General features: G+C 41.2%; 52 protein-coding genes (1 of these 52 running past the window's edge). 30 read left to right on the plus strand and 22 right to left on the minus strand.

What is annotated here, in order from left to right; genetic code table 11:
• Nucleotides 1–257: 257 nt before the first annotated feature.
• The 6 genes from Q4574_RS01945 to gpmI all read right to left on the minus strand — a co-directional run bounded on the left by Q4574_RS01945 (nucleotide 258) and on the right by gpmI (nucleotide 5639).
• Nucleotides 258–659 (minus strand): hypothetical protein, encoded by a 402-nt coding sequence (locus tag Q4574_RS01945; protein ID WP_303470850.1) that lies wholly within the window; start codon nucleotides 657–659, stop codon nucleotides 258–260.
• The gene (locus Q4574_RS01950) at nucleotides 656–994 is read right to left on the minus strand and encodes a VOC family protein (RefSeq protein WP_303470852.1); all 339 of its coding nucleotides are present in this window, start codon (nucleotides 992–994) and stop codon (nucleotides 656–658) included. Before Q4574_RS01950 ends, Q4574_RS01945 begins: the two co-directional genes overlap by 4 nt.
• A gap of 137 nt (nucleotides 995–1131) precedes the next feature.
• A complete protein-coding gene (locus Q4574_RS01955; protein WP_303470853.1) occupies nucleotides 1132–2070 on the minus strand; it encodes a DUF808 domain-containing protein in 939 nt (312 codons plus the stop codon).
• A gap of 26 nt (nucleotides 2071–2096) precedes the next feature.
• Nucleotides 2097–2849: a divergent polysaccharide deacetylase family protein gene (locus tag Q4574_RS01960; protein ID WP_303470855.1), complete on the minus strand. Its 753-nt coding sequence runs from the start codon at nucleotides 2847–2849 to the stop codon at nucleotides 2097–2099.
• Between the two features lie 78 nt (nucleotides 2850–2927).
• Entirely contained in the window at nucleotides 2928–4073 is a 1146-nt protein-coding gene (locus Q4574_RS01965; protein ID WP_368411628.1) for a murein hydrolase activator EnvC, read from the minus strand.
• Between the two features lie 30 nt (nucleotides 4074–4103).
• Entirely contained in the window at nucleotides 4104–5639 is a 1536-nt protein-coding gene (gene gpmI, locus Q4574_RS01970; protein WP_303470856.1) for a 2,3-bisphosphoglycerate-independent phosphoglycerate mutase, read from the minus strand.
• 250 nt (nucleotides 5640–5889) lie between these two features.
• Here gpmI and Q4574_RS01975 point away from each other — a divergent pair, with 250 nt between their 5' ends.
• The 4 genes from Q4574_RS01975 to gpsA are packed head-to-tail and all read left to right on the plus strand — an operon-like array spanning nucleotide 5890 to nucleotide 8140.
• Nucleotides 5890–6315, plus strand: coding sequence for a rhodanese-like domain-containing protein (locus tag Q4574_RS01975; RefSeq protein WP_303470858.1), 426 nt, complete (start codon nucleotides 5890–5892; stop codon nucleotides 6313–6315).
• 18 nt (nucleotides 6316–6333) lie between these two features.
• A complete protein-coding gene (gene grxC / locus Q4574_RS01980) occupies nucleotides 6334–6591 on the plus strand; it encodes a glutaredoxin 3 (protein WP_303470860.1) in 258 nt (85 codons plus the stop codon).
• Nucleotides 6592–6616: 25 nt separating this feature from the next.
• The gene (secB, locus tag Q4574_RS01985) at nucleotides 6617–7120 is read left to right on the plus strand and encodes a protein-export chaperone SecB (protein ID WP_303470862.1); all 504 of its coding nucleotides are present in this window, start codon (nucleotides 6617–6619) and stop codon (nucleotides 7118–7120) included.
• Nucleotides 7121–7126: 6 nt separating this feature from the next.
• Entirely contained in the window at nucleotides 7127–8140 is a 1014-nt protein-coding gene (gpsA, locus tag Q4574_RS01990; RefSeq protein WP_303470864.1) for an NAD(P)H-dependent glycerol-3-phosphate dehydrogenase, read from the plus strand.
• A 17-nt stretch (nucleotides 8141–8157) separates the two neighbouring features.
• Here gpsA and trmL read toward each other — a convergent pair whose 3' ends face one another.
• From trmL to Q4574_RS02010, 4 genes are all read right to left on the minus strand, one after another.
• Nucleotides 8158–8622 carry a tRNA (uridine(34)/cytosine(34)/5-carboxymethylaminomethyluridine(34)-2'-O)-methyltransferase TrmL gene (gene trmL / locus Q4574_RS01995; RefSeq protein ID WP_303470866.1) on the minus strand — a complete coding sequence of 155 codons (465 nt, stop codon included), beginning with the start codon at nucleotides 8620–8622 and terminating at the stop codon, nucleotides 8158–8160.
• Nucleotides 8623–8724: 102 nt separating this feature from the next.
• Nucleotides 8725–9720, minus strand: coding sequence for an alpha/beta fold hydrolase (locus Q4574_RS02000; protein WP_303470868.1), 996 nt, complete (start codon nucleotides 9718–9720; stop codon nucleotides 8725–8727).
• Nucleotides 9721–9804: 84 nt separating this feature from the next.
• Entirely contained in the window at nucleotides 9805–11202 is a 1398-nt protein-coding gene (locus tag Q4574_RS02005; RefSeq protein WP_303470870.1) for an ATP-binding protein, read from the minus strand.
• Nucleotides 11199–11894 (minus strand): response regulator transcription factor, encoded by a 696-nt coding sequence (locus Q4574_RS02010; RefSeq protein ID WP_303470872.1) that lies wholly within the window; start codon nucleotides 11892–11894, stop codon nucleotides 11199–11201. Before Q4574_RS02010 ends, Q4574_RS02005 begins: the two co-directional genes overlap by 4 nt.
• 209 nt (nucleotides 11895–12103) lie before the next feature.
• On the opposite strand from Q4574_RS02010, the gene Q4574_RS02015 reads away from it, so the two are divergent.
• Nucleotides 12104–12919, plus strand: coding sequence for a Spy/CpxP family protein refolding chaperone (locus Q4574_RS02015; protein ID WP_303470874.1), 816 nt, complete (start codon nucleotides 12104–12106; stop codon nucleotides 12917–12919).
• 45 nt (nucleotides 12920–12964) lie between these two features.
• On the opposite strand, the gene Q4574_RS02020 is transcribed toward Q4574_RS02015, so the two are convergent.
• A complete protein-coding gene (locus Q4574_RS02020; protein WP_303470876.1) occupies nucleotides 12965–13384 on the minus strand; it encodes a methylglyoxal synthase in 420 nt (139 codons plus the stop codon).
• Nucleotides 13385–13411: 27 nt separating this feature from the next.
• Entirely contained in the window at nucleotides 13412–14563 is a 1152-nt protein-coding gene (gene argE, locus Q4574_RS02025) for an acetylornithine deacetylase (protein ID WP_303470877.1), read from the minus strand.
• A 338-nt stretch (nucleotides 14564–14901) separates the two neighbouring features.
• On the opposite strand from argE, the gene argC reads away from it, so the two are divergent.
• The 6 genes from argC (at nucleotide 14902) to argA (ending at nucleotide 21690) form a co-directional block, all read left to right on the plus strand.
• Nucleotides 14902–15930 (plus strand): N-acetyl-gamma-glutamyl-phosphate reductase, encoded by a 1029-nt coding sequence (gene argC, locus Q4574_RS02030; RefSeq protein ID WP_303470879.1) that lies wholly within the window; start codon nucleotides 14902–14904, stop codon nucleotides 15928–15930.
• Nucleotides 15927–16721 (plus strand): acetylglutamate kinase, encoded by a 795-nt coding sequence (gene argB / locus Q4574_RS02035; protein ID WP_303470880.1) that lies wholly within the window; start codon nucleotides 15927–15929, stop codon nucleotides 16719–16721. The genes argC and argB overlap by 4 nt, the downstream gene beginning before the upstream one ends.
• Nucleotides 16718–17626: an ornithine carbamoyltransferase gene (locus Q4574_RS02040; protein ID WP_303470882.1), complete on the plus strand. Its 909-nt coding sequence runs from the start codon at nucleotides 16718–16720 to the stop codon at nucleotides 17624–17626. The genes argB and Q4574_RS02040 overlap by 4 nt, the downstream gene beginning before the upstream one ends.
• Before the next feature lie 124 nt (nucleotides 17627–17750).
• Nucleotides 17751–18983, plus strand: coding sequence for an argininosuccinate synthase (locus Q4574_RS02045; RefSeq protein ID WP_303470884.1), 1233 nt, complete (start codon nucleotides 17751–17753; stop codon nucleotides 18981–18983).
• Nucleotides 18984–18985: 2 nt separating this feature from the next.
• Nucleotides 18986–20362 carry an argininosuccinate lyase gene (gene argH, locus Q4574_RS02050; protein ID WP_303470886.1) on the plus strand — a complete coding sequence of 459 codons (1377 nt, stop codon included), beginning with the start codon at nucleotides 18986–18988 and terminating at the stop codon, nucleotides 20360–20362.
• An 11-nt stretch (nucleotides 20363–20373) separates the two neighbouring features.
• Nucleotides 20374–21690 (plus strand): amino-acid N-acetyltransferase, encoded by a 1317-nt coding sequence (gene argA / locus Q4574_RS02055; protein WP_303470887.1) that lies wholly within the window; start codon nucleotides 20374–20376, stop codon nucleotides 21688–21690.
• A gap of 107 nt (nucleotides 21691–21797) precedes the next feature.
• Here the strand turns inward: argA and Q4574_RS02060 are convergent, their stop codons facing one another.
• Nucleotides 21798–23486, minus strand: a complete 1689-nt coding sequence (locus Q4574_RS02060) for an NAD-dependent malic enzyme (RefSeq protein WP_303470889.1) — start codon at nucleotides 23484–23486, stop codon at nucleotides 21798–21800.
• A 269-nt stretch (nucleotides 23487–23755) separates the two neighbouring features.
• On the minus strand, nucleotides 23756–26458 hold the full coding sequence (locus Q4574_RS02065; protein WP_303470891.1) for a penicillin-binding protein 1A: 2703 nt from the start codon (nucleotides 26456–26458) through the stop codon (nucleotides 23756–23758).
• 139 nt (nucleotides 26459–26597) lie between these two features.
• Between Q4574_RS02065 and pilM the strand changes: the two genes are divergently transcribed.
• From pilM to Q4574_RS02110, 9 genes are all read left to right on the plus strand, one after another.
• Nucleotides 26598–27662, plus strand: coding sequence for a type IV pilus assembly protein PilM (gene pilM / locus Q4574_RS02070; RefSeq protein WP_303471658.1), 1065 nt, complete (start codon nucleotides 26598–26600; stop codon nucleotides 27660–27662).
• On the plus strand, nucleotides 27650–28234 hold the full coding sequence (locus Q4574_RS02075) for a PilN domain-containing protein (RefSeq protein ID WP_303470893.1): 585 nt from the start codon (nucleotides 27650–27652) through the stop codon (nucleotides 28232–28234). Before pilM ends, Q4574_RS02075 begins: the two co-directional genes overlap by 13 nt.
• The gene (locus Q4574_RS02080) at nucleotides 28231–28830 is read left to right on the plus strand and encodes a type 4a pilus biogenesis protein PilO (protein ID WP_303470895.1); all 600 of its coding nucleotides are present in this window, start codon (nucleotides 28231–28233) and stop codon (nucleotides 28828–28830) included. Before Q4574_RS02075 ends, Q4574_RS02080 begins: the two co-directional genes overlap by 4 nt.
• Nucleotides 28827–29363 (plus strand): pilus assembly protein PilP, encoded by a 537-nt coding sequence (locus Q4574_RS02085; protein ID WP_303470897.1) that lies wholly within the window; start codon nucleotides 28827–28829, stop codon nucleotides 29361–29363. Before Q4574_RS02080 ends, Q4574_RS02085 begins: the two co-directional genes overlap by 4 nt.
• A complete protein-coding gene (locus Q4574_RS02090) occupies nucleotides 29356–31116 on the plus strand; it encodes a type IV pilus secretin PilQ (RefSeq protein ID WP_303470899.1) in 1761 nt (586 codons plus the stop codon). Before Q4574_RS02085 ends, Q4574_RS02090 begins: the two co-directional genes overlap by 8 nt.
• A 502-nt stretch (nucleotides 31117–31618) precedes the next feature.
• Nucleotides 31619–32134: a shikimate kinase AroK gene (gene aroK, locus Q4574_RS02095; protein WP_303471661.1), complete on the plus strand. Its 516-nt coding sequence runs from the start codon at nucleotides 31619–31621 to the stop codon at nucleotides 32132–32134.
• 31 nt (nucleotides 32135–32165) lie between these two features.
• The gene (aroB, locus tag Q4574_RS02100) at nucleotides 32166–33236 is read left to right on the plus strand and encodes a 3-dehydroquinate synthase (RefSeq protein WP_303470901.1); all 1071 of its coding nucleotides are present in this window, start codon (nucleotides 32166–32168) and stop codon (nucleotides 33234–33236) included.
• 92 nt (nucleotides 33237–33328) lie between these two features.
• Nucleotides 33329–34603 (plus strand): hypothetical protein, encoded by a 1275-nt coding sequence (locus tag Q4574_RS02105; RefSeq protein ID WP_303470903.1) that lies wholly within the window; start codon nucleotides 33329–33331, stop codon nucleotides 34601–34603.
• A 29-nt stretch (nucleotides 34604–34632) separates the two neighbouring features.
• A complete protein-coding gene (locus Q4574_RS02110; RefSeq protein ID WP_303470905.1) occupies nucleotides 34633–35451 on the plus strand; it encodes a Dam family site-specific DNA-(adenine-N6)-methyltransferase in 819 nt (272 codons plus the stop codon).
• 29 nt (nucleotides 35452–35480) lie between these two features.
• On the opposite strand, the gene Q4574_RS02115 is transcribed toward Q4574_RS02110, so the two are convergent.
• The 3 genes from Q4574_RS02115 to Q4574_RS02125 form a co-directional block, all read right to left on the minus strand.
• Entirely contained in the window at nucleotides 35481–35681 is a 201-nt protein-coding gene (locus Q4574_RS02115) for a DUF2970 domain-containing protein (RefSeq protein ID WP_303470907.1), read from the minus strand.
• A complete protein-coding gene (locus Q4574_RS02120) occupies nucleotides 35682–35984 on the minus strand; it encodes a hypothetical protein (protein WP_303470910.1) in 303 nt (100 codons plus the stop codon). It lies immediately after the preceding gene.
• 209 nt (nucleotides 35985–36193) lie between these two features.
• Nucleotides 36194–36874: a TorF family putative porin gene (locus Q4574_RS02125; RefSeq protein WP_303470912.1), complete on the minus strand. Its 681-nt coding sequence runs from the start codon at nucleotides 36872–36874 to the stop codon at nucleotides 36194–36196.
• Nucleotides 36875–37201: 327 nt separating this feature from the next.
• Here Q4574_RS02125 and rpe point away from each other — a divergent pair, with 327 nt between their 5' ends.
• The 9 genes from rpe to Q4574_RS02170 all read left to right on the plus strand — a co-directional run bounded on the left by rpe (nucleotide 37202) and on the right by Q4574_RS02170 (nucleotide 46080).
• Nucleotides 37202–37879, plus strand: coding sequence for a ribulose-phosphate 3-epimerase (gene rpe / locus Q4574_RS02130; protein ID WP_303470915.1), 678 nt, complete (start codon nucleotides 37202–37204; stop codon nucleotides 37877–37879).
• A 36-nt stretch (nucleotides 37880–37915) separates the two neighbouring features.
• Nucleotides 37916–38920 carry a tryptophan--tRNA ligase gene (trpS, locus tag Q4574_RS02135; protein WP_303470918.1) on the plus strand — a complete coding sequence of 335 codons (1005 nt, stop codon included), beginning with the start codon at nucleotides 37916–37918 and terminating at the stop codon, nucleotides 38918–38920.
• Nucleotides 38921–38996: 76 nt separating this feature from the next.
• Nucleotides 38997–39608 (plus strand): aminodeoxychorismate/anthranilate synthase component II, encoded by a 612-nt coding sequence (locus Q4574_RS02140; RefSeq protein WP_303470921.1) that lies wholly within the window; start codon nucleotides 38997–38999, stop codon nucleotides 39606–39608.
• A gap of 70 nt (nucleotides 39609–39678) precedes the next feature.
• Nucleotides 39679–40839 carry an HDOD domain-containing protein gene (locus Q4574_RS02145; protein WP_303470923.1) on the plus strand — a complete coding sequence of 387 codons (1161 nt, stop codon included), beginning with the start codon at nucleotides 39679–39681 and terminating at the stop codon, nucleotides 40837–40839.
• A 456-nt stretch (nucleotides 40840–41295) separates the two neighbouring features.
• Nucleotides 41296–42501, plus strand: a complete 1206-nt coding sequence (locus tag Q4574_RS02150; protein WP_303470926.1) for an aspartate aminotransferase family protein — start codon at nucleotides 41296–41298, stop codon at nucleotides 42499–42501.
• A 34-nt stretch (nucleotides 42502–42535) separates the two neighbouring features.
• Nucleotides 42536–43567, plus strand: a complete 1032-nt coding sequence (astA, locus tag Q4574_RS02155; RefSeq protein WP_303470927.1) for an arginine N-succinyltransferase — start codon at nucleotides 42536–42538, stop codon at nucleotides 43565–43567.
• A 23-nt stretch (nucleotides 43568–43590) separates the two neighbouring features.
• A complete protein-coding gene (gene astD / locus Q4574_RS02160; protein WP_303470928.1) occupies nucleotides 43591–45063 on the plus strand; it encodes a succinylglutamate-semialdehyde dehydrogenase in 1473 nt (490 codons plus the stop codon).
• 67 nt (nucleotides 45064–45130) lie between these two features.
• Complete coding sequence (locus Q4574_RS02165; protein WP_303470929.1) at nucleotides 45131–45943, plus strand: DUF1338 domain-containing protein; 813 nt, start codon at nucleotides 45131–45133, stop codon at nucleotides 45941–45943.
• A gap of 11 nt (nucleotides 45944–45954) precedes the next feature.
• Nucleotides 45955–46080, plus strand: coding sequence for a hypothetical protein (locus Q4574_RS02170; protein ID WP_303470930.1), 126 nt, complete (start codon nucleotides 45955–45957; stop codon nucleotides 46078–46080).
• Nucleotides 46081–46183: 103 nt separating this feature from the next.
• On the opposite strand, the gene Q4574_RS02175 is transcribed toward Q4574_RS02170, so the two are convergent.
• The 5 genes from Q4574_RS02175 to Q4574_RS02195 all read right to left on the minus strand — a co-directional run bounded on the left by Q4574_RS02175 (nucleotide 46184) and on the right by Q4574_RS02195 (nucleotide 54737).
• Complete coding sequence (locus tag Q4574_RS02175) at nucleotides 46184–48181, minus strand: M3 family metallopeptidase (protein ID WP_303470933.1); 1998 nt, start codon at nucleotides 48179–48181, stop codon at nucleotides 46184–46186.
• 392 nt (nucleotides 48182–48573) lie between these two features.
• Entirely contained in the window at nucleotides 48574–50547 is a 1974-nt protein-coding gene (locus tag Q4574_RS02180) for an ATP-dependent DNA helicase RecQ (RefSeq protein WP_303470936.1), read from the minus strand.
• Between the two features lie 164 nt (nucleotides 50548–50711).
• Nucleotides 50712–51149, minus strand: a complete 438-nt coding sequence (locus Q4574_RS02185; protein WP_303470938.1) for a hypothetical protein — start codon at nucleotides 51147–51149, stop codon at nucleotides 50712–50714.
• 9 nt (nucleotides 51150–51158) lie between these two features.
• Nucleotides 51159–53465, minus strand: a complete 2307-nt coding sequence (gene parC, locus Q4574_RS02190) for a DNA topoisomerase IV subunit A (RefSeq protein ID WP_303470940.1) — start codon at nucleotides 53463–53465, stop codon at nucleotides 51159–51161.
• A 150-nt stretch (nucleotides 53466–53615) separates the two neighbouring features.
• Complete coding sequence (locus Q4574_RS02195) at nucleotides 53616–54737, minus strand: sorbosone dehydrogenase family protein (protein ID WP_303470942.1); 1122 nt, start codon at nucleotides 54735–54737, stop codon at nucleotides 53616–53618.
• 262 nt (nucleotides 54738–54999) lie between these two features.
• On the opposite strand from Q4574_RS02195, the gene Q4574_RS02200 reads away from it, so the two are divergent.
• Nucleotides 55000–57671: the 5' portion of a hybrid sensor histidine kinase/response regulator gene (locus Q4574_RS02200; RefSeq protein WP_303470944.1), read on the plus strand. 436 nt of this gene lie beyond the right edge of the window; the window shows 2672 of its 3108 coding nt (coding positions 1–2672); it begins with the start codon at nucleotides 55000–55002; the stop codon falls past the right edge of the window.

Raw genomic sequence — 57671 nt, forward strand, 5'->3', positions numbered from 1 at the left:
CTGTAGCATGGTCTTTAGGCCATGGGGTTTTGGTTATTGTTACCCTCTCTCGGGGCTAAAGCCACCGACTACAGGTTATTGGATTTGCCTCGATATTGGATATTCATTCTAGACCTGTAGCATGGTCTTTAGGCCATGGGGTTTTGGTTATTGTTACCCTCTCTCGGGGCTAAAGCCACCGACTACAGGTTTGGGATTTGCCTCTCTCGGGGCTAAAGCCGCCGACTACAGGTTTGGGATTTAGGATTGAAAATGCACTATTCGCCTAACATATCACGTAATTTTTGTTCGGCAATTTGCGCTGGCGTTAATGCTTTATCTTCATTATTGGCCGCTGATTTGGGGACGTTGTCTACTGCTGGCTCGTCACCAAACAGAGCTGCCAATTGTGCTTTAGCTTGCTGTGCTTTGTCGTCATGAGTGGCTGTAAAGACGTTTCCAGATGGCGAAAAATAATCGCAAAAATTAGCCTTTTCAGTATCACTTACCTGTTCCGCCCTAGGTTCATTACAACCGCTTCGAACATCGTAATCTTTACACATTTTACACACGTGTTGATCTGCTCCGCAGTTGGCACATTCTTCTCGTCGAGACATGGGAAATATAACATCGTCTAGACGGTTTCCACACTTCCAGCAAGTTAACTGACAAGCACTCATTGGTGCTGATCGAACATGATGACATTGCCATCTGGGTCTTTGACAATACAGTGCGCTGGCCCAGAATTACCTTGAGTTTCAGAATCAATTTGATAGCCACTTTTACGTATATGGGCTTCTATTGCGCGCGCATCTGTTGGGTTAAAAGTCAGAATATTGTCTTCGAACATTCCTTCGAATAACCCTATAACAGTTGTGTCTTTTTGCAAAATTAACCATTTGTCTTCGATGCTGCCACATTCTTCATGTGTTTTAAAACCGAGCATTTCGTAAAAAGCCTGTGATTTGGCGATATCTTTGACTGTTAAGCTAACCGAAAATTGTCCTAATTCCATACTAGATCACCTTATTTTTATCATGGGAGCATTCATTTTCGTAGATACACTAATAATCAATATAGTCTCAATCAACATAAATGATAAGAAAGTTAACAATCCGTTTTACGATTTATTGCGTCGCTTTTCACGTCTATTTAGGATGACTTTTTAATTTTAGTCACTAAGGTTACAATCAGCATTACCACAGCGCCGGCCATGACTCCGGTTAACCCTTCAAGTAAAATTGGAGCGACGCTTTGGCTAATACTCCCTAACAAAGTTTCAAGCCAGGCTACAATGTCGTGAACAACATGATGGATAGTCGGAATACTATGAACTAAAATCCCTCCCCCCACTAGAAACATCGCGGCGGTGCCTACAATGGCCAGTGTTTTCATTAGCATAGGGGCAAACATCAATAGCCATCTTCCCAGGGTGCGTTGAATACCATCGAAACGACCGCTCAACGACTTTCTGAGCAAATACAAACCTAAGTCATCCAGTTTTACAATACCTGCCACTAGGCCATAAACACCCACCGTAATAAGCAGTGCTAACCCAGACACAACAGCAAATTGTGTCATGAATATTTCATCTTTAACGGTACCCAAAACAATCACAATTATCTCCGCAGAAAGAATAAAGTCGGTGCGAATTGCGCCTTTAATTTTATCCTTTTCTAAAGCAACGAGATCGACGTTAGGATCTGCTAAAGCTTTTATCTTTTCAGCATGTTCAGCGTCTAACTCTTCTTTCGAGTGAAAGAACTTATGGAATACCTTTTCAAATCCTTCAAAACTTAAATATAAACCACCGATAACCATTAGCACGGTTATGAGCACGGGTAAAAAAGCACTAATAGCTAACGCAGCAGGCACTAAAATAAGTTTGTTGAGAAATGACCCTTTTGCCACCGCCCAAACCACAGGTAACTCTCGTTCAGCTTTTACTCCAGAAACTTGCTCGGCATTTAACGCAAGATCATCTCCTAGAACACCAGCGGTTTTCTTCGCTGCCACTTTAGAAAGCACTGCAACATCATCAAGAATAGTGGCAATGTCATCAATTAAAGCAAGTAGATTAGAAGCAGCCATAATGATTCCTTTTTTCTGCTAAAAGTTTATTCAAGTTCAGATAAAACTCGATCAGGTTTAATATCTAAATGGTGATTTACTGCCAACTGCTGGGTATGCAAAAGGTCGCTGATGGCAACAAGTTGCACGTCTAGTTTCACCAATGTTGGTAGATTTTTTTGCAAATAAGCGATGGTTTGTGGATACGGATGCGCTATGCCAACAGCATATCCGTCTTTTTGGGATAGTTGAATTAATCGCTTAAACTGAACATCAATTTCTGCAGGGTGATTATCGTTATCTAAAAACACATTTCGTCGCGCACTCAACACGCCATTTTGCTGGGCTATTTTAAGCGCTTTACTGTATCGCGTTGTTCTACTGTCTACAAAAAACAAATGCTGCTGAGCTAAAAATTCCATGGTGACATTCATCGGTAAACTTAATTGAGTAAGCTTACTGCCCATATGGTTATTGACGCCAATTGCATCAGGGACGGTGGCCAGTGCCTGTATAAGAGTAAGGCGAATCGATTCAGCTGACATATTGGCAATGAGTGCGCCTGGCCCTAAGGGTTTTCCAGCCAAGGACTCCATCGGAATATGTAGCATCACATCTCTTTTTTGCACTGCCGCTTTATGGGAATACTCTTCAGATAGGTGAGTGAGCGGCAGTATTGAAAATGCCACTTCTTTGGGTAAAAGAAATGCCGCTTCATCGCGTTTAGTATTCCCCATGTCATCGATAATCAGGGCTATTTCCGCTGCAAATAGGGGCGAAATGGCCAGACTTAACAGCATTAATGTAATCAATTTGCTCAGGGATTTAGGAATATAATGCACAATTATTCTAATTCTTAATTTTTGTTGTCAAGGCGGTTATTTTTTAAGCCACTGACTTGGGTTAATGGGGGTACCCTTATGACGGATCTCAAAGTATAAGTTAGGGCTACTTTGACCACCGCTTTGACCGACCAACGCAATCGTCTCTCCACTTTGTACAGTGTCACCCACTTTTTTCAATAACGCTTGATTGTGGCCATACAAGCTCATGTAACCATCCCCATGGTTTAGCACTGTCACTAAGCCAAAACCTCTGAGCCAATCAGCATACAATACTCTCCCCGCGTGAACTGCTCTGACGGGTGCACCAGTATTGCCATTAAATAGAACGCCTTTCCAACGTATTTGCCCCTGTCTAATTCGACCGAACATATTTCGCATTTTACCTTGAGTGGGCAAGTTCAACTTACCTTTAAGGCTGGCTAACCCAGTTAACTCAATGGGACCTTGTTTGGCATTTCGCTCAGCTTCTTCAATGGCTTTCAACAACGCTTGCTCGTTAATTTGCAATTGTTCTATTTTTGCCGCTTCAGAATCAATTTTCTTTTCAATTTTAGCTAACGTAATTTGCCGCAAGTCTTGCTGTTGCTCAAGTTGAGTTTGTTGTTGAGTTTGTTCTTTTTCTAATTCTTCTAGTTGATGTTGTTTGTTTAATAGTTGCTGTGATATTTCACGCAATTCAATAACTAAATTACGAAAATCATCGATTTGCTTTTTTCTAGCGTCAGTGAGATATCGATAATAACTCAAGGATCGCTCCATTTTTGCTGCATCTTCGAGATTAAATAACATCTTAGCGAAATCATTTTCGCCAACCATGTACATACTTTTCAATTGATTTGCTAAGGCGTGTTGCTGTTGCTTCACTTGAGTTTTTAATGACGTTTGTTGAGCGGCCAACTCTTTGCGCTGATGCTGGGTGCTGTCTATCGACTCGCGAGTAGCCTCGATACTTTTAACTGTTTGAGCAATATTTAACTCGGCAGCTTTTAACTGTTGTTGTAATTGTTTTGCTTCGGCAAGTTGCTTTTCGATTTGTTGCTGTTTCTGCTTTATTTGTGCCTGAATATCTTTTAACTTTTCAGATTGCTGGGCAGCAACAGGCACGCAAACTGCGACAACCAAAGAAACACCAACCATTGCTGCCCACAATGGTTGGCGTAAACACCGTAACAGGATCATCTTAAATTGAGCACATTATTAAATGAATCATCAATTTTTAAGAGTCATGATAGGTTTACCTGTCATTTCTTTAGGCTGCTCCATTCCCATTAAATGCAACATGGTAGGTGCAACATCACTCAAGGTACCGCCAGTGCGAACATCCGCATCTCGCCCAACATAAATAAAAGGTACTAACTCACTAGTATGAGCGGTATGGGCCTGGCCAGTTTTGGCATTAACCATTTGTTCAGCGTTTCCATGGTCAGCGGTGATCAAACACTCGCCTCCTACCTTTTTAAGGGCTTCTGTCACGCGACCGATACAGGCATCAACGGCTTCAACCGCTTTTATAGCAGCCTCATAAACCCCCGTGTGGCCAACCATATCACCGTTAGGGTAATTGCAAATAATTGCATCGTATTTGCCAGATTCAATGGCTTCAACTAACTTGTCTGTTAGTAGCTTTGAATTCATTTCTGGCTGCAAATCGTACGTTGCCACTTTCGGCGAAGGAATCAAAATACGGTCTTCACCCTCATACTCAGCTTCGCGACCACCACTGTAAAAGAAGGTAACATGAGCGTATTTTTCGGTTTCAGATATACGCAACTGCGTTTTATGATGGTCAGCTAACCATTCCCCCATCACATTCACTAATGGTTCTGGCGGATAAGCAGCTGGCGCATCAATGGAATCTGCATACTGAGTTAACATGACGAAATTTAAATCTTTCGGACGATATTCTCGCTCGAAACCGTTAAATTCTGGGTCAACGAATGCACGGGTAATTTCCCTTGCTCTATCTGCCCTAAAATTCATAAAGATAAGAGAATCGCCGTCTTCCACTTTAACTGGCTCACCAATACTTGTGGGTTTAACAAATTCATCTTTTTCATCGCGCTCATAGGACGCTTCAAGTGCTTCAATTGCTGAAGCGTACTGGTATTCGCTTTTTCCCTGAGAAATTAAATCATAGGCCCCTTGAACCCGTTCCCAACGCTCATCTCTGTCCATGGCGTAATAACGACCAATTAAGCTTGCAGTTTTGCCAACGCCTAACGTTTTAAATAATTCATCTGCTTTTTCTAAAGATTCTTTTGCACTTTTCGGTGCCGTATCACGGCCATCAAGAAAACAATGCAAATACACTTTTTGCGCGCCTTTGTGTACGGCCATTTTCACCATCGCAAACAAATGATCTTCATGACTATGCACACCACCTGGCGACAGTAGCCCCATCACATGTACCGCTTTGTCATTTTTTACCGCATTCTCAACCGAAGAAGCCAAAACCGAATTATTTTCAAATTCATTGTCTTCAATGGCTTTACTAATACGGGTAAACTCTTGATATACCACGCGGCCCGCACCTAAGTTAACGTGCCCGACTTCGGAGTTTCCCATCTGCCCAGGGGGCAAACCAACGTCTAGGCCAGATCCAGAAATAAATGTGTTGGGATACTCCTGCACCAACTTATCTAAAACCGGCGTATTGGCGTTAGCAATGGCGTTTTTATCGGTATCTTCGCGATGTCCCCATCCATCCAATATAAGCAGTGCTAGCGTCTTTTTCGCGTTGGGCATAAGTTGCTCCTGTGTAATTTTTGACAAAATAAATAGTAAGAATGACGTTATCTATCGCGTTTTCATGGATTTTGAAAATACTGTTAGCGATAGATTAGCAACAGTTTATCCTGTGAACATCATCACTTAAAGTGTATTTATGAGTTAAGTTATAGCTGAATTGCAGATTCCACTAAGCAGGGACTGGTTTCTGTAAAGATTTTCTATATACTTTGCACTCTTTTTTCTACGCCAAGGGGCCGAAGTAGTAATGGATCAAATTATTGAGTTTGTTGGGAACCATCCTTTTTTGTCTGCTGGGTGGGTAGCACTAGTAGTGTTAATTATTTATAGCTATGTGGCAGGAGTCATTTCTCCAGTCAAAGAACTTAGCACCCACGAAGCAACGATTCTAATGAATCGACAGGATGCTATAGTGTTAGATACTCGCCCTGCTGCCGAGTTCAATAAAGGTCATATTTTAGGGGCCAAACAACTTAAATCAGAGCAACTTAACAAGGCTGACTTCAGTGCCCTTGAAAAATATAAAGACAAACCCATTATTGTAGTATGTGCCATGGGTATGACCGCTAAGAAGACAGCATCAGCAATGTTGAAAGCTGGCTTTAGTCAAACCTCTGTGCTCAAAGGTGGAATGAATTCTTGGCAAAGCGCCAATCTGCCAGTTGCGAAATAAACTGATTTAAGGCGAACAATGAGCAAAGTTGAACTATATACCAAAGGTTATTGCCCTTACTGCCATCGAGCAAAGGCATTATTGGAAGAAAAAGGCGTTGCATTCGATGAGTATCGAATTGATCAAAATCCAGATCTTCGTGACACTATGATTACCCGCGCGAACGGCGGTTATACCGTTCCACAAATTTTTATCAATGACCAGCATATAGGTGGTTGTGACGACATGTATGCACTTGAGTCACAAAATAAACTAGACAATCTACTTAGCGTGTAACGCAGTAAACTAAGGAAAACTTAACATGGCAGATGATATTCAAGCTAACCAAGCCGGTGAGCAAGCCCCACAACAAAATGCACAATTTGCAATTCAACGTGTTTTCACTAAAGACATTTCTTTTGAAACACCAAATTCTCCAGCTATCTTTAAGAAAGAGTGGAAACCTGAAATTAAACTGGATTTAGATACTAAAACAGTTGAATTAGAAGCAAATCTTTATGAAGTTGTTTTATCCGTTACGGTTACTGCCACTTTAGGAGAAGAAACGGCTTTCCTTTGTGAAGTACAGCAAGCAGGTATTTTCATGGTTGGCGAAATGCCTGAAGCAAATAAAGCCCATACGTTAGGTTCATTCTGCCCGAACACCTTGTTCCCTTATGCAAGAGAAACCATTTCTAATTTGGTTAATAGAGGTACTTTCCCTCCATTGAACCTTGCTCCGGTTAATTTTGATGCCATTTTTGCAGCCTATATGCAAAAGCGTGCCCAAGAACAGCAAGGTCAAGCTCAAAAACTTGATGCTTAATCATCAATGACCATGCTAAATAAGCAAAGCGTAACAGTATTAGGAGCGGGGTCGTACGGCACCGCTCTTGCTTTTTGTCTTGCTCGAAATAGTATAAAAACCTATTTATGGGGTCGTGACACAGCGCAAATGCAAGAAATGCAACAATCTAGATGCAACCAACGGTATTTGCCCGATGCGATATTTCCTGATGCCTTAGAGATCGCCCTAAAACTTGACTCGGCTATCGCCAAAAGCCAGGATATTTTAGTTGTAGTTCCTAGCCATGCGTTTGCGCAAACACTCAAGGCAATCAAACCTTTTTTGACAGAGCAACATCGTTTGGTTTGGGCAACAAAAGGATTAGAACCCAAAACCGGTCGTCTCCTTCAAGAAGTAGCCGAAGAGGTACTAGGCAATGAGATTCCATTGGCCGTGCTCTCAGGGCCAACATTCGCCAAAGAAATGGTGGCAGGGTTACCCACAGCGATTTCATTGTCCTCTACAGATGAAGTATTGGCTGAAGAATTTAGTGCAAAACTCCATTGTTCAAAAAGCTTTAGGGTATACAAAAACCCCGATTTTATTGGTGTGCAATTAGGTGGCGCAGTTAAAAATGTTATCGCTATTGGCGCAGGTTTATCTGATGGCCTAGGGTTTGGCGCAAATGCACGAACCGCACTCATAACTCGTGGACTAGCAGAACTAACACGGTTAGGGCTGAAAATGGGAGCCAAACCTGAAACCTTTATGGGCATGGCAGGATTAGGCGACCTTGTACTCACCTGCACCGATGATCAATCGCGAAATAGACGTTTCGGATTGGCCTTAGGCACGGGGAAATCGGTACAAGATGCGATAGATAGTATCGGTCAAGTTGTAGAAGGTTATCGAAACGCAGAAGAAGTCAAAATCTTAGCAGATAAATTAGCGGTGGAAATGCCAATTACTGAGCAAATTTATCAAGTACTGTATCAAGGTAAACCAGCTAAACATGCTGCCCTTACTTTGCTCGGTCGAGAACCAACAGTAGAAGGTTAGGAGGCTCTAACCTCTACTCAAACCGCCCCTTCAAAGCCTAATTGCCGCCAAGATTCATACACAAATACCGAAACAGCGTTCGATAGATTCATACTTCGACTTTTAGCTAACATCGGGATTCGTAGACGTTGTTCAGCAGGCAAGCCCTGTATCACCTCATCGGGTAAACCTCGGGTCTCTGGGCCAAACAACAAAGCATCGCCTTTTTTAAATTCAGCTTCTGCAAAGTTTTTCGTCCCTTTTGTTGTGCAAGCGAATACTCTTTTAGGGCTTTCTGTCTGTATATAGGTTTCAAGATCCTGATGACGTTTGACCTGAGCGAATTCATGATAATCTAATCCAGCTCGACGCACTTTTTTATCATCCCAATCAAACCCCAAAGGTTCTATCAAATGCAGATCATAACCAGTGTTAGCACATAAACGAATAATATTCCCTGTGTTGGGTGGGATTTCAGGTTGATAAAGAACAATACTGAGCATAGGTTATCTAAGGTCGGAAAAAGAATGTTGCAAGTGTAACAAATAATATCTGTTCACGAACCCGCAACTTAATTATTTTATAGGGTAGAGTGACACATGTGTCTATGCAAGAAACCTTAAAATGGCACGCAGGGACTGATCACGAATCTCTTCACTTTCCAAAAATATTTCATGTTTAGCATTTTCTATATGCAGCACTTTACAGTTCAACATTTTCCACGCTACTTGAGTCTGTTTAGTATTATTTACGACGCTATCTTGGCCAGCCTGTATTAATAGAATAGGAGTGGTAATTTTAGCTGCATTTTTTTGGATATATGTCATCGCTTTATCGGCTTGTTTGAGCCAAGTGGTAGTTACCCCACCTAGCTTGCATTGGGGATTAGCTTCGTAAATATCTCGAAAAATTTTGTATCTTTGCCGGCAATGCGTTAATTCGTTCACCTCAAATGCCTTAGGCTTATATTTAGTTTGACCAATAAAATACCAAGGTGATTTGCCAAAAAACCGATTGAGGGCCAAATAGCCTTCGATTAGCAAACAACTAAACCACTTAGGTAAGGCGGGTCGAACACCAAACATAGGTGCTGACATAATGCATTTTGCGAAGTCATCTGGGTGGGTCAAAAGGTACAAACTCGCAATTGCAGCCCCCATAGAATGACTGAGCAAAATTGGTTTTTGTTTAGTCTTAGGAGCGATTACCTGATCATAAAAAAGTTTAAAATCGGCAACATAATCAGCAAAGTCATCCACATACCCCTTTTCAGGATCTTCTAACATTCGTCCTGACAACCCTTGACCACGATGGTCATGAATAAACACGCTAAACCCAGCATGATAGAGGTTGAACACCAGTTCTTTATATTTTAGTAAGCTTTCTATTCGGCCCGAAGAAATAGCGATACTGCCAACTGGTTCTGGGTTAATAACATAGGCATAAGCAATTCGTACTTGTTGCTTGCCAAAAATGTTATCGCTGGTTACCTGCTTTTGCCAAAACGGTTCAATAAATTGTGCGTTCCGCTTTTCTATCAAAGATTCAAATTCTGCGACTTGAAAATCTTCACCCATGTTTTGTGCTAACAATTCAATCACTCACCAAGATGCTAGATACCGCATTATTCCAAGTAATAACCTTGGAGTATAATTCACTCTCAATCTTGCCTTATATGTCTTTTATTATTCTTTAATAGGAATTGTGATAGTAACCATCAATCCACCTTCAGGAGAATTAACAGCAATAACTTGGCCGCCGTGCACTTTTACAGCTTGTTTAACAATAGCTAACCCTAATCCTATTCCACCAGTATCTCTATTTCGAGATGCAGACAGTCGATAAAACGGTTTAAACATATCTTCCAAATCCGAGTCTGGCACTCCTTGCCCATCATCTTTTACTGTCACTTGCAGTGTAGTAGTGAGATTGGAAACTGACACTTCAACTTTAGTAGAAGAATATTTTATACCATTGCTAATCACGTTACCCACGGCACTTTTCAACAGGTTTGGGTAGCAATTCAAGGTGAGTTCAGGGATGTCACCTAAAATTAACTGCTTGCCACTATTTTGCGCCTCAAAGGCAGCATCATTAAAAAGCTCGGTTAAACAATTTTCCAAACTAACCAATTGTCTATCTTCAACCGCCACATCGGCTTCTAGCCTAGACAGACGTAGCACTTGACCAATCATTGAGTCTATTTGCTGGGCTTCTTTTTCAATTCTCAAAAGCTGTTTTTCAATGGACTCTGGAAGTGGTTCTTGTTGATTTTGGGCAATGCCAATGGCGAGTTGCAATCTGGCCAATGGCGATCTCAATTCATGTGATATATCGGCCACCAGCCTCTTTTGACTACCAATTAATTGGGAAAGGCGCTTAGTCATAGAATTAAAGTCTTTGCCCAACTCGCCTATTTCATCCCCTCTTTTAGATGCAAATGCTAAATGCTGAGTTAAATCACCATTTGCCACTTGCCTTGCACTTTTCTGTAACTGACGAATAGGCCTCAGTAGCGACCATACAAACAACGCGCAGAGACTACCACTTACAAAAAGCACACTAAGGGTTAGTGCTACAGGATTGGTTCGAATCAATTGCCTAATAAGATTAGGCGGACGAGGCTTACCCGCGAACAATACATAATTTAGTTCGTTTATTCTGACCTTAAATGGGCCGTAAAAATTTCCCGAAGTGGTGCGGATCATATAAGGTTGTGACTCATTCATCAGTTCCAAAAACGGCTCTTTTAAGGGCATCATCTCCTTTGGAAAACCGTAAACAAAGCTTTTACTTTGTTGCGCCACTAATAACAACGCGTCTTTGTTTCTTTGTCCCGTGCGATTCAACAACCTAATTAAATCAGCATTAGGAAATCGTGCGGCACCAAGTTCGATGCGTGTAACTAATTTTTCAATACGATGAATATTATTGTCATTCAGCGGTCTAATGGAATAATCGGAGTGGGTCTGTTTGGCCAACCAAGCACCTACAACACCCAACATAATTGCGGCCAACCAAAACCATAAAAATGTTTTTCCAAAAAGGCTATTAATAGGATTTAGTTTGCGTAAAAACCTCATTGTTCTACCACAAATAAATAACCAGTCCCTCTGACCGTCTTAATCTTTTCTTCTTCAATGTACTGCATTAACTTGCGTCTAATGTTACTCACATGCATATCAATGCTGCGGTCAAAAGCCATTAACTTTCTGCCCAACACTTTTTCACTAATATCGTTCTTACTGACAATTTGCCCAGCATTTATCATCAGTAGCTGTAAAATTAAAAATTCGGTAGCAGTAAACTCCAAGCTATTCCCTGCGCACTCAACGCTTTGAGTATTCGGATTCAAGATAACGCTACCGATTTGCAGGCGCTGTTGGGAGCCTGAAGAAGGTAGGTAGTCCATGCGCCGCACAATGGCCTTAATACGTGCTGACAATTCTCGATGATTAAATGGTTTAGGTAAATAATCATCAGCTCCCAACTCCAACCCAAAAATCTTGTCGAAATCATCGCCTTTGGCAGTTAACATAAGTACCGGGGTTAAATGACTCGTCCTTAATCGCTTGAGCACTTCAAAACCATCGATTTTAGGCAGCATAACGTCCAACAAAATTAAATCGTAATGTTTTGGACCTATGGCTTTTTGTAAGCCTGTCTCACCATCGTTGGCTTGATCTATTTCATAACCTTGGGGCGACAAATATTCTATCAACAAGTCGCATAATTCTTTATCATCATCAATAACAAGTAGTGATTTAGTTTGCATGTTACCTCAATATTCTTGCAGTCATTGGCACATTATGGAATGGATTGTAAGCTTCCAGCTATTCAAGTGACAGCCAAGAAGAACATTATTTACACAAGCTTTACAATGCCCAGACACATCTTTGCGTTGACGTTACTATAATGTTTATCAAGTTAACGACAAAGTTAAAGTCGTTATTTCGATAAGCTAATAACCAAAAGGTGATACACATGAAAAGGAAATTATTTTTATCTAAAGCGCTAATCGCGATGGCGGCCACAGCAGCCATTTCTTCAATAGCGGTTCAAGCTCATGAGCGTCCAGAATCTCCTATGCGAGCAGTGTTCAAAAAATTAGATCTAACGGATCAACAAAAGCTTGATGTACGCACCATCATGAAACAAAGCAAAGAAGATGGCAAAATATATAAGCAAGATCTGAAAGATATCAAAGAGCAGCTTAAGAGTTTAATTCGATCAACAGATTGGGATCAAGAAGCCGTGGTCAGTCTTTTAGAAACTGAGCAGGAAATTAAAGCACAACTGGCTCTTGGTGCAGCGACTAAACGCAATGCAATCTGGAATACCCTCACCGCCGAGCAACAACAAAAGTTAAGTGCCATGGACGAAAAGGGTAAAAATCGCAAAGGCAAAAAGGCGAAAGGAGATAAGCGCCGCTCGCCAATGAAGATGTTTAAGAGACTGGATTTAACTGAAGAGCAAAGCAGCGAAATTAAAGCCTTATTTAAAGCCCAAAAAACGACGATGGACACACAGCGTGAAACGGCTAAAGGTTATCGCCAGCAGGCTCAAGAAATCGTTAGAAGTGAGTCATTCGATCAAGATGCATGGTTAGCGGTTAGCCAAAAGCTGCAAGCAGTGCAATTGGAAATGTCCACAGAAATGTCTAGTGTTCGCCATCAAATCTGGAATATTCTTAATCAAGAACAACAGGCAAAAATGGCGAAAATGGAAGAAAAAAGAGAGCACCGCAAAGGTGGTGACAGAGGTGATAAGAAAAGACGTCATCAAGACGACGAAGCATAACTATCACCTCAGCTAGTAACAGATTATTGAGTGGGAATAACCCGCTCAATAATCAGGTACCTTTCTCATATATTCGTCGCTGTCAAACAGCGGCGAACTAATGATTAAATCCGCAGTACAACGATTACAGGCCACCGGTAAATTCCACACAGAACATAATCGAAGCAATGCTTTCACATCCGGATCATGTGGTGCTGGGTTTAACGGATCCCAAAAAAAGATTAAGCAATCCAATTTACGTTCTGCGATTAACGCGCCAATTTGCTGATCACCACCTAATGGGCCACTTTTAAAGCGATGAACCGGTAAATTCAAACTGTCAGTTATCAAACCACCTGTCGTGCCCGTGGCGACTAAATTGAATTGTTTTAATTGTTCAATATGAGAACGGCTCCAATCCACCAATTCTGCTTTCATGTGATCGTGCGCAACTAAAGCAATGGTTTTTTTAGCTAACTTAGTCATAGTTTACATTTCCTAGTTTTATGTTGCCTATTCGCTAAAGCAGACGTGTTTTATCATATTCTTTATCAATGTGACGGTGGGATCCACATATTCTAACGAAATAAATTCATCCGGTTGATGGGCTTGATTGATACTCCCCGGGCCCAACACCAGCGTATCGCAGCCCAGTTGATTAATAAAAGGGGCTTCGGTTGCATAATTGGCATTGGTTACCTTAAAGTCCGTTAACCGTTCCGCCAAAGCGATAATATCGTGCTCGTTTTTACACGAAAACGCCGGAGCAGTCGGATACATCAACTGCATGTCCACGCGATCAGGATAAGCTTGCTTTACGGGCAACAGTGCTTCATCAATTAAGGCAATCGCTTCTTCATCGCTGAGGCCAGGCACACAGCGGACATCAAAATTCAGTTTACAATGACCACAAATTCTATTTTCGCCGTCACCGCCATGAATATGACCTAAATTCAATGTTGCCTGGGGAACACTAAAACTTTCATCACGATAATTTTTCGCTAATTTATCACGCAGTGTCAGTAGCTGCTGTATTGCCATTTGCATAATTTCAATGGCATTGACCCCTTTATCTGGGTCACTTGAATGACCCGCTTTTCCGGTAATATTTAGGCTTTGCGCCATATGCCCCTTATGTTTACCTATGGGTTTGAGCTCGGTGGGTTCGCCAATAATTGCCATATCCGGTTTGATTAACTGTTGCTGTGCGAAAAATCTAGCACCAGCCATAGAGGTTTCTTCGTCGGCAGTCGCCAAAATATATAGGGGTTTTTGCAGTTTATTCAGGGGGATATCTTTTAACGCTTCTAAAATAAACGCAAAAAAACCTTTCATATCGCACGTACCTAAACCATATAAGAGGTTGTCTTTTTGCTTCAGTGTAAAGGGGTCACTGTTCCATCGCCCTTCATCAAAAGGCACCGTGTCCGAGTGCCCTGCCAATAATAAGCCGCCCTCGCCCGTGCCGAGTTTAGCAAGCAAGTTAAATTTATTTCGTGCTTCTGGTACTTGTTGAATAGAAATGCTGAAACCTAAACCAGAAAAAAGATTCCCTAAGTAATCAATTAACTGACGATTGCTGATGTCCAGTTTTTCGTCTATTGCGCTTATTGTAGGGATGGAAATGATTTTTTCATAAACTTCTAAGAAAGTTAAATTTGGCATAAAAACCTTTAAATATAATTATTCACTTTTATTGCATATTTATAACATTGATGGCATGCTACGTCCATGTTACAAAGAACCAGTTTTAAACTGATTATTAAACCTTAGCGGTCAATTACAGTGCATATTGCCTGAAAATTGATGAATAGAGAATAAATGAGCACCATGACAACAAATAACTCCCTGCCTAGCTACGCGTTTACGTCTATTCGACGAGTCTAAATTTTTGTTGCGTAGCACGCTCCTCTCCTTTGATATAGAAGAAGTTTTTGAAGGATTGGGGCGCTTTTTTTATTATTCTAAGTTAACATTTTTAAAAATTATCGGTAATTATCATTATGTTGAAAGCATGTGTAATCGGAGCGAGTGGATATACTGGAGCAGAAGTGGCCAGAATATTGACGTTGCACCCTAAATTTGAACTAGCAGGATTGTTTGTTTCCCAAAACAGTCAAGATGCAAATAAACCTTTGAGTCAGCTTCACCCATCATTAACCGGGTTAGTAGACAAAAAAGTGGTACCAATTAATGATCAGCTATTAAGTGAATTGGCTGGTTCAGTAGATGCAATATTTTTAGCCACGCCTCACGAAGCTAGCCACGATTGGATGCCCACTCTAGTAGCAGGAAAAGCCAAGGTATTTGATTTATCTGGGGCCTTTAGAATTAAAGATGTGGATGTATTTTCAGACTTTTACGGTTTTGAACATCAACATAGTGACTTACTGGAACAAGCGGTTTATGGTTTGGCCGAGTGGAATGCAGATGCTATTGCTGATGCATCTTTAGTTGCCGTGCCTGGTTGCTATCCTACGGCTTCATTAACGGCATTAAAACCATTGTTTAATCAAAATCTATTAGATAAAGATCACCGCCCCATTATTAATGCGGTATCCGGTGTCAGTGGGGCTGGAAGAAAAGCAGCACTGGGTAATAGCTATTGTGAGGTGAGCTTGCAGGCATATGGTGTGCTTGGCCATCGCCACCAGCCAGAAATTAGCCAATCTCTGGGTACCGAGGTAATTTTCACCCCCCACTTGGGTAACTTTAAACGCGGTATTCTTGCCACTGTTACAGTGAAAACTGTTGCAGGTACTAGCGCCGCACAAGTTTCTGAAGCATTTCATCGAGCGTATAACAATCAATCCATTGTCCGATTGTTAGCGCACTTCCCAAAATTGGACGATGTGGTAAACACAGCGCACTGTGATCTGCATTGGAAGCTGGATGAAACGTCAGGATATTTAGTGATTGGTAGTGCCATCGACAATTTATTGAAAGGAGCAGCCTCTCAAGCAATTCAATGTGCAAACTTGAGCTTCGGTTATGCATCTTCAACTGGATTAATTGCAGAGGTGGGACAATGAAAGTTAAAGTTGTCAAAGTAGGTGGGGCATTTTTAGATGATCCCAGTATTTCCAATGACTTTTTTAGCGCACTATTTGCAGCTCAAGAACAGCAACCTGTAGTACTTGTCCATGGTGGCGGGAGCAGTGTTGAAAAGTTGCTTAAAGGTTTATCCCTCACAAGTCAGAAAGTAAATGGTCTGAGAGTCACCCCTAAATCTCAAATTGATTATGTGGTAGGCGCATTGGCTGGTACTGCAAACAAAAATTTGTGCGCTTTAGCGAAAAAAAGTGGACTTAACCCTGTAGGATTAAGTTTATTGGATGGTAACATTACGCATTGCCATCAGATTAGTGAAGAGTTAGGAAATGTAGGCTCAGCTGAGCCCGTTGACCAAACACTACTCACCACGTTGTTGGCCGCCGGTTTTTTGCCCATTGTTAGTTCTATCGGAGCGGATGACCAAGGTGAATTACTAAATATCAACGCCGATCAAGCAGCGACCGCCATTGCCAAACTGCTTAATGCACAACTGGTTTTATTATCAGATGTAGCTGGTGTGCTGGATCACAATAAATCACTTATTAACAAACTCACGTCTAGCGATATTGAAACCTTAATATCAGATGGCGTTATTCGCGATGGTATGACAGTGAAAGTAGAAGCAGCTTTAGATGCAGCGAACCAAATAGGGCAATCTGTGACTATAGCAAGTTGGAAAAACCTTGAAATATTAACCCAAGGTACTGAAGTTGAAGACAATGCTTCTGCAGGTACAACCATTTTCCCATCGTTAAAGGAAAACAAATGAAACAGGACCTACTAACGTTTAAAGATTGGAGCTCAGAGGCATTAACCAATTTGTTAACCCTTGCGTCTGAAATCAAAGCTGCACCTGAAAAATACAATCAAGTTTTGGCGGGTAAATCCATTGCCGCCTTATTTGAGAAACCTTCTCTGCGCACCCGAGTAAGTTTTGATATTGGTATCAATAAACTCGGTGGTCACATGGTTTATCTTGATTCCCAAGCGGGTAAGTTAGCTGGACGAGAGGACGCCAAAGACACGGCAGCAAATTTAGCCTGTTGGGCCGACGCCATTGTTGCCAGAGTTTATAGTCACGATACCTTAGTACAATTTAGCCAGGCGGCTAAAGTACCAGTCATCAACGCATTATGTGACCTGTACCACCCCTGCCAAGCGGTAGCTGACTTTCTAACCTTAAAAGAAACCTACGGGTCGTTAGAAAATTTGACCTTAGCCTATGTGGGTGATGGTAATAATGTTACTCATTCACTTTTAATTGTTGGCGCAATACTTGGGGTCAATATTGTGAGTGTAACGCCTGAAGGTTACGAAGTTGACCAAAGGATATTTGAAATTAGCCAGAAGATTGCCCAAAAAACCGGAGCGAAAATCACCCAAAGTGATGACATCTCCGCTGCTAAAGGGGCAAATGTCCTGTATGCAGATACGTGGTTATCAATGGGTGACGAAACGCCTTTAGAAGATATTAAACGTATTTTTGACCCTTATAAAGTAGATGAAGATATGATGGCGTTAACCGGTGCTGAGTATGTAATGCATTGCCAACCAGCCCATCGTGATTTAGAAATTAGCGGTGCGCTAATTGATGGCGATAAATCATTATTAATGCAGCAAGCCGAAAATAGAATGCATGGTCAAAATGCAATTCTAGTAACCTTGTTGGCTTAACAGCATAAATGGCACGCTTTAATCGTGCATAAAAAGAATTGTTTGAAATTTAGTTAATAAATTAATCCATTTAAGCTGATTTGCTCAAATTACCAATCAGCGCAAGTTTATTTAGGAAATAGTTATGTCAAAACCCGACGTTAAAAAAGTTGTACTTGCCTATTCAGGCGGCTTAGATACCTCTGCCATTATTCCATGGTTGAAAGAAAATTATGATTGTGAAGTAGTGGCCTTTGCTGCCGATGTAGGTCAAGGTGATGAAGAATTAGAAGGCCTCCATGAAAAAGCCATCAAAACCGGTGCCAGCGAATGTTATATCGTTGATTTGAAAGAAGAGTTTGTTGCAGATTATATTTATCCAACGATTAAAACTGGCGCAGTATACGAAGGTGAGTACTTACTAGGTACGTCTATGGCGCGTCCAGTAATTGCTAAAGCTCAAGTAGAAATTGCCCGCAAAGTAGGGGCAGATGCGCTTTGTCACGGTTGTACGGGTAAAGGTAACGACCAAGTGCGTTTCGAAAGTACATTTGCTGCACTAGCACCTGATTTACAAGTCATTGCTCCATGGCGTGAGTGGGATATGGTTTCACGTGAAGATTTACTAGATTATCTAGCAGAACGGGATATTAAAACCAGTGCTTCTGCCACGAAGATTTACAGCCGTGATGCAAACGCATGGCACATCTCCCATGAAGGCGGTGAACTAGAGGATCCTTGGTGTGAACCAACCAAAGGCATTTGGACCATGACAGTGGATCCAGAAGATGCCCCAGACAAGCCAGAAAGTGTTGCCTTGAGTTTTGATAAAGGACAACTCACCACAGTAAACGGAGTTGCCTTATCGCCATATCAAGCACTCGTTGAATTAAACAACATTGCAGCTAAACATGGCGTTGGCCGCATTGATATTGTTGAAAACCGGTTAGTGGGAATGAAGTCTCGCGGATGTTATGAAACACCTGGGGGCACCGTAATGATGGCAGCATACAAAGCGCTAGAGTGTATGGTTTTAGATAAAGCGGCATTAAAACATCGTGAATACCTAGGCTTAGAATTCTCGCACGTAATGTATGACGGCCGTTGGTTTACAGCCCTATCTGATTCTTTGTTAGCAGGTGCCGAAGTGTTTGCACAGCAAGTTACCGGTGACATTGTGATCAAGCTATATAAAGGACGTGCCACTGTGACCCAACGTCGCTCGCCAAATAGCTTGTATTCAGAAGACTTTGCGACTTTTGGTGAAGACGATGTTTATGATCAAAAACATGCCGAAGGATTCATTCGTTTGTTTAGCTTGTCGAGCCGCATCGCAACCTTGAATAAAAAAGCGCAAGACGCTAAAAAAGGAAATTAGTCATGGGTTTATGGGGAGGCCGCTTCCAAGAGGGCAGCAGTAACATGTTCAAACAGGTCAATGACTCTTTGCCCTTTGACCGAATATTAGCGAGCCAAGATATTCGTGGCTCGATTGTTTGGTCTCGTGCCATAGCGAAAGCTGGCGTGTTAACCACTGAAGAACAGCAACAACTTGAATCTGCATTAAATGAATTGCTGAGTAAAGCCGATGCCGATGAACTGGATTTTGATGCCAGTGGTGAAGAAGATATTCATAGCTTCATCGAGTCAGCGTTAATTGAAAAGCTAGGTGACTTAGGCCGAAAACTGCATACAGGACGCAGTCGAAACGACCAAGTGGCGACGGATTTTAGACTCTGGTGTAAAGAGCATTTAGAAAGTCTTAAAGATGATCTAATCGCAATTAAAAATGCCCTTGTACTGTCAGCCGATCGCAATAGAAAAGTTATCTTGCCAGGTTATACCCATTTGCAACGCGCTCAACCCGTGCGTTATCCGCATTGGTGTTTGGCGTATGTTGAAATGCTCAAACGCGACATTAGTCGTTTACAAGATTTGCTGGCAAGAATGAACCAATGTCCACTAGGCAGTGGTGCTTTAGCAGGCACTGTGTACGCTATTGATCGTCAGGAGATTGCAGAGCAACTTAGCTTTGCCTCTCCTTGTGTGAATAGTTTAGATGCAGTATCTGATCGAGACTATGTTCTAGAGCTTTTATTCTGCGCAAGTACATCCATGATGCATTTATCACGCATGGCAGAAGATCTTATCTTCTTTAATTCTGGTGAAGCTGGGTTTATCACCTTAGGTGATGCTGTCACTTCTGGCTCATCATTGATGCCACAAAAGAAAAATCCTGATGCATTGGAATTAATGCGCGGCAAATGCGGCAGAGTATTTGGTAGCTTGCAGGCATTATTAGTCACTATGAAAGGCCTTCCGCTTGCGTACAACAAAGACATGCAAGAAGACAAAGAAGGTGCCTTTGATGCGGTTAATCAATGGCATATTTGTTTGTGCATAGCTGCCGAAGTAGTAGACACCATTGAATTAGATGCAGAGCGCACAGCGCAAGCAGCTAAGCAAGGTTATGCCAATGCGACCGAAATGGCCGATTATCTTGTTGCCAAAGGTATTCCATTTAGAACTGCACATGACATTTCTGGACAAATCGTACTCGCTGCTATCGAACAAAACAAAGCCATTGAAAATTTAACGCTAGAGGAATTACAAAACTTCAGTTCTGAAATTGAAGACGATGTGTATGCCGTACTAGAGCTAGAGTACTTGGTTGATAAGCGCAATATACTTGGTGGCACAGGTGCACAGCCAGTATTTGCAGCCCTTGATGCTGAACTGAAAAGTATAAAGAGCTGAGGAACGAAATAATGGTGATGTCAGACATTGATAGCGTTAGGTTGTTTCGCAACTCTGCCCCTTATATTAATTCTCATAGGGGTAAAACGTTTGTTTTAATGTTTGGTGGCGAGGCCGTTGAAGACATTAACTTCCCCAATATTATCAATGACATAGCCTTACTTAATAGTTTGGGTGTGAAACTTGTTTTGGTACACGGTGCGCGCCCGCAAATCGACCAACGTATTGCCTTACGGGGTGTTGAAAAACGCTTTAGTAATAATGTTCGCTTAACCGACAAAGACACCTTGGAATCGGTAAAAGACGCTGCAGGCTCAGTACGTTCGCAAATTGAGGCTCTGTTAACCATGGGGCTGGCAAACTCGCCAATGCACGGCGCGCATATTCGTGTGTGCTCTGGTAATTTGGTTGTCGCCATGCCTATGGGCGTTAGAGACGGTGTTGATTTTGAGCACACGGGCGTGGTGAGACGTATTGATGTAGTTGGCATAAACGATCACCTTCAAGATGGCTCCATCGTCTTGTTATCACCTATGGGATACTCATCCACAGGAGAAGTGTTTAACTTATCTCACGAAGATGTTGCCACTCAAGCGGCGATAAGCTTAAACGCCGACAAGTTGATTGTTTTTTCTGAGCATCAAGGCATTTTAGATGAAAGCGGAAAACTGCGCCGCAACATAGACTCATCAAAGTTGGCTGATTTGCTGGAAGAAGGTGCCAGAGAAGATCAACGAGGCATCTTAGACGCAATCAATCAAACCATTGCTGCGGATATTCCCCGCTGCCATTGCGTTAGCTTCAAAAAAGATGGGGCTTTACTGCAAGAGTTATTCACCCGAGACGGTTCTGGTTCTCTTGTTTCAAAACGCCATTACGAGCAACTTCGCAAAGCGAAAATTGAAGATGTGGGAGGGATCCTACAGTTGATCAATCCCCTCGAAGAGAAAGGGATTTTGGTTAAACGTTCTCGAGAGCTTTTAGAAGCGGAGATTGAACAGTTTACTGTTATCGAGCGCGACGGCATGATTATCGCCTGTGCTGCTTTTTACCCTTACCCCCAAGATGGTACGGGAGAGCTTGCTTGTGTTGCTACCCATGGCGACTATCGCGGTAAAAGTCGAGCTGAACGCTTACTTGAAGCCATAAAGCAAGACGCTGAAGAACAAGGATTAGAGAGTATTTTTGTGCTGACAACTGTGACCGCTCATTGGTTTCAAGAGCAAGGTTTTGTGATGTCCAGCATTGATGCCCTGCCTGAATCGAAAAAGTTGTTATACAACTTTCAGAGGAACTCGAAGGTATTTGTTATGCCCCTTGATAAATAGACTTCTGGAACTAACCAGTATCGAGCTATTTCTGAATAAAAAAACGGCCAACTATTTTTGCGAATCGTTGGCCGTTTTTTTTGGCATTATATTAAGTTACAACGAGTTTAGATACTCACTCGTTTGTATTGACGGTATTTAGGTTTCCAGAAATTAGCTTCAATACTTGCTCGTAGCGCATCGTCGCTGGTTTCTAGTGCCAAACCTTGTTGTTGAGCAACCTTTCCTACTGCAAATGCAATTTTTTTACTTAAACTTGCAATATCAGTTAAAGGCGGTAATAACGAGCCCTCACCTTCGCTAGCTAAAGGAGAAGCCAGCGCTAAGGCTTCACTAGTGGCCATTAGCATCTCCTCACTGACCAATCGAGCTTTAGTAGCCAACACACCCAAACCAATTCCTGGGAAAATATAGCTGTTATTACATTGGGCAATGGGGAATATACTGCCGTTATATTCAACTGGGTCAAAAGGACTTCCCGTAGCAATAATTACCTGCCCGTTAGTCCATTCAATAACTTGTTCAGGTCTGGCTTCAACCTGACGAGAGGGATTGCTTAATGGGAAGATAATGGGTAAATCACAATTCGCTTTCATACCGCGAATGACGTCTTCGGTAAATAAACCAGCCTGACCGGATACCCCAATCAAAATATCTGGTTTTGCATGGTTCACCACATCTAATAAGCTTGCCCACTCATTTTCGGTTTTCCAGCCTTTAATCACTTCAGGGTTTTGAACTAATTTCTGTTGGAAATCTCGCAACCCTTGCATACCATCGGTTAATAACCCAAAACGGTCAATCATGAATACTTGCTGCCTGGCTTGAGCATCGCTGATACCCTCATGGCACATACGGCTGATAATCATCTCTGCGATCCCACATCCAGCCGATCCTGACCCCACAAACACCACTTTTTGATCTTTTAACTTAACTCCTTTGCTCAAGCATGCTGCCAAAATAGAACCAAGAGTGACAGCTGCTGTACCTTGAATATCATCATTGAAACAACATACCTGCTCACGATAGCGCTCTAACAATGGCATAGCATTAGGCTGTGCAAAATCTTCAAACTGAATTAACACTTCAGGCCAGCGTTTATGGGCTGCTTGAATAAACATATCCACAAAGTCATTATACTCTTCGCCAGTTATCCGTTTGTGACGGGCGCCCATGTACATTGGATCATCAAGTAATTTTTCATTGTTGGTACCCACATCCAGCATTACAGGTAAGGTATAAGCTGGGCTAATTCCACCGCAAGCGGTATATAATGAAAGCTTACCAATGGGTATTCCCATGCCGCCAATACCTTGGTCACCCAACCCTAAAATCCGCTCACCATCGGTTACCACTATGACTTTCACTTTGCGCTTGGTTGCGTTGCGCAAGATATCGTCAATTTGCGTCCGCTCAGAATAGGAAATAAATAAGCCACGTGAACTACGATAAATATCAGAAAATTGTTCACAAGCATCCCCTACCGTTGGGGTATAAATAATTGGCATCATTTCATCGATGTGAGACTGCACTAAACGATAAAATAAGGTTTCATTATTGTCCTGTATCGCTCGTAGATAAATATGCTTGTTAATAGGAGAAGAAAAACTGGAATATTGCATATAGGCGCGCTCTACCTGTTCTTCAATGCTCTCATAGCGTGGTGGTAATAGACCGGTTAAATTAAAATTTTCACGCTCCTTTGCAGTAAATGCACTGCCCTTATTTAATAATGGCGTTTCTAATAATGATGGGCCTGAGTGGGGAATGTACAAGTATTTAGATGTATTACTCATTAGAGGTTATCTTTTTCCGTTTTTCTCTTATTTCTAAAGAGGATTTTATGGGTTAACTGTTTAGTGAGCGTAAGTCTAACCAATACTGAGGTAAACTCAGTATCAATTTGTCTGGTCAGATGAGCCCGTCAATATAGTGCTAAATGTTTAACGAAAATTCACGTCCATCAAAGTAGCTCACAGGCTCCAAAATTAGCGATTAAGTTACCCGGCTAATCTTGGAGCTCATTTTATTTATCGTTAATATAGGTGGATAGCACTTTAGCGCGTTAAAAAATATCTTCAGGTTCGACACTGTCCTGTTGACTCGTTTCAAAGGGATCCACAATACTATCTGATTGAACTGAAGTTGTTGGTTCTGTTCCCTGGATAAAGTATTCAAACATTGAAGTGTAATCGGTTCGCGTTGTGAGCTTACCTGTTTCCCGATCAATTCTTACGGTGATAATATCTTCAGGCATAGGTTTAGTTTGTTGTGGTACGCCATCCAGGGCTTTTTCCATAAATCGGATCCACGCTGGTTGAGCTGCTTTAGCACCATCTTCGGCACCTATCATAGCATTACCAATCCAATTAAACTTCTCAGGGTTTTCGTTGATCAAATTCTGATTTCGGGAAGTGCGCCCCAACATTCGACTCATATCATCAAAGCCAACCCAAGAGGTAGCAACGAGTCCAGGCGCAAAGCCACTGAACCAAGTATCACGAGAGTCATTGGTAGTACCGGTTTTACCCGCCAAATCAGTGCGGCCGAGAATATTTCTAGCTCGCCAACCTGTGCCCAGCCAATAGGTATTGCGCTTAGGATCGTTGCTCCAACGGCCATTGCCACGCACAGCGGTGCGCATCATTTCTCGGACTAAAAAGGTGTTTTGGGCCGACACCACTCGTTCAGCAATATTTATCTCGGGCTCTTCCTCAGCCCCGGCTTCTGGTTCCGACAAACCATTTAATTCAGCTGCCAACAAAGCTTCAATCTGCTGCTCTGTCAGCTCTTCTGGATTGAGTTCTGACGAGCTTTCCTCTTGGGTTTGCTCGGCATTAAGGCTTTCACATTCTTCACAAACCTGTGGTGGATTGGCTTGCCATAGAATTTTGCCATATTCATCTTCGATACGCTGGATGAAATGAGGGCGCACATAATAGCCACCGTTAGCGATTACTGACATGGCAGTGGCAACCTCTAAAGGTGTTTGCGAGCCTGAGCCCAAAGATAAGGTTTCATCTTTAGGGATTTCACTGCGGTCAAAACCAAATTTACTAAGATGGTCCACTGCTGCGTTGATACCAATTGCACGTAACAAACGAACAGATACAACGTTTTTCGATTTTCCTAAAGCAACACGCATGCGAATGGGTCCATCATAAACTGCAGGTGAGTTTTGTGGCCGCCATGCAGTACCTGTGCTTGCATCCCATTGATTAATGGGGGCATCATTAATGATACTCGCTAAGGTATAACCTTGTTCGATTGCGGCAGAATATATGAAAGGTTTAATATTTGAGCCCACTTGCCTTTTTGCTTGGGTCGCGCGATTAAATTGACTCTGGTAAAAACTATAACCGCCTACAACTGCCTGAACCGCACCATTATTAGGGTCAAGAGCCACAAATGCGCCACTCACCGTAGGCAATTGCGATAACTTCCAGATACCTTCTTCGTTTTGTCTAATCCATATTAATTGACCTTCGGCAACAATATCACTCGCAGTTTTAGGATCCTTACCTTGGCGATTATCATCTATATAAGGTCTTGCCCAATGCATACCTTGCCATTCGATAGTTTGATATTCCCCTTGGCCATTAAAAACTTCAAAACTGGTTTCATCAACTTTAGTGACCACTGCCGGATTAAGAACTCCAATTTTCGGATACGCAGCCAAAACCTCTAACATCTGAGTTTCGTCCCATGGGGCTGAGTCGAGTTCAACCAGTTCAATCAGTTCAGAATTTTCATCTGCACTGTTATTCTGTTGGTTATTTTCTTCTTGCTCTCCCCATAACACTCGTATGGGACCACGATATCCATGGCGTTCGTCATAATCATGCAAATTACGTATCACTGCGGTTTGTGCGGCAAACTGTAAATCCGATGGCGCAGTAGCAAATACTTGATAACCGCCGGTTTCAGCTTCTTCTTTGCCATACAGCTCAACCATTTCATTGTAGATAAGATCGGCTAAGTAAGGCGCATCTAACTGAATTTCCGCGCCATGACGTTTAGAAATCACAGGTTCGTTATTAGCCTGATCAAACTCCTCACGAGTTATATACTCCTCATCAAGCATTCTTAACAATACAACTCTGCGGCGCGCTTTAGCCCTTTCTGGACTGGAAATTGGATTCAATGTAGAAGGAGCTTTAGGCAGCCCAGCAATGGTCGCCACTTCAGCTAGACTCAGCTCATTCACCGCCTTGCCATAATAAACTTGGGCGGCTGCACCAAACCCGAAAGCGCGATGCCCCAATTCAATTTTATTTAAATACAGCGCCAATATTTCATCTTTGCTAAGCAAACCTTCCATATGCCATGCAATAAAGATCTCTTTTATTTTTCGAATGTAGGTTTTATCACGGGTTAAGAAAAAGCCTCTCGCTAGCTGCATTGTAAGGGTACTACCACCTTGCCCACGCTCGCCAGTCAAGACTAAATTCACAAAAGCTCGCCCTAAGCCGATAGGATCTATACCAGGGTGTTCGTAGAATCGACTATCCTCTATTGCAAGTACGGCATTAATGAGTGATTGCGGGACTTCGTCTAACTCTAAAGGTATGCGACGCTTGACACCAAACTGAGAAATCAGTTTACCGTCTTGTGTATAAATCTTCATGGGTGTTTGTAAGCGAACGTCTTTTAACACTTCAACACTTGGAAGATCGGGTTTGATATAAAAGTACATACCTACAATCGCTATCGTACCAAGCAGAAATGCGGCTATACTCATTATTAATAACAGTTTGATGTACTTCACAAAAATTAAACTACCAGAGCAAAATTAACTAAATGACTTATATTTTATACCTATGTACCGTTATTAGAACCATTAAAAACAAAAAAATGAGTAATAATGGTAAAACTAAAGCAATTAATATGGTTCGGAACTAACTGTGTTGAAAGAACTTTTCAAGAAAAAAGCCTCTCAAATGATAGGTCTCGATATCGGTACCAGGTACGTTAAGGCCGTTTTGTTCGAACAAGATGGCAAGCAAACTAAGGTACAGAGTTTCGCATGTGAGCAAATAAACGGCAATGCCTTTGCTGACAGAGAAATAAAAGATTTTGACGCTATTAGTAACGTGCTCAAAAAAGTGAAACTGTCTCTGAAAAGCAAAAACAAAAATGTTGTGGTGGCTATATCAGGCAGTTCAGTGTTAAGTAAAATCGTTTATATGGATCCCGACCAACAAGATTTCGAACTGGAAACACAAATCGAAATCGAATCTGACAGCCTTATTCCCTATCCATTAGAAGAAGTCTATTTAGATTTTGAAGAGCTAGGTGAGAGCAAGACACATATAGGTAAAGTGGATGTATTGTTAAGTGCTGCCCACAAAGATGTCGTCGATAGCCGTATTACCCTGTTAAGGGAGCTCGAGTTTATACCTAAAATTGTTGATATCGAAAATTATGCGCTAGGCAATGCAATAATTGAATTTGCCGAGTATCCTGCAGACAAACCCGTGCTATGTTTCAATATTGGCGCGTCTCAATTACAACTTTGCGTGGTCGAAAATGACAGAGTTGTTTATAGCAAAGAGCATAGTTTTGGGATGGATAGTCTTATTCAAGATTTGAGTATTATTCACACCCTGGAGAAATCAGAAACCGAGCAACAATTGGTTAAAGGTGAGTTACCTGCTACCTGGCGTGAAGATACATTCCCGATATTTTTAGCTAACCTAAACCAACATATCAGTCGCGCGGTTCAAATGTATATTAGTTCAACTGGTGCGGAACGACCTGAATCCATGATGGTCTGTGGTGGTGGCGCAAATATACAACAAATAGCCGCTGATTTAGAATCAGAATTAGCAGTGGAAGTGACTATTTTCAATCCATTTAAAGCAATGCAAATTTCTGAAAAAGCGGAACAGCAAGGTTTTCAAGACGTGGCTCCACAATTAGCGATTGCAGCCGGTTTAGCATCTAGGAGTTTCAAGCCATGTCACATGTAAATTTATTACCATGGCGAGAGGAACTGCGCAAAAGACAGAAGAAGGATTTTTTAACACTGCTGTTTGCCGTCGCCCTTTTTGTGATGATTATTGTTTACCTAATAGGCATGCTAATCGATAGCAAGATCGCTGGCCAAAATCAGCGAAATGCATTTTTAGAAGGTCAAATAGCCGTTTTAGATGCCGAGATTGCCAAGATAAAAGATATTAAAGAGAGTAAAAAAGCCATTGAACAACGAATGGCCTTGATTGAACAATTGCAGACCAGCCGTAATGTTGCTCCAATCATATTCGATGAACTTGCACGCTTAGTTCCACCTGGTGTTTCTTTCCGCTCATTCTCGAGACAAGGGAATATCATAGAATTATCAGGGGTCAGCGAATCTAACAACCGTTTATCTTCATTTATGCGCAAAATAGAAGACTCTAAAATATTTGGTCAAGGTGAATTATCATCTATTGTCGCCGATACCTCCGCGCCAGATGCTGTAAGTGAATTTAAGTTAACTTTTACCATAAACTCCTCAGTGGCACCGGATTTCTCTGCAACACCAACAGAGGAACAGCAATGAAATTTGATGTAAACAAACTCAAAGAAATGAACGAGCTGGATTTCGAACAGGTCGCCAACTGGCCGTTCGAAGTGAAAACAGTGGTCGCGTTATTTGTCGCTATATTGGTATCAGTGGGTGGATACTATGGATTGATATCCTCTAAATTGCCCGTTTTAGAACGTGTTCAAGGCAACGAAGTGGAGTTAAAACAAACTTTTGCAGCTAAATATAGAATTGCCGTTAATTTAAAAGCTTATGAGGAACAACTCGCTCGCATAGAAGCAGATTTCTCCTCAATGTTAAAATCACTGCCAACCAGTAATGAAACGCCAGGTCTGATAGATGATATTACTTTTGTGGGTACAACCGCAGGTTTAAACTTTAAACTGATAAACTGGCAACAAGAAATTCCAAAAGAATTTTATACTGAGCTACCTATTCAAATGGAAGTCACTGGCAACTATCATGAATTTGGACAATTTGTATCTAATATCGCTGCCTTGCCGCGCATTGTAACTTTGCATAATTTTGATATAACTCAACAAGGTTCTGAATTACGTTTACAGCTTCAAGCAAAAACATATCGCACAGCAGTTTCGGAGCAAGGTCAATGAAAATAGTATTTTTTATGATGGCCGTTATTATGTTAGCGGGCTGTGAAGCGAAAACCGACGATTTAGTCACCTACGTAGTTGAAGTTAAACAAAGTACTTCCATAAGTATTGAGCCCTATCCTGAGTTCAAAACCCAACCCGCTTTTGAATATAAAGCTGGCGGACTACGTAGCCCTTTTAAACGACCTCGAAGCACAGCGGTTCAAACGGTAGAAGTAAAACGTGAAAATTGTTTGCAACCAGACTTCAACAGAAGCAAAGGTCCATTGGAGGCGTTTGGATTAGACGCACTAACCATTTCTGGAACGTTCACCAGTCAAGGACGAAAATGGGCACTAATTACCGCCAATGATGGTTCGTTACATAAGGTCACCACAGGAGACTACATAGGTTTGTTTTTCGGAAAAATTACGTCTATCAACAATGGTGATATTTCAATTGAAGAAATGCTGCCTGATGGTGCCGGATGCTGGCAAAAAAATAAAGCAACATTAAGCATGTCTTCACAGGCAGGAGAAAATAACAATGTCTGAGCGTTATATCTTTAATCACAAACTAAACAAAGCCAATCACACTTGGATTTGGCTAGCGTTAGTGCTTGCCGGAATATCTTCTGTTTCGTTCAATTCCAAAGCCCAACAAGTTCAAGCAGAATTAGTTAATCCCGAACAGGCAGTGGCGAGTGCTTTTCGCTCACAATTGACAGATTTGAACTTTAACCGCACTTCAACAGGAGGCAGTCGTATTTCGTTAGATTTCGATAATAGCGACTTCCAAATGCAGCTATCGCAAAAAAACAGCAAAATAACCCTTACCTTGCCAGCTGTAAAACTCGCTGAAGATCAACTTTTCACCCTTGATGTTGCAGACTTTGCCAGCCAAGTATCGAGTATAGAAACCTTTCAAGAAACTAAAGGTAGTAAAGTCGAGTTCAATTTAGTTAACAAATCAATTTTTAGTCATAAAAAGAACGGTAAACAATTAGTCATCGAAATTGAGCAAGATGATACCCCCGAAGCAAATAAAGCAGTTTCAGCATATACTGGTGAGCCCATCTCGTTAGACTTTCAAGATGTTCCTGTTCGTCAAGTTCTACAGATTATTGCCCAGGTAAATGGTTTCAATTTAGTTACTACAGATACTGTTAGTGGTAACGTAACTATTAGTTTGTCTGGCGTTCCTTGGGACCAAGCCCTTGAAATGATATTAAAAATTAAGGGCTTAGATAAACGACTTGAAGGGAATATTCTGCTTATAGCGCCTTCTGAAGAATTGACTGCTCGAGAAACACAACAATTGCAGTCTAAGCAACAAGTGGCCGATTTAGCGCCCCTAAATGCAGTCAATATTCCAATTAACTACGCTAAAGCCCAAGAAATGGCAGCAATTTTAAAATCTGCCGACGCGAGTATTCTTAGTCCAAGGGGTTCAGTCACCATTGATGAGCGCACCAATACAGTGTTGTTGCGAGATACTCAGGAATCAGTAGAAGAAGCTCGCGCTCTGATAAAGGCCTTGGATATTCCCATTAAGCAAGTTTTAATTGAATCCAGAATGGTAACCGTTCGCGACAATGTTGATGAGCAACTTGGAGTAAGATGGGGCATAAGTGACAGCACTTCCGATGGTGGCATTTCAGGATCACTGGAAGGCGCTAATGACATTGCCTCAGGGGTATTCCCAGATTTAGCAGATAGATTGAATGTTAATCTTCCAGTAACGAACCCAGCGGGAAGTATCGGTATTCAAATCGCGAGATTGGTAGATGGCACTATTATCGATTTAGAACTCAGCGCACTTGAAACAGAAAACAAAGGTGAAATCATCGCGAGCCCGCGCATCACAGTAGCCAACCAACAAGAAGCCTACATCGAGCAAGGGACGGAAATTCCGTATGTACAAGCTACCTCTAGTGGTGCGACGTCCGTAGAGTTTAAGAAAGCGGTATTGAGTTTAAAAGTGACTCCCCATATTACCCCTGACAATCGGGTTATATTAGATCTTGTTGTGACCCAAGACACTCGCGGTGAAACTGTGTCCACCTCGACAGGTCCTGCAGTCGCTATCGATACACAGGAAATCAGCACACAAGTATTAGTGGAAAATGGCGAAACCATTGTACTAGGCGGGATATTCCAACAAACATCCACTGATGATGTGTCTAAAATTCCTCTTTTAGGCGACTTGCCGGTCGTGGGTACGCTTTTTAGAAACACTCAAAAGGTAAATGAAAAACGTGAACTGCTGATTTTTGTTACCCCTAAAATACTAGTGGATACACTCTAATAACCTAGACGCATTTTTGAATAACCACTCCGGGGCAATTTTATTGCCCTTTTTTTATGAAATAGAACCATTGTTTATACAAGGTTTTAAACATTCTTGATCTGCTGTGTCATTTAGCTACAATGTAACTCTTCGCAATTGTGTCCATAACAATTAAGTAACTCAACAATTTTATGGTACATTTGCTAGCGCTTTTGTTGAGACGAATACTCCTTTTAATGTAACTAAACACATCGTTAATGGGGTACCAAAAACATATCTTTACACCTCTATATTTGATGATGGTGCAAATTAAAAGCAACAAAACTTGCAAATTTCAGCATATAACTGAGATAATCGCGCTCTCGAAATTTTGACGAGGTCATGTTCAGACCAATTACCTAGACGAATCGAGTCGACTAGATTTAACTATCTAGCTGATTTAATGGGACTTTTACGTAGTTGGAATAATTCAAATTGGGCTGCAAATCCCCAGTTAACTAAAGTTGTGATAAAAGCAAAAATGGCAGAAAAGCGTAATATTTTTCTTGTTGGTCCTATGGGGGCTGGCAAAAGCACGATAGGAAGGCATCTTGCCGACGAACTTCATCTAGAGTTTTTTGATTCCGATCAGGAAATCGAGCGTCGTACTGGCGCGGATATCGCGTGGATATTTGATTTAGAAGGTGAAGATGGTTTTAGGCTTAGAGAAGAAACCGTAATTAACGACCTAACTGATAAACAAGGTATCGTTTTAGCAACCGGTGGCGGCTCTATTGTCAGTAAGAATGTTCGTAATCGTTTGTCCGCTCGAGGCATTGTGGTTTATTTGCAAACTACCATAGACAAGCAAGTGGCTCGTACTCAACGAGACAAACGTCGTCCTTTATTGCAAAAAGATGATCCGGAAATGGTTCTGCGTGAACTTGCAGACTCTCGTAACCCTCTTTATGAGGAAGTAGCTGACTATATCGTAGATACTGACGATCAGAGCGCACGGGCTGTTGCAAGTCAAATCATAAACAAAATCGGACTTTAACCAGGTCGTTCCGCACAAGAGGTACACGCTCATGTCAACAATTAGAGTAGAGTTGGGTGAGCGTAGTTACCCAATCAATATAGATTCAGATTTACTCACTTCCAAAAGTTCGTTCGAAGAACATGTTAAAAGCAATAAAGTGATAGTCGTTACCAACGACGTCGTAAAGCCCCTTTACCTGAAATCACTATTAGGTGCGTTGGAAGGATTGGATGTGAGCGTTGTGTGCTTACCTGATGGCGAACAACATAAAAACCTAACCCAATTTGATGCAGTGACGACACAACTGCTAGAACAACATGCTGCACGAGATACCACACTAGTAGCCCTAGGCGGAGGTGTCATTGGTGATTTAACCGGCTTTGTTGCTGCGTGTTTCCAAAGGGGTATCCCTTTTATTCAAGTTCCGACCACCTTGCTTTCTCAAGTTGATTCATCAGTAGGCGGTAAAACAGCCGTTAACCATCCTCTTGGAAAAAATATGATCGGCGCTTTTTATCAGCCTCAATGCGTTGTAATTGATATTGATACCTTAAAAACCTTACCAGCCCGAGAATTTGCTGCAGGTATGGCTGAAGTGATCAAATACGGTATCATTTATGATGCTGAGTTTTTCCAATGGTTAGAAGAAAACGCTCAAGGGTTGAAAGACCTTTCCCCAGAACATTTGAAATTTGTCGTCAAACGCTGTTGCGAAATCAAAGCTGAAATTGTATCTAAGGATGAAAAAGAGCACGGAATTAGAGCCCTACTAAACCTTGGACACACCTTTGGTCACGCTATAGAAGCCGAACAAGGTTATGGCAATTGGTTACATGGTGAAGCTGTTGGCTGTGGCATGGTATTAGCCGCCAAAGCGGCCTTTAAGAAAAATTGGATTTCAAAATCTGATTTGGATCGCATGATAGCCCTTATAAAGCTATTCGAATTACCTGTGGAAGCGCCTGAACACATGAATTACGATATTTTCATGCAGCATATGCAACATGACAAGAAAGTGTTATCTGGCGCCATTAGGTTCATTATTCCGACTGCCATTGGTGAAGCTGTTGTGACTAAAGAGGTAGAACAGGATATATTGCAAGATATATTGAATCGCTAAGAGAATGGATTGTGGCCATAAACGAGTTGCATAGCCGACTGGAATATTTAGTTTCATACTCGTCTCAGCTCATATTTATAAGCTGTGAAAGTTTGTCGCAACAACAATCCTCATTGCAGCAGTTTATAGCCAAGCAGCATGAAAATACCGAAGTGGCGTTTATCAATGGCCAAAGTACCCTTCGAGATTCGGATTACAGAAACGAAATATATCGCCAGTTAGTGAGTCACCCGCTATCTCCTAATGTTCCCCTGGACAAACAACTTATCCAACAGCTTGCTAAAGAAACTGGACCGATTCTATTGTGTATTTGTGCTGCCCAGCATATTTCAAAAAATTTACTCAATGAGCTCTGGAGCTTAGTATTAAAAAACAAAGATTTAGAAAAGGGCCATCACCTCAATGTACTCTTGTTCGGAAGCCCAGAATGGACCGAATCGGCTAAATCAAACTTAGCGAAAGATAATCAACACTTGCCCATTTTACTAAGCTCGGAAGTTATCAGCAAAAATCAATTTACCCAAAGCTACAGTGAAAGTATCAATCAAAAACGCGCAGAAATAGCCCAACGGTTTAAAAACAATGGTGACGGAGAAACTGACTCAACAATAAATAAACCGCTGTTCAAAATTTTAGCTGGAATCGCATTTTTAGGCATTTTTTCTATGCTGGTATTCTGGCAGTATCCTGATGAGATAAAACAATTTGTCAATGCTGATTACACCAATATGGATGAGACTGGCGGGGAAATTGAAGAACTAGAAAAAGCAGCTCTGACTGAGTCCACGAAAGTTTCTCCAATACAAGAAGAAGACTTAGCAGAACAGAATAATCTGACTGAAGAACACCTGGAAAAAGCAAACCAATTAATAGAATCCACAGCAACGGAAGAAGAAGCCAATATTTTGTCTGCAGACGAATCACAAGAACTGGTAACCACTTGGCAACAGGAAATTGAAAAACAAGAATTGCAAACCCAGAAAGAACTTCAGGAAAAGCCGCTAGATAAACCTAATCAACCAGACTCAGTATCCGTTAACGAAGACCTTAATTCTGATGATAAACAGGTTGATCACCCAATAGCAGAGTTAAATGACCAGCTATTTGTTTTACAATTGGCGTCAATGAGTGACTTAGATGTGGCAACTCGATTTGTGCAAGAGCATGATTTACAAGATACAAGTTGGCTATACACGACTCAACGCTTCGGGGGTGATTGGCATGTGGTAATTTTCAAAAAAACCTTTGCCAATGTACAACAAGCGCGGCAGTATACGGCTTCCTTACCCGATAGCATTGATAAAACAGTTCCATTTGCTAAATCAGTTAAACAAATTAAGGTAGAATTGGCAGTACCTCAGCAATAACCTCGTTGTAGTTACACCAAAAAGCGGACATGAATAAAAACAAAAATCGGGCATTTCTGAAATGGGCAGGTGGAAAATATGGGCTGATCGATGAAATTCGCCAACGCTTGCCTCAAGGTAACAAATTAATCGAACCTTTTGTCGGTGCCGGATCGGTTTTTTTAAACACCGAATACCCCCAATATATTTTGAATGATATTAATCCAGACCTCATTAATCTTTACTCGGTTGTCAAAACCCAGGCTGATTATTTCATTCAAGAAGCAGAAAAGCTTTTTAGTCCATTGAATAATCAGGAACAAAGGTTTTACGAACTGCGTAAAGAGTTTAACCAGTCCGATGATCTGTTTTTTAAATCAATTTTATTCTTGTATTTGAATAGACATGGTTATAACGGGCTCTGTCGATATAATCTGTCAGGTGGATTTAATGTGCCATTTGGTCGATACAAAGCACCCTACTTCCCCAAAAAAGAGCTATTCTATTTTGCTGAAAAATCTCAAAAAGCAATCTTCACCTGTGAACCCTTTCAGCAGAGTTTTGCCCGTGCTAGAGCGGGAAATGTTATCTATAGTGATCCCCCCTACGCACCGATTAGTTTAACCGCTAACTTCACTCAATATTCCAAAAATGGATTCTCATTAGATGAACAGCTGATGTTGGCTAAATTAGCAAAACATAATGCCTCGAAGAAGTCCGTTAGTGTTTTGATTAGTAACCACGATACTCCCTTTACCCGTGATATATATTCACAAGCCGATATCACCAGCTTAATGGTAAGCCGCACTATCAGTCAAAAAGGCGATAAACGTGTAAAGGTGGGCGAATTGTTAGCCCTGTACGCATAAGTTCAAGTAGCTAGCGCTAGATTGCAAAACTAACTTAATGCAATGTTCACCACAGCGACCAAACCAAGTATTAAGGCGATAACAAAGACAATACCAACCAATAGAAACGGCACAAATGACTTCTGTTGAAAATCATGCTCATAATTTTGGTGAGATTGCACTCCAAATACGCTTGCTGCGACGCTTTTAAACACGCCCCACAAACTATTATTTGATTTGGATTCTGACAACTACTGAGCGTCCGAAGATACAGGAGAGTTAGTATCTGCCGCCCGAAACAGCAGCTCTAACAAATCTAGATAGTGAAACTTGTAGCCAGAACGTCCAGAAAACCAATTCTTCCAGCTAACATTATTGTGATTGACTGAAGCACATCGATTAATCGGATGTGTAATGGGTAAGTTTGGATTAAATTCAAGGGTATCAATGTTTTGACAGAAGTCATCAGCACCAGAAAGTTGTGTTTGCAGGACAAAAACCATGCTGAACATAACTGCACCAAGTGAAGAAAATACTTTCAACTTTCTGTTCATTTGACCACCTCAGAATAAATCCATTGGGGCTATTATACGTGTGTTGATAAAATGAACAACTATCTTTTATCTTATTAGCCTGTCATTTGTCGTAGTTGGGATGGGTTTATGCGATCAAATAGGCGATCAAACACCACTATATTTCTGCTTAACAAGCAAAAAAGCCAACTTTTCAGTTGGCTTTTCAGGCGTTTCAAATAACTATTTACTTAGAACGATGTACCCCAGCTAACAACGAATTTAGTATCGTCATCACCTGATTCATCATCTGCTTTAGAAAGGCTCAAAGTAAAATCACCTTTCGATAAATCTATTTGAAAATGACCAAAGTCAACGTCGCCGTATAATTCATCATCGCTATCGAAATCGTAGTAGCCATAGGTTAGACCAAGGCCAAATTCATTTGGAAGGTCAACACCATAGCCGACACTATAATACAGATCACCAGTACCATAAGGTGCATCATCGTCATATTGACTGTTTACCGTATAAGCAACACCAAATGAAAATGCTTTATATGAACCATTGAAATAGACTTCACCAAAATCTGAATCTTCAAAGCCTGTTGCTGGATACATGTAATAAATATAACCAACATCGTACCCAAAGTCCCCTGATTCACCGCCATAACCTAGATAGAAGTCGTTTTCAGTACCGTCACCGTTACCCCAGTCAATTGAGCCAACCCAAGTTCCCGCGTAAAAGCCGCTTTCGTTCGAATAATCGATGCCACCAGAGACTGATACATCATTAGAACTTTGGCTCATACCACGCCAAATATAGTTGCTTGTTGCACCAAAATTAGCTGATACTTCAGCTTGAACTAAGGAACTAAAACTGGTTGCAGAAAGTACAGCTACAGCCAATGCTGCCAATTTCAAGGTTTTCATATGTGTTCTCCGAAATTTATATTATTTTCAATGTTTTAAGTTTTATTTTTATTATTATTATTATTTTTTTGTTTTGTTGCTGGCACAGATAACGCAATTCTAATGCCGCTTATTTACATAATCACAACAATAACGTAACCCTTTGTTTCTTATAAATAAATCTTAGTATTGAATAAACAATGCTTATACTAAAATCCTCTATTCAGGGCTTTTGAAGCACCGTTTTGGTTCTAAAGCACCAATATGGTGCTTGGGTTTGAAGTGACTAACGCTTTTTTCATTAGTCATTTTTCTTTACACTATCGGCAAATTTATCTGGAGAAATTCATGAGTCCTTTTTTAATCGCGCCATCTATTCTGTCTGCCAACTTTGCTTGTTTGGGAAGTGAAGTAGAGCAAGTAATAGAGGCAGGTGCAGATTTAGTTCATTTTGACGTGATGGATAACCATTACGTACCTAATTTGACGGTAGGCCCGTTGGTGTGTGAATCCTTAGTAAAGTACGGGATTAAAAAGCCTATCGACGTACATTTGATGGTTGAACCTGTTGACCAAATGATTGAGGATTTTGCTACAGCAGGGGCACACAGAATCAGTTTCCATCCAGAAGCAACTAAACATTTAGATCGTAGTGTGCAATTAGTAGTCGATAATGGCTGCGAAGTTGGCCTAGTGCTAAACCCTGCAACACCGTTAAATTGTCTCGACCACATCATCGACAAGCTTGATTTTATTCTTATGATGTCTGTTAACCCTGGATTTGGCGGACAAAAATTTATCCCCCAAACCCTTGAAAAAATCAGAGCTGTTAAGCAGAGGGTACAAGCATCGGGCAAACAAATTAGAATTCAAATTGACGGTGGCGTAAAAGTCGATAATATTCGCAGCATTGCTGAAGCAGGAGCCGATACTTTTGTAGCTGGCTCAGCTATCTTTAATCAGCCAGATTACAAACAGGTTATAGACCAAATGCGTCTAGAATTAAGCAAAGTAAATATGGCTTAAGCCTTTTTCTCACTTTTAAGAAGATTATTTTATACTATGAGTAAACCAATTGTATTAAGCGGTTGTCAGCCTTCTGGACAACTAACTATAGGTAATTATATGGGCGCATTGCGCCAATGGGTGGGGATGCAGCAGGATAATGATTGCCTGTATATGATTGTAGACATGCATGCCATTACCGTTCGTCAAGATCCTGAAGCCCTCTACAATGCTTGTTTAGATGGTTTATCGTTGTATTTAGCCTGTGGAATTGATCCCAACCAAAGCACGATCTTTATGCAATCCCATGTGCCAGAGCACGCTCAGTTGGCTTGGGTGCTAAATTGCTATACGCAAATGGGTGAATTGAACAGAATGACTCAATTCAAAGATAAATCAGCCAAAAATGTCGCTAATGTTAATGCAGGTCTTTTGACTTACCCTTCCCTTATGGCTGCCGACATACTGTTGTATCAACCTAATAAAGTCCCCGTAGGCGACGATCAAAAGCAGCATCTAGAATTAACCCGAGATGTCGCCACCCGCTTTAATAACTTATATGGCGATATTTTTACTATTCCCGATCCTTTTATCCCAGAATATGGCGCGCGCATAATGAGTCTTCAGGATCCGAGTAGTAAGATGTCAAAATCTGATGCGAATCCAAACAACTTTGTTGGCCTGCTAGAAGACACGAAAAAAATCAGTAAAAAGATTAAACGTGCAGTGACTGACTCCGATGAGCAAGCTCGTATCTATTTCGACAAACAGGAGAAGCCAGGGGTTTCGAATCTATTATCCTTACTATCCTGTGCGACCGGCAAGAGTATCGACAGTCTAGTGCCTGAATACGAAGACAAAATGTATGGTCATTTAAAAGGTGACGTGGCAGATGCCGTGGTTGCTTTGTTAGAACCTATTCAAACTAGATTCCACGAAATACGTTCAGACCAAACCTATTTGAATAGCGTCATGAAAGATGGGGCTGAAAAAGCCAGTGCTCGCGCTTCGGTCATGATTGAAAAAGTGTTTAAATCCGTTGGGTTTATTCCAAAGCCATAGGCACAAAACGTTTCAGAAATTCATTTGTTGAAAGTAATGTTGTTGTGATAGCTGTTTATTAGGAAAGTAAATTGTCATGCTATTGTTGATCGATAATTATGACTCATTTACTCACAACCTTGCACGTTACTTTCGAGAATTGAATGTAGAAGTTCAGGTAGTGAGAAATGACCAAATAACCTGTGCGCAAATTGCACAATTAGCGCCAAAGTATTTGGTTTTCTCGCCCGGGCCTTGTACCCCCAATGAAGCGGGTGTGACCTTAGAAGCTATTCAAAACTTCGCTGGCAAGATCCCTATTTTAGGAGTCTGTTTAGGGCATCAAGCCATCGGACAAGTGTTTGGTGCAAAAGTAGAAGTAGCTGAACACATTATGCATGGCAAGACCTCAAGTATCCGCCATAAAGGAACCTTATTGTTTGACAATATAGAGGATCCGTTTGTTGCTACCCGTTATCATTCGTTAATCCTGAATACGCCTTCATTACCAAACGCATTTCGTGTAACGGCTTGGTGCGAAGAATTCAATAACGTTGAGCCCATGGCAATTGAACACATAAGTTGGCCGCTAATGGGGGTGCAATTTCACCCAGAATCACTTTTAACCTTAGAAGGGCATAAATTGCTATCTAATTTTGTTAACATTGCCGATAAATGGTGGATAGATAAAAGCCAAGGTGCTTTTTAGCTCAGTTTGAGCAACTAATTTAATAAGAACACTCTCTTTAAATATTATTCAAAGGCACTAAGAAAAATCCATGAGCGAACTTTTGGCACTGAAGAACGAAATCAATTTACGCTTTGATTACTTAACGATAAGTCTAAAGTTAGCTCAGCAGCATATGGGAGTAGGAAGCGAACCCAGCGCCGTTGAATCAGACGTGAGTAAAGATACGCAACGCACCTTACTAGAAGTCGAAAAACAAGCTAGGTATGATAAAGAGCTCAACAGGCTCTCTTATTCAAACTATGTTCAAAGTCTTCAAAACAAGATACACAATGAAATTAATAAACGTATAGAGCTACAACTTGAAGACAAACAACAACTAGTTCACAACGTTTTAGGCTTCGACCAAAACCTACCAGATTTACTCGATGCTTTGGCAGCGAAAGCAACTTCAATTAGTAAAATTGAACCTATAGCTGCGGGTATGCCTTGGCTATATGATGAATTAATCAGACTGATCAATACACCTAAGTATCGTAGGGTCGATTCTAATGGCAAAGTTGTAGTGGTCGAAAGCTTAAAAACAGCGTTAAGTTATTTAGGGGTGGAGAATATCAAAATGTTGATTCCATCCATTGCATTTAGACGCTGTTTGCCACAAATTACCGACCCTTTCCCTAAAATTAAAGTGCAAATGATGGATGCGTCCATTGGCACCGCGATGTCCTGTAAAAAACTAGCCCAAGTAAACAAGTTAGATAGTTATAATGCTTTTTTGTTAGGCTTATTCCATGATTTTGGAAAAATTGTGACCATTCGTTTATTTTTCAAGTTCTTTGACGAAGTACACAGGGAAGCATTGTTAGAAGCACAGAATCAACGTAAACCTGATGAACATTTTGCATTAGGTGAAGTGACACCCTCCGAAACCTTTTTGTTACAAGCACTAAAAAAATATGGTTTTGCTCTAAGCACTGAATTGCTCTCGCACATGCCATTTAAACGACTCGCTTTTGTTGAAGCAATGGGCGATTTTGCGAGCGACAAAGAAATCGCAGATTTATCCCCTCTAGGGAAAGTATTGGTTCAAGGAGAAGGTTACAATCGATACCGTACCCTTAAAGCAAATAAATTGATTACATTAGAAGAAGCGAAAGTATATCTGCGACAATTTAGTTTTCCCAAAGGGGCATTAGCAGAATTGAAGCTAACAAACTTGCGTGATTTCGACATCATTTTGGATGAAAAGTAGTCAACCTCGTTTCTTAGAAGAAAACCTATATAAATTTGTTAAATTTTTTTTTACATATTCATGCAAACCACTTTAATCTTGTAATAATCTTCCTCTGTGGCAAATCTAAAGGGAGATATGCCCATGTTATTTCATAGTTAGCGTATTTTAATCAAATTGCCCAGCCTCAAATGCCCCCACTCACAGATTTTTTAGACATCTACACGCTACTCGGACGTAGCACAAATTTATTCAGCCATGGAGGTTTCCTTAGTATTAATAGTTATTCACTATTCCTGCAAAATTAGCCGCATCCCTTTAAATTTAAGGGTTTTCGGCATTTCTGCTAGAGACAGATTGATTTAAATCTGACACAATGCGCAGTCCAAATTGGTCGTTGGGCAGCATATTATTGCTGCCAACAGAGTATTAATCAGAAGTGAAAATACACGTCCAGAATTTTAAGTGAGGTAAAGAATGCAAGTAACACGCGCAACGTTTGACGAAGTTATGGTTCCTAATTATAACCCAGCTGCCATAGTTCCTGTAAAAGGCCAGGGATCGCGAGTATGGGATCAGGAAGGGAAAGAATACATAGACTTTGCCGGTGGTATCGCTGTGAACGTATTAGGTCATTGCCACCCTGATTTAGTTGCGACATTGAAAGAGCAAGGCGAAAAGCTTTGGCATCTTAGTAATGTTTTTACAAATGAACCGGCGCTTCGTTTAGGTAAAAAGTTAACTCACGCCACTTTCGCGGATAAAGCTTACTTTTGTAACTCAGGCGCAGAAGCAAATGAAGCCGCACTAAAATTAGCTAGACGTTATGCATTAGAACATTTTGGCGAAGATAAAAATCAAATCATCGCCTTTAACCAAGGTTTTCACGGACGTACATTTTTCACCGTCACTGTGGGCGGCCAATCAGCTTATTCAGATGGTTTTGGTCCAAAACCTGGCGCTGTTGAGCATGTCGACTTCAACAACCTTGATGCACTGAAAGACATTATTTCAGACAAAACCTGTGCGGTCATCATGGAACCTTTGCAAGGCGAAGGCGGTGTCATTAGCTCCACCCAGGAATTTGTGGAAGGCGTCCGTGCGTTATGTTCTGAACACAATGCATTACTTATATTTGATGAAGTCCAATCAGGTGTAGGCCGTACAGGCAACCTATATGCTTATATGGGTCTTAATGTAATTCCTGATATTTTGACGACTGCAAAATCCTTAGGTGGCGGTTTTCCCATTGGTGCCATGTTAACGACTACAGAAATTGCTGCTAGTTTGAAAGTGGGTACTCACGGAAGTACATATGGCGGTAATCCATTAGCTTGTGCTGTGGCTGAAAAAGTGCTGGATATTGTGAATACACCAGCGGTTCTGCAGGACGTTAAGCGTAAAGAGCAATTATTCCGTGATGGCCTTGAAAAAATTAACCAGAAATTTCATGTATTCAGTGAAATTCGTGGTGAAGGCCTATTGATAGGTTGTGCCTTAGCTGAACAATATCAAGGGAAAGCAAGAGACTTCTTAGTGGCCTCGGCCGCTAATAATATGATGTGTTTGGTTGCAGGCGCAAACGTGGTGCGGTTTGCTCCTTCATTGGTCATTCCTGATGAAGATATTGCCGAAGGACTAGCTCGGTTTGAACGTGCTATTGAGCATGTTGTAAATAGCTAAGTTAACACGCGAACAGTAAAGTGAGCACCCTACTATGAAAGTGATCCGTCCTATTGCGTTAAGCGATTATGATGAGTTGTACAATATTGCGGTTGAATCAGGCATTGGTTTTACATCATTGCCTGTTAACGAAGGTCTATTGCGACGCAAAATAGAACAATCTGAAATTGCATTTCGAGAGCAGGTCGATAAGCCTGCCAACCAAAGCTATTTATTTGTAATGGAAGATACCGATAGCCATGAGGTTGTCGGTACTAGCGGTATTGCTGCAACTGTCGGTTTAGAAGACTCTTTTTACCACTACCATTGTGGCAAAGTGGTTCACGCTTCTCGCGAACTTAAAATTCACAATACTGTCGACATTCTTACCCTATGTAACGACTACACAGGTGTATCTGAAATTTGTACATTGTTTCTTAAAGAAAGTGCCCGACAAGGCAGTAATGGTCGCCTGCTTTCTAAGTTTAGATTTTTGTTTATGCTAGAGCATCAAACACGATTTTCAGAAACAGTAATTGCTGAAATGCGCGGAGTAAGTGACGAAAACGGAAGATCTCCTTTTTGGCAGTGGCTTGAAGAACATTTCTTTTCAATGGACTTCCCTACTGCGGATTACTTAACCGGCATTGGTGATAAAGTGTTCATTGCCGAGCTAATGCCTAAATACCCTATTTATGTGAGTTTACTCAGCAAAGCGGCGCAAGCTGTTATTGGTCAGGTTCACGAAAAAACCCGTCCCGCTTTGCAGCTTTTGCAGCAAGAAGGGTTTATTAGCCGTGGTTATGTCGATATTTTCGACGGCGGTCCAACCGTAGAAGCCAATATCCAACATATTAGAACCGCTCAAGCTAGTCGCAAGCTACCCATCAAAATTGACCAGCAAAAAGCGGCTGAAGGCACCTTGTGTTACGTAATTAACACCAAGGTAAAAGACTTCAGAGCAATTTCTACAGAAGTTTATGTGGATGCTGACAACAACTTTGCGTATCTCTCTCCCCAAAGCGCTGCAGCGTTAATGGTCGCTGAAAATGACCAAATACGTTATGCACCAACCAAAATAATTTAATAACCCAGCCATAGGAATTATGTATGACGACACAAGCCCACTATATTGCAGGTGAGTGGCACCTAGGTGAAGGTCACGATATTCAATCAATTGATCCCGCGAAAAACACCATTATTTGGCAAGCCAAGTCGGCTTCGCCTAAACAGATAGATTCAGCCATTAAAGCGGCTCGAAATGCGTTTATCAGCTGGAGTGATTTCGCCCTTGAAAAGCGCTTGGAAATCGTTAAGCGCTATGCAGAGCTGCTTACTGAAAACAAACAAGACTTGGCATTAACCATTGCTCAAGAAACAGGAAAACCGTTATGGGAAACCGCCACTGAAGTCGGTGCTATGGTCGGTAAAATAGCCATATCAGAACGTGCCTATCAAGATCGCACAGGCACAGTTGAAAACCCAATGCCTGTTGGCAAAGCCTTTATTCGCCACAAGCCTCATGGTGTAGTTGCTGTATTTGGTCCTTATAACTTTCCAGGACACCTGCCGAATGGACACATAGTTCCGGCCCTTATCGCCGGTAACTGCATAGTATTTAAACCTAGCGACCTAACACCTTTAGTGGCTCAGAAAATGGTAAAACTCTGGCAACAAGCTGGTTTACCAGCTGGAGTTTTGAATTTAGTTCAAGGTGAAGTAGAAACAGGCAAAGCACTAGCCAGCCATACTGATATTGATGGCCTATTTTTCACCGGAAGTTCTCGCACTGGCAAAATTCTGCATGAACAGTTTGCTGGCCATCCCGGCAAAATACTAGCGTTAGAAATGGGCGGTAATAATCCCCTTATCGTAAAAGATGCAAAAGATATTGATGCAGTGGTTCACGATATTGTGCAATCAGCATTTGTCACCTCTGGACAACGTTGCACCTGTGCTCGCCGTTTGTTTATTCAAACCGGTGATCAAGGCGACGCAATCCTAGCGAAGCTGATTGAGGTCACCAAAAATATCAAAGTTGACCATTATGATGCCGAAGATCAGCCTTTTATGGGCGCGATGATCTCTGCTAATGCCGCAGCAGGAATGGTTAAAGCACAGCAACAATTAGTTGATTTAGGTGCCACTGAGTTAGTCAAACTGATCCACACAGATACAGCAACAGGTTTCGTTACTCCAGGCATTCTCGATGTCACATCTATGGCGAATGAGATGCCTGATGAAGAGCATTTCGGACCACTTTTGAAAGTCATTAGATACGATGATTTTGACCAAGCAATTGCGTCAGCAAATAATACTAAATTCGGATTAAGCGCAGGTTTTATCGGCGATAATGAAGCGGATTATCAGTATTTCTTTAAACGCATACGTGCAGGCATTGTAAATTGGAATAGACCAATAACGGGTGCAAGTAGTGCCGCTCCATTTGGGGGAATAGGCGAAAGTGGTAATCACCGTGCCAGTGCCTATTACGCTGCGGACTACTGCGCATTTCCTGTGGCTTCAGTGGAATTGGAACAGGTAACTCTACCTGGAACCTTAAGCCCAGGTTTAAGCATATAATTAATTCAACCGCCTGCAATCATTCAGCTTTGCAGGCCCTTTTACTAAATTGAGATAGGTTGCAGCTATGCACACTGATATTGACGCTCTGTTTGCAAATCTTTGGCAAGATTATTTGAACATTACCCCTTCTGCGCAAAAAGTGCATGAACTACTGGGGCAATACAATGGAGAATCTGCGTTAGTAAATGACCATGTGGCGTTTCGTACATTTGATATAGATACAGTCAACTTGGATAAACTAGCGGCGCATTTTTTGGCTTTGGGTTATGTGGAAAAAGGCCAATACGATTTTGTACAAAAGAAACTCAAAGCAAAGCATTTTGAGCATCCAGAAAGTACCAAACCTAAAGTATTCATCAGTGAATTACGGGTTAACGAGTTCGACAAGCCGATACAAGACATTATTCACAAGATGGTCAGTCAGGTTGCAGAGGATGCAACAAGCCAGGAAAACTTTTTGTATTCTGGCCCCCATTGGCAAATCTCCAGTGCTGATTATGAAACCCTTTTAGAGGTTTCAGAATATGCAGCTTGGATGGCAGCTTGGGGATATCGCGCCAACCATTTCACCGTATCAGTTAACCATCTTCAAGGCTTAGATGCATTAACGGATGTGAACGAATTATTGAAAAAGGCAGGTTTTACACTCAATACCTCAGGTGGAGAAATTAAAGGTGGCCCAGAAGTATATTTGGCGCAATCGTCCACTATGGCGGATCATATTGAGGTGAATTTTTCAGATACTAGCAAAATCATACCGAGCTGTTTTTATGAATTTGCTCAGCGATACGAATTGCCCAATGGTGAGCTTTATCAGGGTTTTGTGGCCGCTTCTGCTGATAAGATTTTCGAAAGCACCAACGCTAAAAAACCTTAAGCGGAACAATCTTGAGCAAACGAATTATGGTGGGCGCAGATGCCTTCGCCCACAATAGTGTCGTGATTTCGCAAGTGATAACATCTATTGTGTTATTCGCCATCCCTTTTCTTGATTCAAAACTCAAACTGTCATGAGTAAGGGCGACGAAGGCAAAATGCGCACCTGTTTCGGTGCGCATGCAACTTAGCTAATAGGTTAAAAGGCGTGAAGCTCGTTTCTATTCCAGGTTGCTAGCGCTTATTCGCTACCGTTGGCCAATTTATCTGCATACGCTTGCACACTATAGTTACGTCCAAGAAAGTCTTTAACTAACTCTGCAGCGGGTTTTGTTCCTACTCTTGCAAGCACCATATGTCGATAATCATCCGCCGTTTTAGTATTACGTAAACCTTCCTTCTTAAAGCGAGAGAGCAGTTCTTCGGCGATGGAATTCGACCATTGGTAGGTGTAATACTTAGCACCATATCCGGTCAAGTGACCAAAGGACGCATATGTGTATGTGCCCTCATCATGTCCATAGGGAGAATAGCGGTTAAAAATGTCTTTTTCGAAAGCATTTAAGTCTATACCTTCTGGGTTTTGATTATATAACTCAAAAGACAAGGCAGCATAAGTGAGTTGATTAGCAACATTTAGTGCTCGTCCAAAATAACGTGCCTGGTTCATTTTTTCCACTAGCGACTTAGGAATAACCTGACCTTTGTCATCCACTGCAAATTGTTTAAGGGTGTCATAATCCCAAACCCATTCTTCAAGCATCGTGGAAGGGGCTTCACCAAAGTCAGATTCCCCTTGAAAGCTGCTGAATCCAATCTCATTTTGACCGGCAAAAATAAAATGTAGCAAATGCCCGTACTCATGTAAGAATGTTTTTACTTGACCATGCTCCATTAACCCATCTGGAAAGTTCATCAAAAGGACTGCCTTAGGTGTAGATCCCCCCTGTTTACCGAATGCCAATGGAAATTGAGCGGCGTGAGTAAATTTCCCTTCTCTAGGGTGAGAGTCGAGATAAAATTGGCCAATTAGCTTACCATTTTCAAACACATCATAGGGTTCAACACTTTGATGCCAAACATCCAGATTAGATGGCTTAATAGTCAAGCCAAATAAATCTTCAGATAACGCTAAAATTCCATCACGAACCTTGCCGTAACTAAAATATTGGCGTACCAGTTTTGCGTCTAATTTAAACTCTTTTTCACGAACAACATTTTGCAAATAAGAGGCATCCCAACTCTGAACTTGTGTTGCAGAGGGGTCGATAGTTTGCTTTTCAGCAAGCAATAATGCTTTTTCTTTGACCACAAGGCTCTTAATGGCATCGCTCAATGTTTGCATGAAATTAACCACATTTTGCGGTGTTTGTACCATAGTGCCCAGCATATTGGTCTCGGCAAAATTATTGTGCCCCAATAATTTAGCTAACTCATAACGCTTTGATAATAAATCCTGTAGTACCTTTTGGTTCTCTGGCATTGCTCGAGTACTTTCCATAAGTAACGTTTCTTCACGTAAAGAAGCATCGTGTGCGTACTTAAATATGGGTTGAATATCAGGATAAGCCGTAGTAATAGTCACTAATCCATCTTCATTGACTCGGTGGCTATCCAAATAGTCTTGAGGTAAGCCAGCTAAACGTTCCGGCTTGACCTGAATAGATTTAATAGAATCGGTGATATTTTTATCAAAAGCTTGGCTAATTTCATTAATTTCATCATTCACTTTTTGAATACGTTCTCGCATAGCCTTATCTTTACCGATACCAGACATTTCAAACTGCTGCTTCCAATAATTGACCGTAAATTTTTGGGCATCTGAAAGGTCTTGGGTCGTGACTTTTGACATCCGCTCATACAAAGGTCGATTCGCATTCATGGCACTCAGTGTCGAAAATCCCTTTAATGCACAATCAGCACTGGCCTCTCTGATACTCTTATCAATATGAACATTTTGCATTAAGTAGTCGTGGGATAATTGGTCGCCGAACTCAACAATATAATCATCCAAAGGTTTAAATACCGTATCGTACGTTGCGTCGTCATTAGCAGCAGCAAGTGCATTTATTTGCCCATCAAACTTCGCCAGATACTCAGAGCAGTGCTTAGATATTTGTTCTGCAGAACGATCGTATACGGTCTCTGCATAGGTAGGTATTGCATAGGTAGATAGTACCAAGGAAGACAAGCCCATAAGACCAATACAGTTAACTAACAAGCTGAAACGTTTTTTCATATCCCTATTCCTAAATGAAAGTCATCACTTTTCGCGTATACAAAAATAAAACCGGTACGTTTTAGTAAGCTAAATCCAATTTATAATTACGCTTTAATTGTTATCGAACTTGATAATGCCAATTTGCTAGGGATCAGATCATGAGTCACGCCGCAGTTCGAACAAGCTCCGAACTAGAATAGAACGATAGGCTATTCTTTGCAACGGGGTCGTTTTTGCCTTTGCTGGTACACTCAAAGATGGCAAGAGGATAAAAGATAGTTTGGGAAATGTATCCGTATTTTATGAATGACTTAGGTTTCTATTTAATAGAAGCCAGAGTAGGACCCACAAGGCTGTTCGTCGCTTGGGGCACAAACATAATCACGCAAATTGTAAAGCTAATTACGCGTTTACAATGGTCGCTTTTCAACATCAAGGGTTTGCATAGCTAAATTGAGTACCTGCTGATAAGGCAAGCTTTGACAAAGACCAAAACCACTCAGTGTTCTAGCTCTAATTTTTGTCAAATAAGGACCCGTCAATCCAGCTAAAAATCGAGTAAATAATGGAATGGAAAGCGGTTCTTTTAGCTTAGCTTCAAATACCGAAGCTAATTCTTGATATGCACGGGTAAGCTGTTCTTCACTAGGTGTGTTAGACACAATAACGTCAGGCAGGTCAATCCCGCCTGAAATACAAACGCTACAATGTCCACAAGGTTGAGATAAGCTATGATCATCAAAATAAACAGCTAAAGTTTGACTCAAACATTGTTTACTTTGAAGAAATGCGACCAAATCTGCGATTCGTTTTATCTCCGCCGATTCTCTCAGTTTAAAATATTCAAATAGAGACTCACCCAGCCCTGCAGCTAACAGTTTCTGTTGGTCCACTGAGTAAACATCTGTGTGACGTTGACTCTGCAATTCAATTTGTAGTTGTCCATGTAAATAGTCCAAGGCACTTACTAATCGGTTTCGCTGATGAGGATACGATTGGCTTAGCGCTTCTTGATCTAAAGTTGACCAGATCTTTTTCATCGGACTGGCGCTAAACACGGCTTCTAGAAATTGACGCCTTTCTCCATCAAAACTAGCCAGTATCTTGGACTTTTCTTCGATAAAACGAAAACGTATTTCAGAAAAATAACCAAATAACGGAGTGATAACCTGACGCAATTCCAATTGCACTAACAAGGTTTTTAAGGGTAATTGGCGAACATTTGTCCCATTTGACAATGGAATTAATTGCGTTTCCCAGCGCAGCTCACCCGTGCTCGAATCTTCAGACAATTGGTTAATATTACTAAGTACTTTATCAATTCCACTTTGCTCTGGGGTATCTGCATAAACAAAATTTTCAAGGCGAGTTAAGTTGTTCAAATTGGCTAGGGTAATGCACTCTGAGGTTACCCCATCTCTGCCCGCCCTGCCAATCTCCTGGCTATACGCTTCTATTGATTTAGGTAGTTCGTAGTGAATGACAAAACGTATATTTGATTTATCTACCCCCATACCGAATGCAATAGTGGCTACCACAATATCCACCTGATCAGCCATAAATTGCTGTTGAGTGGCTTGTCGCTGTTGATCTTTCAATCCAGCATGATAGGGCACCGCGTTGTGTCCGTTTTGACGTAAAAGTAACGCCAGGTCTTCAGCTTCTTTTTGCAACGTAACATACACTATTCCAGCACCATCGAGTTGAGCAAGCTGATCAACTAACATCTCGGTTTTGTGTTCCTCAGGAGCGTGGAGAACCTTGAGGTTTAAGTTTGAACGATAAAACCCAGTTTGCACAATATGCTGGGGCTGAATGGCAAACTTTTTTGCCATATCGTGCTTAACATTTTCCGTGGCTGTAGCAGTAAGCAGCAATACCTGGGGGATATTCAATGCTTTTTGATAGTCAGGTAACTTTAAATAGTCTGGCCGAAAGTTATGACCCCACTCAGAAATACAATGGGCTTCATCTATGACTAACAATGAAACATTCACCGATTCAATAAATTGCCTAAAGCGTTCATTTTTAAAACGCTCTACTGACACCATCAATATCTTCAAAGCACCACTGCGGGTATCCTGCATAATCTGCCGATTTTCAGCATAACTGAGTGTTGAATCTATTTTGGCGGCAGGGATGTTTTTGCTCAATAAAAAGTCTAATTGATCTTGCATCAATGCAAGCAGCGGTGAAACCACTAAAGTTAAATGTGGTAAATGTAGCGCACTAAACTGATAACACAGCGACTTACCAGAGCCAGTGGGAAATATGGCTAAACAGGAATGCTTATGCAAAATAGCGTCAATTACCGGAAACTGTCCATCCCTAAAATCATCGAAACCAAAGTGTTGCTTGAGAGAAGAGACTAATTCCTGTTTCAATTGATATTTCCTAATTATACAAGTGTGGTTTTCAACGTTTGCTGGCAAAGCATCAAATAATATTTTGAGCGTCTGAGTTGATAGTAGGATTGGAGATTAAGAAATGCAATTTCCGGTCAAAAATCTGTACTTTTGACCGAAATTCATCTGCGGTGAAATAGAGTTTAAGCTATCCAGCCTTTATCTATTGCTTTACCTGATAACCAGATTAGGAAGATTGAAAAGATTAAGATCATTATTGGCATGACAGCAGCGCCAGGACCATAAACATCCAATGCATTTGAGATAAAAAAGGAGTGTGTCATTTGGACCAACACACCAATAAATGACAAGTAAAATATAACGCGCGCAAAGGACTTTTTAAGTAGCAAAGCAAGGCACCCTAAAGTGCCACCAAACACCGCGAAAGCAAAGGCTAACAGCACCCAAAAAGGTTGTTCCAAATATAGTCGCTGCTCGGCTACTGGCATGCTGTTGATTTGCTCCGGGCTCATAGTCACTTGCTGAACAAAGGCCATTACTCCTAATAAATTCCATAGCAACATTACACTGGCGACGATCCAAAACCATTTAGGTACTTGATTAATCTGCGAAGTTTGCATAGCTATCCCCTATGTTTTGTCTTCAGAGTCTTGATTCTCCGAGTCGGACTCAACGGAAGAGGCGACAAATTCGACTTCAACATCATCGACTCTTTGTAATCCACGAGGAAGTTTATTTCCTCTTCGACCTCTCTCACCTTGATAGTGAGCGAGATCAGCAGAGCTAAGTGTCATGCTGCGTTTACCAGCAATAATTTTCACACTAGCGCCTTCAGGCACTACCGTTAACACAGTTACGTATTCTTCTCTGGTTTTTGCTTTGGCGGATGGAATATTAATTATTTTGTTGCCTTTCCCTTTCCCTAAGCTGGGTAAATCTCGCAACGGAAACATTAACATTCGGCCTTCATTCGAGATGGCCATACACCAGTCGGTTTCAATATTAGAAACCGTTTGTGGTTTAATCACTTTTGCACCACTTGGTAAGGAGATATAAGCCTTACCTGCTTTGTTCTTGCTGACCATATCAGCAAATTTACCCACAAAACCATAACCCGCATCGGATGAAATTAAATACCGTTGATCATCGGATGCCATTATTACATGCTGGAAGCTTTCCCCGCCGACAACGCTAAAGCGTCCAGTTAAGGGTTCACCTTGGCTTCGTGCCGAAGGTAAAGTATGAGCATCACAGGCAAAGGTGCGTCCAGAACTATCTAAAAATACAGCTTGCTGATTACTGCGTCCTTTTGCACTGGCAAGATAAACATCGCCAGCTTTATAACTTAACCCTTCAACATCGACATCATGCCCTTTTGCACAACGCGCCCATCCTTTGTCAGATAACACGACTGTTACCGCTTCAGATGGCACTAATTCTTTTTCAGACAAAGCTTTAGCCTCTTCTCGCTGCACCAATGGTGAGCGTCTATCGTCACCATATTTGGCAGCGTCAGCTAAGATCTCTTTTTTAATCAGGGTTTTTAGGCGACGATCTGAACCTAACAATAATTGTAGTTCATCACGCTCTTTTGCAAGTTCTTCTTGTTCAGACTTAATTTTAAACTCTTCAAGTTTTGCAAGGTGACGCAACTTGAGTTCTAAAATGGCTTCAGCTTGTTTATCTGATAGATTAAAGGTTTTAATTAATTCTTGTTTAGGTTCATCTTCATAACGAATTATACGAATGACTTCATCAATATTAAGAAAAGCAATTAGTAAACCTTCCAAAATATGTAACCTTGCCAATACTTTATCGAGACGATACTGTAAGCGCCTAACCACTGTGTCTTTTCGAAAAACTAACCATTCACTCAAAATCGTGCGTAGATCTTTAACCTGAGGACGTCCATCCAAGCCAATCATATTGATATTGACTCGATAGTTCTTCTCAAGATCAGTAGTAGCAAATAGATGCTGCATTAATTGTTCAACATCCACACGGTTTGAGCGCGGTGTGATAACTAACCTAGTTGGATTTTCGTGATCAGATTCATCTCGTAAATCACTCACCATTGGCAATTTTTTGGCCTGCATTTGGTGGGCTATTTGTTCGAGAATTTTTCCACCAGAGGCCTGATGGGGTAAAGCGGTAATAACAATATCACCACTCTCATCATGATACACCGCGCGCATTTTTATTGAACCGCGCCCAGTTTCATAAAGTTTAGCGATATCTTCCCTAGGGGTAATAATTTCCGCTTCCGTGGGATAGTCTGGGCCTTGGATATGTGCCAAAATATCCTGTAACTCAGCTTTACTATTATCCAGTAACAAGGCACAGGCATTGGCTACTTCACGCACATTGTGAGGCGGTATATCAGTGGCCATACCCACTGCAATACCAGTCACGCCATTGAGTAATATATGAGGAAGACGCGCTGGCAACACTTTAGGTTCATCCATAGTGCCATCAAAGTTTGGTTGCCAATCAACCGTTCCTTGACCTAACTCACTAAGGAGTACTTCACTGAATTTAGATAAACGTGATTCAGTGTATCGCATGGCAGCAAAAGATTTAGGATCATCTGGCGCTCCCCAATTTCCTTGCCCATCCACCAAAGGATAGCGATAGGAAAACGGCTGGGCCATTAACACCATGGCTTCGTAACATGCTGAGTCACCATGGGGGTGAAACTTACCTAACACATCACCCACGGTTCTAGCTGACTTTTTATATTTCGCAGATGCGCTTAAACCCAATTCGGACATAGCATAAACGATTCGTCGTTGCACCGGCTTAAGACCATCACCGATGTGAGGCAAAGCACGGTCCATGATGACGTACATTGAATAATTTAAATAAGCATCTTCGGTAAAACGACTCAGTGCGAGTTGCTCTGAGCCATCTTTATTGATAATTGTATCTTCACTCATAGTATATTTATGCGGGCCATTTTCAATGCGACAAGAATAAATAGGGCATTCTTAATCGGTATTTTTATTATTTTTCACTGCCCTTGCGGGCAACTTTATCACTGATTAACAGAGTAGCTAATGTGCTATTCAAAAGCGTAATTACACTGTCTATTTTTGATAGGTTACCTTATAAATCACGTTAGCGAAATCATCGGATATCAACAAACTCCCATCAGGCAGGGTCAAAAACGCAACGGGACGCCCCCAAACGGTATCATCTGGATTAAGGAAACCTTCGATAAAGGTCTCATAAGAACCAATTTCAGTACCGTCAAAATTTGCTCGCATTACCCGATACCCAGATTTTTCAGTGCGATTCCAAGACCCGTGTTCAGCGACAAAAAGTGATTTTTTATATGCTGCTGGAAATTGCGTGCCCTGGTAAAATTGAACTCCTAATGGCGCAACATGAGCCCCCAGTTTAAGTTCAGGCTTAGTGTAATCATCAGGATCTTTTCCTGTACCAAACTCAGGATCAATAATATCTCCGCCATGGATATAAGGATATCCAAAATGCTGTTCATCGGCAGTTACGCGATTAATTTCACAAGGCGGAATGTCGTCCCCCATCCAATCTCGGCCATTATCACTAAACCATAAAGTGTCACTATCAGGATGCCAATCGAATCCAACGGTATTTCTAACTCCCTTAGCGACCCACTTCATTTCTTTAGTGGCAAGGTTAAATTTCAGAATGCTGGCGAATCTAGGATCATCGAATTTACCATCGCCTACGGTTTGGCAGATATTGCATGGTGCGCCAACGGGTACATATAACCAACCGTCCGGTCCAAAATCAATGTACTTCCAACCATGATGGGTTTCTGTAGGTAAACCACTGATGACAACCTCTCCTTTAGGTGAGTTAGCATACTCCTCATCAATATTTTCATACATTAGTACTTCGCTAACGGCGGCAACATAAAGATCACCGTCTTTATAAGCAATACCCGTAGGCATAGTTAAATTATCAGCAACCACTACCACTTTGTCGGCTTTACCGTCTTGGTTGGTATCGATGACAGCGTGCACCTTGCCTTCTGAGCGACTACCAACATAAATTATGCCATTTTTTCCCATGGCCATCTGCCGCGCATTGGTTACATCTTCAGCATATACGGCAATTTTAAACCCATCTGGTAAGATCAATTTATCTAGTGGTACGCTGAGCCCTGAAGTTGAATACAAAACTGCAAAAAATAGTAGCAGTAAGCCTTGTATGTTTTTCATCTAAAAATCCTTCAATACTGTAATTTGTTCAACCCATTAACTATACGCACTTTCTTAAGATTTTAGTCCAACTATTTAGACTAAAACGACGAGCGGAAATATAAGCTAGTCATTCTATTTCTTCTAGGGTCACATTTTTCGCTCAGTATGTCTAAAGGTAGTCACTTAATCGCCAAACTAAAAATTTTAGAATTGAAAAAAATGAAGCCAAAGGGTTTAATGATATTTACACTTTTCAAATACTTGGAAAACAAAGTTCATCATGGGATTGCCAAAAAGTTTACTGTTAGGACTATTCCTACTATTCATGGAACTACCCGCCTTTGCGCAGTCGACTTTGCAATTAATTAACAATGATGAAACGACTCACCTTTCTGACAAAGTCAAGGTTCTAGCAGAAACCGACATCCAACTAACAATCGATGAAGTGCGCACGCGAATTGATGACTTTTCCTGGCATTCTTCTACTAATCCCAATTATGGAGTTCACGAAAGCGGAATTTGGTTACGCACTAGTCTGAATCGTATTAGCGACCTAGAGGAATGGGTAATTGATATTGGATTTGCTCACATGGATCGGGCTGATTTCTATTTATTTGAGGGAAATAAATTAATTGCCTCGAATAAACAAGGTAAGTTATCGAGTAAGCAATTCAGTCGATTTCCCGCATTTAAAGTAGAACTGCCATTGGCAAAAAAAGTCGACCTATACGTTCGAATTGAATCAAAAAGTATGCAAATCATTGCCCCTTTGAGTATTCAACCTTACGAAAAGTATATGCTAATGACCTTCTGGGACAACCTAATTTGGGGGTTATTCTATGGTGGCTTAATCATTTTAGCGCTATACAACCTAGTCTTATATATGATTAACAAAGAACTCAGTTTGTTAGCGTTTGTTGGCTATATTAGCGCTGTAATCACTTGGCAATTTGTGTGGGGAGGACATTCAGTTTTACTGTTGCCCTATGAAGCGACTCTGTGGTTAACCAGTCATATGGATTTGGTATTCGTGTTAGTGGGAATCGCTTCAGGTGTATTCACCTACAGCTTTCTAGAAGCGAAAAGAACCGCATACAAAACCGCGCCTTTTATCAAAATTAATATTGGCGTGTTAATTACCATGGGGTTCTGCTCATTAATTAGTTTATTTCCTGGAACCTGGCAAAATGCAATTGTTTACCTGGTTACCTTATTTGCAATCGTTAGTTTTTTAGTCGCTGGATTTGAAAGTTATAAAAACAAATTTATCGCTGCTCGGTATTTTATAGCAGCATGGTTAATACTATTTATTAGCGCACTTGTCAGTATGACTAGCATTACAGGTCTGTTGCCAACCAATATTTTTACAACCTATTGCCTACATGTAGGTTTGTTCATTCAAGCTGGTTTATTCTCAATTGCGATGATGGATAAAAGTCACAATCAATTGGAACGAGAGATTCAGCAAGCTACAAATGATTTACGAAATAATATGGAGTTTATCGAAGAGCAAAATGCGCGGTTAGATATTGCGAGAAAAGATGCAATAAACGCAAGTACCATAAAATCTCAGTTTTTAGCCAACATGAGCCATGAAATCCGGACACCATTAAATGCTATTTTAGGGTTTAGCAAAGAACTCATCCACACTCCCTTACCTGTTGATAAACAAGAACATGTGAGAATCATCAACTCTGCAGCAGATACCTTGCTTAATATCGTCAACGATGTGTTAGATGTATCGAAAATAGAAGCTGGCAAACTTCAGTTACACAGTCAACCCTTTTGCCCCAATGATGTGTTGGAGGAAATGGTTAGCGTAATGGCTCGTTCTGCACACAATAAAAAATTGGAATTTATCTATGAGCTGACGCCGTTGCCACAAAAGTTGGTCGGGGATGCCCAACGCATTAAGCAAATTTTAACTAATCTGCTGGGCAACGCCTTAAAGTTTACTCCCAGTGGACACATTAGTCTTATCGTAAAAGGAAAAATGCTGCCCCACAACATGTACGAACTGAACTTCAATATCGAAGATACTGGGATAGGCATCAGCCAAGAAGATCGCAAAAAACTGTTCAACGCCTTTTCGCAAATAGAAGACTCCACCAGCCGAACATATCAAGGCACTGGGTTAGGCTTGATGATTTGTCAGCAGTTAGTGCATTTAATGGGTGGCAAAATCACCTTAACCAGCAATCCAGGTAAAGGCAGTTGCTTTAGTGTCACTATTAGCACCAACATCTTGAATAAATCTGATGAGTTTGCCCGTAAAATTGGTTGGGGTAAGAAAAAGGTATTGCTGTTAGAAACCGATGAACTAATAACATTGTCAGCGGCAAAGATGCTTGAAAATACCGGAGCTCAAGTTGCAATCACGGCAAATATCACTGAATTTATCGGAGCAAAAGAAGCATACGACACCCTCTTTGTTTGCCTCCCTGAGAGCTATTTAAATCAGCATAAAGACCTACTGCCTCAGTTAACCAACGTAAATATTAGCAACCTAGTTACGCTATATTCAGGTGAAGGTATTGCATTTGACGAGTCTCAAAGTTTTAAAAAGCCCACCCTACTTCGCTTGCCCCTTACACTTAGCAAAATGGTAAGCTTAACCGAAACATCAAACGAGACCACCCAAAGTCAATTAGTTCAAAACCTACTTGATCTACCTAACATCAAAATTCTCGCCGTTGATGATATGGACATGAATCTGCGCTTGCTGAAAACCTGGTTAAATCCCTCAAATTTAGAATTAAGTCTCGCTTACAGTGGTGAAGAAGCGGTGAACTTTTGTAAAGAAAACGAGTTCGATATCATTTTGATGGACGTGCAAATGCCGATTATGGACGGCTTACAAGCCTCTCGCTTAATCCGTAAAACCAAATTAAATGTGGGAACACCAATAATAGCCGTTACCGCACATGCACTCAAAGAAGAGCAAGAAAGGTT

The organism is Aliiglaciecola sp. 3_MG-2023, from assembly GCF_030548205.1.
In the GTDB taxonomy this organism is placed as follows: domain Bacteria; phylum Pseudomonadota; class Gammaproteobacteria; order Enterobacterales; family Alteromonadaceae; genus Aliiglaciecola.

Excerpts from the sequence above, each read along its gene's own strand:
- Q4574_RS01945 (WP_303470850.1), bottom strand. The coding sequence starts at position 659 with ATGAGTGCTTGTCAGTTAACTTGCTGGAAGTGTGGAAACCGTCTAGAC.
- Q4574_RS01950 (WP_303470852.1), bottom strand. The coding sequence starts at position 994 with ATGGAATTAGGACAATTTTCGGTTAGCTTAACAGTCAAAGATATCGCC.
- Q4574_RS01955 (WP_303470853.1), bottom strand. The coding sequence starts at position 2,070 with ATGGCTGCTTCTAATCTACTTGCTTTAATTGATGACATTGCCACTATT.
- Q4574_RS01960 (WP_303470855.1), bottom strand. The coding sequence starts at position 2,849 with ATGCTGTTAAGTCTGGCCATTTCGCCCCTATTTGCAGCGGAAATAGCC.
- Q4574_RS01965 (WP_368411628.1), bottom strand. The coding sequence starts at position 4,073 with ATGATCCTGTTACGGTGTTTACGCCAACCATTGTGGGCAGCAATGGTT.
- gpmI (WP_303470856.1), bottom strand. The coding sequence starts at position 5,639 with ATGCCCAACGCGAAAAAGACGCTAGCACTGCTTATATTGGATGGATGG.
- Q4574_RS01975 (WP_303470858.1), top strand. The coding sequence starts at position 5,890 with ATGGATCAAATTATTGAGTTTGTTGGGAACCATCCTTTTTTGTCTGCT.
- grxC (WP_303470860.1), top strand. The coding sequence starts at position 6,334 with ATGAGCAAAGTTGAACTATATACCAAAGGTTATTGCCCTTACTGCCAT.
- secB (WP_303470862.1), top strand. The coding sequence starts at position 6,617 with ATGGCAGATGATATTCAAGCTAACCAAGCCGGTGAGCAAGCCCCACAA.
- gpsA (WP_303470864.1), top strand. The coding sequence starts at position 7,127 with ATGACCATGCTAAATAAGCAAAGCGTAACAGTATTAGGAGCGGGGTCG.
- trmL (WP_303470866.1), bottom strand. The coding sequence starts at position 8,622 with ATGCTCAGTATTGTTCTTTATCAACCTGAAATCCCACCCAACACAGGG.
- Q4574_RS02005 (WP_303470870.1), bottom strand. The coding sequence starts at position 11,202 with ATGAGGTTTTTACGCAAACTAAATCCTATTAATAGCCTTTTTGGAAAA.
- Q4574_RS02010 (WP_303470872.1), bottom strand. The coding sequence starts at position 11,894 with ATGCAAACTAAATCACTACTTGTTATTGATGATGATAAAGAATTATGC.
- Q4574_RS02015 (WP_303470874.1), top strand. The coding sequence starts at position 12,104 with ATGAAAAGGAAATTATTTTTATCTAAAGCGCTAATCGCGATGGCGGCC.
- Q4574_RS02020 (WP_303470876.1), bottom strand. The coding sequence starts at position 13,384 with ATGACTAAGTTAGCTAAAAAAACCATTGCTTTAGTTGCGCACGATCAC.
- argE (WP_303470877.1), bottom strand. The coding sequence starts at position 14,563 with ATGCCAAATTTAACTTTCTTAGAAGTTTATGAAAAAATCATTTCCATC.
- argC (WP_303470879.1), top strand. The coding sequence starts at position 14,902 with ATGTTGAAAGCATGTGTAATCGGAGCGAGTGGATATACTGGAGCAGAA.
- argB (WP_303470880.1), top strand. The coding sequence starts at position 15,927 with ATGAAAGTTAAAGTTGTCAAAGTAGGTGGGGCATTTTTAGATGATCCC.
- Q4574_RS02040 (WP_303470882.1), top strand. The coding sequence starts at position 16,718 with ATGAAACAGGACCTACTAACGTTTAAAGATTGGAGCTCAGAGGCATTA.
- Q4574_RS02045 (WP_303470884.1), top strand. The coding sequence starts at position 17,751 with ATGTCAAAACCCGACGTTAAAAAAGTTGTACTTGCCTATTCAGGCGGC.
- argH (WP_303470886.1), top strand. The coding sequence starts at position 18,986 with ATGGGTTTATGGGGAGGCCGCTTCCAAGAGGGCAGCAGTAACATGTTC.
- argA (WP_303470887.1), top strand. The coding sequence starts at position 20,374 with ATGGTGATGTCAGACATTGATAGCGTTAGGTTGTTTCGCAACTCTGCC.
- Q4574_RS02060 (WP_303470889.1), bottom strand. The coding sequence starts at position 23,486 with ATGAGTAATACATCTAAATACTTGTACATTCCCCACTCAGGCCCATCA.
- Q4574_RS02075 (WP_303470893.1), top strand. The coding sequence starts at position 27,650 with ATGTCACATGTAAATTTATTACCATGGCGAGAGGAACTGCGCAAAAGA.
- Q4574_RS02080 (WP_303470895.1), top strand. The coding sequence starts at position 28,231 with ATGAAATTTGATGTAAACAAACTCAAAGAAATGAACGAGCTGGATTTC.
- Q4574_RS02085 (WP_303470897.1), top strand. The coding sequence starts at position 28,827 with ATGAAAATAGTATTTTTTATGATGGCCGTTATTATGTTAGCGGGCTGT.
- Q4574_RS02090 (WP_303470899.1), top strand. The coding sequence starts at position 29,356 with ATGTCTGAGCGTTATATCTTTAATCACAAACTAAACAAAGCCAATCAC.
- aroK (WP_303471661.1), top strand. The coding sequence starts at position 31,619 with ATGGCAGAAAAGCGTAATATTTTTCTTGTTGGTCCTATGGGGGCTGGC.
- aroB (WP_303470901.1), top strand. The coding sequence starts at position 32,166 with ATGTCAACAATTAGAGTAGAGTTGGGTGAGCGTAGTTACCCAATCAAT.
- Q4574_RS02110 (WP_303470905.1), top strand. The coding sequence starts at position 34,633 with ATGAATAAAAACAAAAATCGGGCATTTCTGAAATGGGCAGGTGGAAAA.
- Q4574_RS02120 (WP_303470910.1), bottom strand. The coding sequence starts at position 35,984 with ATGAACAGAAAGTTGAAAGTATTTTCTTCACTTGGTGCAGTTATGTTC.
- Q4574_RS02125 (WP_303470912.1), bottom strand. The coding sequence starts at position 36,874 with ATGAAAACCTTGAAATTGGCAGCATTGGCTGTAGCTGTACTTTCTGCA.
- rpe (WP_303470915.1), top strand. The coding sequence starts at position 37,202 with ATGAGTCCTTTTTTAATCGCGCCATCTATTCTGTCTGCCAACTTTGCT.
- trpS (WP_303470918.1), top strand. The coding sequence starts at position 37,916 with ATGAGTAAACCAATTGTATTAAGCGGTTGTCAGCCTTCTGGACAACTA.
- Q4574_RS02140 (WP_303470921.1), top strand. The coding sequence starts at position 38,997 with ATGCTATTGTTGATCGATAATTATGACTCATTTACTCACAACCTTGCA.
- Q4574_RS02145 (WP_303470923.1), top strand. The coding sequence starts at position 39,679 with ATGAGCGAACTTTTGGCACTGAAGAACGAAATCAATTTACGCTTTGAT.
- Q4574_RS02150 (WP_303470926.1), top strand. The coding sequence starts at position 41,296 with ATGCAAGTAACACGCGCAACGTTTGACGAAGTTATGGTTCCTAATTAT.
- astA (WP_303470927.1), top strand. The coding sequence starts at position 42,536 with ATGAAAGTGATCCGTCCTATTGCGTTAAGCGATTATGATGAGTTGTAC.
- astD (WP_303470928.1), top strand. The coding sequence starts at position 43,591 with ATGACGACACAAGCCCACTATATTGCAGGTGAGTGGCACCTAGGTGAA.
- Q4574_RS02165 (WP_303470929.1), top strand. The coding sequence starts at position 45,131 with ATGCACACTGATATTGACGCTCTGTTTGCAAATCTTTGGCAAGATTAT.
- Q4574_RS02175 (WP_303470933.1), bottom strand. The coding sequence starts at position 48,181 with ATGAAAAAACGTTTCAGCTTGTTAGTTAACTGTATTGGTCTTATGGGC.
- Q4574_RS02185 (WP_303470938.1), bottom strand. The coding sequence starts at position 51,149 with ATGCAAACTTCGCAGATTAATCAAGTACCTAAATGGTTTTGGATCGTC.
- parC (WP_303470940.1), bottom strand. The coding sequence starts at position 53,465 with ATGAGTGAAGATACAATTATCAATAAAGATGGCTCAGAGCAACTCGCA.
- Q4574_RS02195 (WP_303470942.1), bottom strand. The coding sequence starts at position 54,737 with ATGAAAAACATACAAGGCTTACTGCTACTATTTTTTGCAGTTTTGTAT.